The 56,676-nt window shown below is 65.3% G+C and carries 49 protein-coding genes, 1 tRNA gene and 2 pseudogenes (2 of these 52 cut by a window edge); 33 read left to right on the top strand and 19 right to left on the bottom strand.

What is annotated here, in order from left to right; all coding sequences use genetic code 11:
- Both ACZ0AA_RS10720 and ACZ0AA_RS10715 read left to right on the top strand, forming a co-directional pair.
- Positions 1-503, top strand: the 3' portion of a protein-coding gene (locus ACZ0AA_RS10720; protein ID WP_463512875.1) for a hypothetical protein. 157 nt of this gene lie to the left of the window's left edge; only the last 503 of its 660 coding nucleotides appear in the window; its start codon lies off the left edge, out of view; it ends in the stop codon at positions 501-503.
- A 279-nt stretch (positions 504-782) separates the two neighbouring features.
- Positions 783-1,193: a dehydrogenase gene (locus ACZ0AA_RS10715; RefSeq protein ID WP_463512874.1), complete on the top strand. Its 411-nt coding sequence runs from the start codon at positions 783-785 to the stop codon at positions 1,191-1,193.
- Between the two features lie 678 nt (positions 1,194-1,871).
- Here ACZ0AA_RS10715 and radA read toward each other — a convergent pair.
- Complete coding sequence (radA, locus tag ACZ0AA_RS10710; RefSeq protein WP_463512873.1) at positions 1,872-3,239, bottom strand: DNA repair protein RadA; 1,368 nt, start codon at positions 3,237-3,239, stop codon at positions 1,872-1,874.
- A gap of 100 nt (positions 3,240-3,339) precedes the next feature.
- Between radA and ACZ0AA_RS10705 the strand changes: the two genes are divergently transcribed.
- The 5 genes from ACZ0AA_RS10705 (at position 3,340) to cydC (ending at position 10,010) form a co-directional block, all read left to right on the top strand.
- Entirely contained in the window at positions 3,340-3,999 is a 660-nt protein-coding gene (locus tag ACZ0AA_RS10705; RefSeq protein WP_463512872.1) for a helix-turn-helix transcriptional regulator, read from the top strand.
- A gap of 108 nt (positions 4,000-4,107) precedes the next feature.
- Positions 4,108-5,523: a cytochrome ubiquinol oxidase subunit I gene (locus ACZ0AA_RS10700; RefSeq protein ID WP_400866707.1), complete on the top strand. Its 1,416-nt coding sequence runs from the start codon at positions 4,108-4,110 to the stop codon at positions 5,521-5,523.
- A 14-nt stretch (positions 5,524-5,537) separates the two neighbouring features.
- Positions 5,538-6,560 carry a cytochrome d ubiquinol oxidase subunit II gene (gene cydB, locus ACZ0AA_RS10695; RefSeq protein WP_400866704.1) on the top strand — a complete coding sequence of 341 codons (1,023 nt, stop codon included), beginning with the start codon at positions 5,538-5,540 and terminating at the stop codon, positions 6,558-6,560.
- 103 nt (positions 6,561-6,663) lie between these two features.
- Entirely contained in the window at positions 6,664-8,331 is a 1,668-nt protein-coding gene (gene cydD / locus ACZ0AA_RS10690) for a thiol reductant ABC exporter subunit CydD (RefSeq protein WP_463512871.1), read from the top strand.
- Positions 8,328-10,010 (top strand): thiol reductant ABC exporter subunit CydC, encoded by a 1,683-nt coding sequence (cydC, locus tag ACZ0AA_RS10685; RefSeq protein WP_400866698.1) that lies wholly within the window; start codon positions 8,328-8,330, stop codon positions 10,008-10,010. Before cydD ends, cydC begins: the two co-directional genes overlap by 4 nt.
- 253 nt (positions 10,011-10,263) lie before the next feature.
- On the opposite strand, the gene ACZ0AA_RS10680 is transcribed toward cydC, so the two are convergent.
- Positions 10,264-11,040, bottom strand: coding sequence for a hypothetical protein (locus ACZ0AA_RS10680; RefSeq protein ID WP_400866695.1), 777 nt, complete (start codon positions 11,038-11,040; stop codon positions 10,264-10,266).
- Between the two features lie 173 nt (positions 11,041-11,213).
- On the opposite strand from ACZ0AA_RS10680, the gene ACZ0AA_RS10675 reads away from it, so the two are divergent.
- Positions 11,214-11,304, top strand: a tRNA-Ser gene (locus ACZ0AA_RS10675).
- 124 nt (positions 11,305-11,428) lie between these two features.
- Here the strand turns inward: ACZ0AA_RS10675 and ald are convergent.
- Positions 11,429-12,547, bottom strand: coding sequence for an alanine dehydrogenase (gene ald / locus ACZ0AA_RS10670; protein ID WP_311258460.1), 1,119 nt, complete (start codon positions 12,545-12,547; stop codon positions 11,429-11,431).
- 429 nt (positions 12,548-12,976) lie between these two features.
- On the opposite strand from ald, the gene ACZ0AA_RS10665 reads away from it, so the two are divergent.
- The 8 genes from ACZ0AA_RS10665 to ACZ0AA_RS10630 all read left to right on the top strand — a co-directional run bounded on the left by ACZ0AA_RS10665 (position 12,977) and on the right by ACZ0AA_RS10630 (position 21,595).
- Positions 12,977-14,365 (top strand): glutamine synthetase family protein, encoded by a 1,389-nt coding sequence (locus ACZ0AA_RS10665; RefSeq protein WP_311258461.1) that lies wholly within the window; start codon positions 12,977-12,979, stop codon positions 14,363-14,365.
- Between the two features lie 47 nt (positions 14,366-14,412).
- Positions 14,413-15,177, top strand: a complete 765-nt coding sequence (locus tag ACZ0AA_RS10660; protein WP_463499029.1) for an SDR family NAD(P)-dependent oxidoreductase — start codon at positions 14,413-14,415, stop codon at positions 15,175-15,177.
- Entirely contained in the window at positions 15,177-15,896 is a 720-nt protein-coding gene (locus tag ACZ0AA_RS10655; RefSeq protein WP_311258463.1) for a gamma-glutamyl-gamma-aminobutyrate hydrolase family protein, read from the top strand. The genes ACZ0AA_RS10660 and ACZ0AA_RS10655 overlap by 1 nt, the downstream gene beginning before the upstream one ends.
- A complete protein-coding gene (locus ACZ0AA_RS10650) occupies positions 15,889-17,064 on the top strand; it encodes a cytochrome P450 (RefSeq protein WP_311258464.1) in 1,176 nt (391 codons plus the stop codon). The genes ACZ0AA_RS10655 and ACZ0AA_RS10650 overlap by 8 nt, the downstream gene beginning before the upstream one ends.
- Positions 17,064-17,270 (top strand): ferredoxin, encoded by a 207-nt coding sequence (locus ACZ0AA_RS10645; RefSeq protein ID WP_311258465.1) that lies wholly within the window; start codon positions 17,064-17,066, stop codon positions 17,268-17,270. Before ACZ0AA_RS10650 ends, ACZ0AA_RS10645 begins: the two co-directional genes overlap by 1 nt.
- Positions 17,267-18,415, top strand: a complete 1,149-nt coding sequence (locus ACZ0AA_RS10640) for an NAD(P)/FAD-dependent oxidoreductase (RefSeq protein WP_311258466.1) — start codon at positions 17,267-17,269, stop codon at positions 18,413-18,415. Before ACZ0AA_RS10645 ends, ACZ0AA_RS10640 begins: the two co-directional genes overlap by 4 nt.
- Positions 18,416-18,566: 151 nt before the next feature.
- A complete protein-coding gene (locus ACZ0AA_RS10635; RefSeq protein WP_311258467.1) occupies positions 18,567-19,937 on the top strand; it encodes an aldehyde dehydrogenase family protein in 1,371 nt (456 codons plus the stop codon).
- Positions 19,934-21,595 (top strand): diflavin oxidoreductase, encoded by a 1,662-nt coding sequence (locus ACZ0AA_RS10630; protein WP_463512870.1) that lies wholly within the window; start codon positions 19,934-19,936, stop codon positions 21,593-21,595. Before ACZ0AA_RS10635 ends, ACZ0AA_RS10630 begins: the two co-directional genes overlap by 4 nt.
- 67 nt (positions 21,596-21,662) lie before the next feature.
- Here the strand turns inward: ACZ0AA_RS10630 and ppsA are convergent, their stop codons facing one another.
- From ppsA to ACZ0AA_RS10615, 3 genes are all read right to left on the bottom strand, one after another.
- Positions 21,663-24,044, bottom strand: a complete 2,382-nt coding sequence (gene ppsA / locus ACZ0AA_RS10625; RefSeq protein ID WP_463499036.1) for a phosphoenolpyruvate synthase — start codon at positions 24,042-24,044, stop codon at positions 21,663-21,665.
- 20 nt (positions 24,045-24,064) lie between these two features.
- Entirely contained in the window at positions 24,065-24,886 is an 822-nt protein-coding gene (locus tag ACZ0AA_RS10620; RefSeq protein WP_311258470.1) for a pyruvate, water dikinase regulatory protein, read from the bottom strand.
- 161 nt (positions 24,887-25,047) lie between these two features.
- Positions 25,048-25,917 carry a LysR family transcriptional regulator gene (locus ACZ0AA_RS10615; RefSeq protein ID WP_311258471.1) on the bottom strand — a complete coding sequence of 290 codons (870 nt, stop codon included), beginning with the start codon at positions 25,915-25,917 and terminating at the stop codon, positions 25,048-25,050.
- A 111-nt stretch (positions 25,918-26,028) separates the two neighbouring features.
- Here ACZ0AA_RS10615 and ACZ0AA_RS10610 point away from each other — a divergent pair, with 111 nt between their 5' ends.
- A complete protein-coding gene (locus ACZ0AA_RS10610; protein WP_311258472.1) occupies positions 26,029-27,351 on the top strand; it encodes an MFS transporter in 1,323 nt (440 codons plus the stop codon).
- Positions 27,348-28,436, top strand: a complete 1,089-nt coding sequence (locus tag ACZ0AA_RS10605; protein WP_311258473.1) for a C45 family peptidase — start codon at positions 27,348-27,350, stop codon at positions 28,434-28,436. The genes ACZ0AA_RS10610 and ACZ0AA_RS10605 overlap by 4 nt, the downstream gene beginning before the upstream one ends.
- Here the strand turns inward: ACZ0AA_RS10605 and ACZ0AA_RS10600 are convergent.
- From ACZ0AA_RS10600 to ACZ0AA_RS10585, 4 genes are read right to left on the bottom strand one after another with little or no spacing between them, the layout of a single operon-like run.
- Positions 28,426-29,781: an aminotransferase family protein gene (locus tag ACZ0AA_RS10600; protein WP_311258474.1), complete on the bottom strand. Its 1,356-nt coding sequence runs from the start codon at positions 29,779-29,781 to the stop codon at positions 28,426-28,428. The genes ACZ0AA_RS10605 and ACZ0AA_RS10600 overlap by 11 nt on opposite strands.
- The gene (locus tag ACZ0AA_RS10595; protein ID WP_463499039.1) at positions 29,781-30,359 is read right to left on the bottom strand and encodes an HtaA domain-containing protein; all 579 of its coding nucleotides are present in this window, start codon (positions 30,357-30,359) and stop codon (positions 29,781-29,783) included. Before ACZ0AA_RS10595 ends, ACZ0AA_RS10600 begins: the two co-directional genes overlap by 1 nt.
- Positions 30,360-30,409: 50 nt before the next feature.
- Positions 30,410-31,876: an aldehyde dehydrogenase family protein gene (locus tag ACZ0AA_RS10590; RefSeq protein WP_311258806.1), complete on the bottom strand. Its 1,467-nt coding sequence runs from the start codon at positions 31,874-31,876 to the stop codon at positions 30,410-30,412.
- Positions 31,876-32,988, bottom strand: a complete 1,113-nt coding sequence (locus ACZ0AA_RS10585) for a Zn-dependent alcohol dehydrogenase (protein ID WP_463499041.1) — start codon at positions 32,986-32,988, stop codon at positions 31,876-31,878. Before ACZ0AA_RS10585 ends, ACZ0AA_RS10590 begins: the two co-directional genes overlap by 1 nt.
- A gap of 192 nt (positions 32,989-33,180) precedes the next feature.
- Here ACZ0AA_RS10585 and ACZ0AA_RS10580 point away from each other — a divergent pair, with 192 nt between their 5' ends.
- On the top strand, positions 33,181-33,915 hold the full coding sequence (locus ACZ0AA_RS10580; RefSeq protein WP_463499043.1) for a type 1 glutamine amidotransferase: 735 nt from the start codon (positions 33,181-33,183) through the stop codon (positions 33,913-33,915).
- 196 nt (positions 33,916-34,111) lie between these two features.
- Positions 34,112-35,626, top strand: coding sequence for an APC family permease (locus tag ACZ0AA_RS10575; protein ID WP_463512869.1), 1,515 nt, complete (start codon positions 34,112-34,114; stop codon positions 35,624-35,626).
- A 70-nt stretch (positions 35,627-35,696) separates the two neighbouring features.
- On the opposite strand, the gene ACZ0AA_RS10570 is transcribed toward ACZ0AA_RS10575, so the two are convergent.
- Entirely contained in the window at positions 35,697-37,433 is a 1,737-nt protein-coding gene (locus ACZ0AA_RS10570; protein ID WP_463512868.1) for a helix-turn-helix domain-containing protein, read from the bottom strand.
- Positions 37,434-37,641: 208 nt separating this feature from the next.
- On the opposite strand from ACZ0AA_RS10570, the pseudogene ACZ0AA_RS10565 reads away from it, so the two are divergent.
- A pseudogene (locus tag ACZ0AA_RS10565) lies at positions 37,642-37,986 on the top strand (winged helix-turn-helix transcriptional regulator); the annotation flags it as partial.
- A 51-nt stretch (positions 37,987-38,037) separates the two neighbouring features.
- The gene (locus ACZ0AA_RS10560) at positions 38,038-38,358 is read left to right on the top strand and encodes a hypothetical protein (protein ID WP_463499968.1); all 321 of its coding nucleotides are present in this window, start codon (positions 38,038-38,040) and stop codon (positions 38,356-38,358) included.
- A 28-nt stretch (positions 38,359-38,386) separates the two neighbouring features.
- Here ACZ0AA_RS10560 and ACZ0AA_RS10555 read toward each other — a convergent pair whose 3' ends face one another.
- Positions 38,387-39,190: an MBL fold metallo-hydrolase gene (locus ACZ0AA_RS10555; RefSeq protein WP_311258481.1), complete on the bottom strand. Its 804-nt coding sequence runs from the start codon at positions 39,188-39,190 to the stop codon at positions 38,387-38,389.
- A 221-nt stretch (positions 39,191-39,411) separates the two neighbouring features.
- On the opposite strand from ACZ0AA_RS10555, the gene ACZ0AA_RS10550 reads away from it, so the two are divergent.
- Entirely contained in the window at positions 39,412-39,837 is a 426-nt protein-coding gene (locus tag ACZ0AA_RS10550) for a PAS domain-containing protein (protein WP_311258482.1), read from the top strand.
- 225 nt (positions 39,838-40,062) lie between these two features.
- Here the strand turns inward: ACZ0AA_RS10550 and ACZ0AA_RS10545 are convergent, their stop codons facing one another.
- Complete coding sequence (locus tag ACZ0AA_RS10545) at positions 40,063-40,680, bottom strand: substrate-binding domain-containing protein (protein ID WP_463499949.1); 618 nt, start codon at positions 40,678-40,680, stop codon at positions 40,063-40,065.
- 297 nt (positions 40,681-40,977) lie between these two features.
- Positions 40,978-41,142 (bottom strand): annotated as a pseudogene (locus tag ACZ0AA_RS10540) (LacI family DNA-binding transcriptional regulator); the annotation flags it as partial.
- Between the two features lie 130 nt (positions 41,143-41,272).
- On the opposite strand from ACZ0AA_RS10540, the gene ACZ0AA_RS10535 reads away from it, so the two are divergent.
- Both ACZ0AA_RS10535 and ACZ0AA_RS10530 read left to right on the top strand, forming a co-directional pair.
- Positions 41,273-42,136, top strand: coding sequence for a nitrilase-related carbon-nitrogen hydrolase (locus ACZ0AA_RS10535; RefSeq protein ID WP_463499047.1), 864 nt, complete (start codon positions 41,273-41,275; stop codon positions 42,134-42,136).
- Positions 42,137-42,175: 39 nt separating this feature from the next.
- A complete protein-coding gene (locus ACZ0AA_RS10530) occupies positions 42,176-43,489 on the top strand; it encodes an MFS transporter (protein WP_463499049.1) in 1,314 nt (437 codons plus the stop codon).
- Between the two features lie 116 nt (positions 43,490-43,605).
- Here ACZ0AA_RS10530 and ACZ0AA_RS10525 read toward each other — a convergent pair whose 3' ends face one another.
- Entirely contained in the window at positions 43,606-44,553 is a 948-nt protein-coding gene (locus ACZ0AA_RS10525) for a GlxA family transcriptional regulator (protein ID WP_463499052.1), read from the bottom strand.
- Between the two features lie 84 nt (positions 44,554-44,637).
- Here ACZ0AA_RS10525 and trxA point away from each other — a divergent pair, with 84 nt between their 5' ends.
- The 4 genes from trxA (at position 44,638) to ACZ0AA_RS10505 (ending at position 47,447) form a co-directional block, all read left to right on the top strand.
- Entirely contained in the window at positions 44,638-45,009 is a 372-nt protein-coding gene (gene trxA / locus ACZ0AA_RS10520; protein ID WP_463499056.1) for a thioredoxin, read from the top strand.
- A complete protein-coding gene (locus tag ACZ0AA_RS10515) occupies positions 45,006-46,697 on the top strand; it encodes an FAD-dependent oxidoreductase (protein ID WP_463499059.1) in 1,692 nt (563 codons plus the stop codon). Before trxA ends, ACZ0AA_RS10515 begins: the two co-directional genes overlap by 4 nt.
- Positions 46,698-46,972: 275 nt before the next feature.
- Positions 46,973-47,245: a metal-sensitive transcriptional regulator gene (locus tag ACZ0AA_RS10510; protein ID WP_463512867.1), complete on the top strand. Its 273-nt coding sequence runs from the start codon at positions 46,973-46,975 to the stop codon at positions 47,243-47,245.
- A 40-nt stretch (positions 47,246-47,285) separates the two neighbouring features.
- The gene (locus ACZ0AA_RS10505; protein WP_463499064.1) at positions 47,286-47,447 is read left to right on the top strand and encodes a hypothetical protein; all 162 of its coding nucleotides are present in this window, start codon (positions 47,286-47,288) and stop codon (positions 47,445-47,447) included.
- A gap of 52 nt (positions 47,448-47,499) precedes the next feature.
- Here ACZ0AA_RS10505 and ACZ0AA_RS10500 read toward each other — a convergent pair whose 3' ends face one another.
- Both ACZ0AA_RS10500 and ACZ0AA_RS10495 read right to left on the bottom strand, forming a co-directional pair.
- Entirely contained in the window at positions 47,500-48,570 is a 1,071-nt protein-coding gene (locus ACZ0AA_RS10500; RefSeq protein ID WP_463499067.1) for an LLM class flavin-dependent oxidoreductase, read from the bottom strand.
- 62 nt (positions 48,571-48,632) lie between these two features.
- Positions 48,633-49,265 (bottom strand): isochorismatase family protein, encoded by a 633-nt coding sequence (locus ACZ0AA_RS10495; protein WP_463499070.1) that lies wholly within the window; start codon positions 49,263-49,265, stop codon positions 48,633-48,635.
- 263 nt (positions 49,266-49,528) lie between these two features.
- Between ACZ0AA_RS10495 and ACZ0AA_RS10490 the strand changes: the two genes are divergently transcribed.
- The 4 genes from ACZ0AA_RS10490 (at position 49,529) to ACZ0AA_RS10475 (ending at position 54,792) form a co-directional block, all read left to right on the top strand.
- Positions 49,529-50,452 (top strand): carbohydrate ABC transporter permease, encoded by a 924-nt coding sequence (locus ACZ0AA_RS10490; RefSeq protein ID WP_463499073.1) that lies wholly within the window; start codon positions 49,529-49,531, stop codon positions 50,450-50,452.
- Positions 50,453-50,492: 40 nt separating this feature from the next.
- Entirely contained in the window at positions 50,493-51,317 is an 825-nt protein-coding gene (locus ACZ0AA_RS10485; RefSeq protein WP_463499951.1) for a carbohydrate ABC transporter permease, read from the top strand.
- A gap of 40 nt (positions 51,318-51,357) precedes the next feature.
- Complete coding sequence (locus tag ACZ0AA_RS10480) at positions 51,358-52,677, top strand: ABC transporter substrate-binding protein (protein WP_463499076.1); 1,320 nt, start codon at positions 51,358-51,360, stop codon at positions 52,675-52,677.
- Positions 52,678-52,752: 75 nt separating this feature from the next.
- On the top strand, positions 52,753-54,792 hold the full coding sequence (locus ACZ0AA_RS10475) for a beta-galactosidase (RefSeq protein ID WP_463507500.1): 2,040 nt from the start codon (positions 52,753-52,755) through the stop codon (positions 54,790-54,792).
- A 49-nt stretch (positions 54,793-54,841) separates the two neighbouring features.
- Here the strand turns inward: ACZ0AA_RS10475 and ACZ0AA_RS10470 are convergent, their stop codons facing one another.
- Together ACZ0AA_RS10470 and ACZ0AA_RS10465 are read right to left on the bottom strand one after the other, a co-directional pair.
- Positions 54,842-55,852: a LacI family DNA-binding transcriptional regulator gene (locus ACZ0AA_RS10470; protein WP_463499082.1), complete on the bottom strand. Its 1,011-nt coding sequence runs from the start codon at positions 55,850-55,852 to the stop codon at positions 54,842-54,844.
- Between the two features lie 181 nt (positions 55,853-56,033).
- A protein-coding gene (locus ACZ0AA_RS10465; RefSeq protein ID WP_463499085.1) for an ABC transporter substrate-binding protein crosses the window boundary here: on the bottom strand, positions 56,034-56,676 show its 3' portion. Its footprint extends 455 nt past the window's final position; 643 of the gene's 1,098 nt are visible here — the last part of the coding sequence; its start codon lies off the right edge, out of view; it ends in the stop codon at positions 56,034-56,036.

The raw sequence follows: 56,676 nt of genomic DNA, 5'->3' as shown, positions 1-56,676 counted from the left end.
CGTCGGAATCATCGTCGCCCGATCCCACGGCGCCCGAGTCGCCCGCCGCCGAGTCGCCCTCGCCCGAGGCATCGGCGGAGGAGAGTCCGGGGATCGTCGCGTGCGAGGCCAAGGACGTCGAGGTGGCGGCCGTGACGGATGCCGATTCGTACGATCCCGGGGTGCTGCCGCAGCTGTCGATCTCGCTGACGAACCGCGGGTCGGCCGACTGCGCGATCGACGTGGGGTCGACGACTCAGCGGATGACGGTGTCGAGCGGCACCGATGTCTGGTGGACGTCGACCGACTGCCAGGAGAACCCGAGCAGCATGGTCGCCACGCTCACCGCCGGCGCGACCGTGACGAGCAAGGTGCCGGTCACCTGGGACCGCACGCGCTCGAGCGTCGAGACCTGCGCAGACGAGAATCGTCCGCGCGCGCCCGGGGGTGGAGCCTCGTACCACGTCGCCGTCGAGATCGGTGGCTTCAAAGGTACGACGACGAAGCAGATCCTCCTGTACTGAGGCAAAAACTAGCCAAAGGTCTTGAATACAGTCCTGCACTCAGTTTCGGGTGACACTGCTCATTCTTTGGGATACCATTGGACTGACCCTCGCAGAATTGCGGCGCATGCCATCCCCAGTGGCGTCGAACACAGCGTCCCCAGCGCTTCGACATGCCGCCCGAGGGTCCGAGGGCCCTCTCGAGTACCCCAGTCCCCAATGGATGACTCGAGAGGGCCCCTTTCTTCTCCCGGCTCGGTTTCGGACCGCGCTGCGGCATCCGCTGAATATGCTGGATGCATGGCAGCGAAGAAGTCGAAATCCGCGAAGAGTAAGCCCGCACCCGAGGATTTCCGGTCGGATGCCCTCGCCCAGGCGTTGGAGAAGCAGGACATCGCCGCGGTCGCTCTCGCACTGCGCCACGGCACCACGGTCGTGCCGCTCGTGAAGCCCGGCGCCCGCGACAACCCTCTCGACAGCGGCGAGGTCTGGACCTATCGCGACCCGAAGTCGGGCGATCTGGCGCTGCTGCTCTTCAGCGATGCCAAGAACAAGCCGGCGAATCTGCCCCCGGGGGTGGGGATCTACACCGCGGACTGGTTGCGCAAGTTCCTCGCCGCGCACCCGATCACGACCGTCTTCCTCGACATCGCGGGCCCGCATCCGATGCAGGCCTCGCCCGAGGAACTGCTCAAAGCGCTCGACGCCTGAGTAGCGGCGCGAACTCGCTTGCTCACGCGACCGGTGCGGGTCCCACGGCCCGTGCGGGGTCACTTTCGCACCCGGTGCTCTGCGCGGGGTCACTTTCGCATCCGGATCGCCCGTTTCGGGTGCGGAAGTGGCCCCGCTTGGCGGTGCGGTGCGGAAGTGGCCCCGCTTGACGGTGCGGGGTGAGTGCGCGCTCGGTGCGGGGTTGAAAGCGCACCGGATGCGAGTGTTCGGGCGCGTTCTCGACCCCGATCGGGTTGCGGAGACGATGCGGAATCGCTGTGTGGCCGATACGGGGTCACTTTCGCATCCCAATCGCCCGTTTCGGGTGCGGAAGTGGCCCCGCTTGACGGTGGGGTGCGGAAGTGGCCCCGCTTGACGGGGCGGGGTGAGTGCGCGCTCGGTGCGGGGTTGAAAGTGCACCGGATGCGAGTGTTCGGGCGCGTTCTCGACCCCGATCGGGTTGCGGAGACGATGCGGAATCGCTGTGTGGCCGATGCGGGGTCAGTTTCGCATCCGGATCGCCCGTTTCGGGTGCGGAAGTGGCCCCGCTTGACGGTGCGGTGCGTAAGTGGCCCCGCTTGGCGGTGCGGTGCGGAAGTGGCCCCGCTTGCGGTGCGGTGGGGTGCGGAAGTGGCCCCGAACCGGCTGAGCGCGGGACAGGCGCTCAGCGCCGCGGGCTCAGAACGGGGGGATGTCGGCTTCGCTGCGCCGGGTCGTGTTCCTCGCGCGCACGTCGTTGAGCGCCGCGCGGAGGGTCTTCGAGCGGTCGTCGACCACCTGGTCATAGCCGAGCCGCGCGGCCTCTGACCGGCGCTGCGCCGACTGCGTGACGGGGCGGATCTCGCCCGCCAGGCTGAGCTCGCCGACGGCGGCGACCGTGCGAGGCACCGAGATCTGCTGGATGGACCCTGCCACGGCGATCGCGATCGCCAGATCCGCAGCCGGTTCGGTGAAGCGCACCCCTCCGACGGTCGACACGTAGACGTCGAGCGTGCTCGTCTTGATGCCGGCTCGTCGCTCGAGGATCGCCAGCACCATCGCCACGCGCGAGGAGTCGAGCCCGTGCACGACACGACGGGGATTCGGCGCCGTCGTGTTGATGGTGAGCGCCTGCACCTCGACGGGGAGAGCGCGGCGGCCTTCGAGTGAGATGGCCACGCAGGTGCCGGGCTCCGTGGCTCCCTGCGAGAGGAACAGGCCAGAGGGGTCGGGAACCTCGGAGATTCCCGCACCCGTCATCTCGAAGCATCCGACCTCGTCAGTGGGTCCGAAGCGGTTCTTCAGCGCACGGATGAAGCGCAGCGAGGTCTGTCGATCGCCCTCGAAGTGGCAGACGACATCGACCAGGTGCTCCAGCACACGGGGGCCGGCGACGGTGCCGTCTTTCGTGACGTGGCCGACGAGGATGATGGGCAGTCCGCGGTCTTTCGCGATGCGGATCAGCGTCGCCGCCACCTCGCGCACCTGGCTCGGCTGACCGGCCGCCCCGTCGATGAGCGACGAGGACACGGTCTGCACCGAGTCGACGATGACGAGCTGCGGGGCCACCTCGTCGATGTGCCCGAGGATCGTCGCGAGATCGGTCTCGCTCGCCAGGTAGAGCTCGTCGTGCAGGGCTCCGGTGCGCTCAGCACGCAGGCGCACCTGGGCGGGAGACTCCTCGGCGCTCGCGTAGAGCACGCGACGCCCCGAACGAGCCGCCTGGGCTGCGACCTCGAGCAGCAGCGTCGACTTGCCGACGCCCGGTTCGCCGCTGAGCAGGATCGCCGCACCGGGCACGATGCCCCCGCCGAGCACCCGATCGAACTCGCCGACACCGCTGGTGCGACGGGGAGCGTCTTCGGTGGTGATCTTGGTGATCGGGCGGGCGGCCTTCGCCGCGGTCGGTGCGAGCGGGGTGATGCGGCTCAGGATGCCGGTCTGCGCGCCCTGCTCCTGCACGGTGCCCCACTGCTGGCACTCGGCGCACCGACCCACCCACTTGGCCGTCGTCCATCCGCATTCGGTGCAGACGTACGCGGGAGGGGCGGGTTTTCGGGTGGCCATGCAGCCAGGCTATCGCCGGGATCAGACATCCCTATCGGTTCGGGCATTATTCACGGCCCAACCCCTCGATGTCGCGCAGCGGCCACGGAATACTGGAGTCATGGCCAACGGCGGGCCCGTCTGCGGGCCGATCTCGACCTTCTCGCGAGTGCGGATCCTGCACGCGCTGTTCGAGGGCGGCTCGGCACAGAACGACACCGCCCAGACGCGTGCGGAGCTGACGATCGGTGAGCTGTGCACGGCCACGGGTCTGCATCCCAACACGGTGCGTGAGCACCTGCAGCGGCTGATCGAGGGCGGCTACGTCATCCAGGCCAGCGAGCACCGCACCACCCGCGGCCGTCCGCGCACGCTCTACAGCGCTGCGACGGGTGCGGCGGATGCCTCCAGCCCCATCGCGCGCAACAAGGCGAAGGCGGCCGCCGTCCGCGGCGATCTGCTGCGCCGTGTGCTCCCGGCATCCGCTTCCGCTCTGGGTCGCGACGCGGTCTACCAGCTGGATGCCCTGATCGAACACTTGGAGGAGAGCGGCTTCGAGCCCGTCGTCGATGACGAGCAGCTCACTGTCGATCTCAGCCCGTGCCCGCATGCCGCGGGTCGCGCCGAAGACCGTCCGATGCTGTGCTCCGTGCACCTCGGCCTCATGCAGGGGGTGCTCACCGAAGCCGGTGGGCCGCTCGCCGCCGAGGCCGTGCGCACCTCCGCCATGCCGGCGGACTGCACCGTGCAGCTGCGCCTGACGGAGATGACCGCCGCCTAGGCGAGCATCTGTCTTATTCACGGTCTGCGGCCCATCGGGGGCGGCAGGGCCGTCGTTAGCGTGGCACCGGCGCACAGAAGAACAAGGGCATCGAAGAAGGAGTGGCACATGGAATGGCTAGACCCGCTGGTCCTGTCTCGATGGCAGTTCGGTCTGACGACCGTCTATCACTACCTGTTCGTGCCGCTGACGATCGGCATGGCGCTCGTCGCGGCGATCTTCCAGACCGCGTGGGTGCGCACCGGCAAGGTGCAGTACCTGCACCTCACGCGCTTCTTCGGCAAGATCTTCCTGATCAACTTCGCCATGGGCGTCGTCACGGGGATCGTGCAGGAGTTCCAGTTCGGCATGAACTGGTCGGACTACTCGCGCTTCGTCGGTGACGTCTTCGGCGCCCCGCTCGCCTTCGAGGGACTGCTGGCGTTCTTCTTCGAGGCGACGTTCATCGGTCTCTGGATCTTCGGCTGGGACAAGCTGCCGCAGAAGCTGCACCTCGCCACGATCTGGTGCGTCTCGATCGGCAGCATCCTGTCGGCGTACTTCATCATCGCCGCGAACGCCTTCATGCAGAACCCGGTCGGCTACGTCTTCAACCCCGAGACCAACCGCGCCGAGCTCACCGACTTCTGGGCGCTGCTGACCAACCCGGTCGCGCTCGCCGCCTTCCCGCACACGATCTTCGGTGCGCTGATGTTCGCCGCCGGTGTCGTGATCTCGGTCTCGGCCTGGCACCTGGCACGCGGCCAGCACTTCGACACCATGCGCATCTCGCTGAAGTTCGGGCTGTGGGCGATGATCGTCTCGACCGCCGGCGTCGTGCTCACCGGCGACCAGCTGGGCCTCGCGATGTACGCCGCGCAGCCGATGAAGATGGCGGCCGCCGAGGCGACGTTCAATACGGTGTGCGGGCCGGATGCCTCCTTCAGCCTCTTCACGCTGGGCACCCCCGACGGCAGCTCCGAGCTGTTCTCGATCCGCGTGCCGTACCTGCTGTCGCTGCTGTCGACCCACACGTTCGACGCGTGCGTGCACGGCATCAACGACCTCAACGCCGAGTACGCCACGACCTTCGCCGACACCGGTCTCACCGAGTTCGCCCCGATCCTCTGGGTCACGTACTGGGCGTTCCGCTGGATGATCGGCCTCGGCATGGCCGCAGCGCTCGTCGCGGTCGTCGGTCTCTGGGTCACCCGCAAGGGCGCCAAGAACCCGCCCGCACCGTGGATGTGGAAGCTCGCGATCTGGTCGTTCCCGCTCGCGCTCGTCGCCAACATCATGGGCTGGGTCTTCACCGAGATGGGCAGGCAGCCCTGGATCGTCTTCGGACTCATGACCACGCAGGACGGCGTCTCGCCGGGGGTCAGCGGGCTCGAAGTCCTCATCTCGCTGATCGCCTTCACCGCGATCTATGCCGCGCTCGCCGTGGTCGAGATCCGCCTCATCATCCGCGCGGCTCAGAAGGGTCCGGACACCGAAGAGCAGCCCCACGAGGAGACGGCCCAGCTGCCGTCCGTCGTGTACTGAGAAAGGGAACAGTCATGGAATACATGTGGTTCTGGATCGTCGCCTTCCTCTTCGTCGGCTACTTCGTGCTCGACGGGTTCGACTTCGGCGTGGGCATGTCGCTGCCGTTCCTCGGTAAGAACGACGTCTCGCGTCGCCAGGTGATCAACACGATCGGCCCGATCTGGGATCTCAACGAGACCTGGGTCATCGTCGCGGGCGCTTGCCTGTTCGCGTCGTTCCCCGAGTGGTACGCGACGCTGTTCAGCGGGTTCTACCTTCCGCTGCTGCTGATCCTGCTCGCGCTGATCCTGCGAGGGGTGTCGTTCGAGTACCGGCATCAGCGCGAGTCGGCGAAGTGGAAGCGCGGCTTCGACCGGATGATCGTGATCGGCTCGGCCGTGCCGGCGCTGCTCTGGGGCGTCGCCTTCGGCAACATCGTGCAGGGGGTGGCGATCAACGAGAACCACATCTACGTGGGCGGTTTCTTCGCGCTGCTGAACCCGTATGCGCTGCTCGTCGGCGTCACCACGCTGCTGCTGTTCTTCCTGCACGGCGTGCTGTTCGTCTCGCTCAAGACCGATGGACAGGTGCACACTGATGCCCGTCGCCTGGTCAAGCTCGCTGCGGGCCCCACCGTGCTCGCCGCTGCCGGCACCGTGATCTGGACGATCGGCATCGCCTGGGATCGGGAGGCCCCTCTGCTGCTGATGGTCGTCGGATGCGGACTCGTCGCCGCGCTCGCCCTCATCGGCTCGGTCGTCTTCTCGATGCGTGGCCGCGACGGGCGGGCCTTCACGGCGGGCGCTGTGACCGTGGCATCCGCTGTCGTGATGCTGTTCGCGGCGCTGTTCCCCTACGTGATGCCGTCGACGATCGACCCGGCGTTCAGCCTCACGATCGAGAACGCATCGAGCACGCCGTATACGCTGACGATCATGAGTTGGACCGCCCTGATCGCCCTGCCGCTCGTGCTGGCGTACCAGACGTGGACCTACTGGATCTTCCGCAAGCGGGTCACCCGCAGCTCGATCGAGGGGGCTCCGGCGCACGCGTGAGCTCGCCCACATCGCACAACATGCCCCGGATCGCACACGTTCTCACCGATTCGGTGTGCAGACCGGGGCATCGTGTGCGCCCTGACTCGGGCGGAGTCGACGCATGAAGCCGGTCGACATCCGCCTGCTGCGCTATGCGAGCGCCGCCCGCGGATTCCTGCTGCTGTCGGGCGCGATCGGCGTCGTGCAGACGGCCGTGACCATCGCCTTCGCCTGGATGCTGACGGATGCCGTCACCGGCGTGCTCGCCGGGCGCGACGTCACGGCATCCCTGCTGTGGCTGCTCGGGCTCGCGGCGCTGCGTGGGGTGCTGATCGCCGCCTCGGATGCCGCCGGAACCCGTGCGGCAGCCAAGACGGGGATGCAGCTGCGCGCCGCGCTGATCGCCGCGGTCGGCCGCCGCGGACCGGGCTGGCTCGCGCAGCGCAACCAGGCCCAGCTCGCCGTCACTGCGGGCCACGGGCTCGAAGCTCTCGACGCGTACTTCGCGCGGTACATCCCGCAGCTCGTGCTGACAGTCGTCGCGACGCCCGTGCTGGTCGCGGTGATGTGGTGGCAGGACTGGCCGAGCGGGCTCACCGCGCTGATCACCCTGCCGCTGATCCCGCTCTTCCTGATCCTGATCGGCATCGCCACCCGCACGGTGCAGCGCTCGCAGTGGCAGACGCTGCAGCGCCTCGCGGCGCGGTTCGCCGACACCGTGCAGGGGCTCTCGACGCTGCGTCTGTTCGGTCGCGAGCGTCGTGCCGCCGCTCAGATCGAGCACACCGCAGACGAGTATCGCCGCGAGACCATGAAGGTGCTGCGGTTCTCCTTCCTCTCCGGGTTCGCGATGGAGCTGCTCGCCTCGCTCGCCGTGGCGCTGATCGCGGTGGCCGTCGGATTCCGGCTGCTGTCCGGCGACCTGTCGCTCGAGGTCGGATTGTTCGTCCTGCTGCTCGCCCCCGAGGCCTTCCTGCCGATCCGCCAGGTGGGCGTGCAGTTCCACGCCGCGTCAGAGGGCGTCGCGGCGACGGAAGACGTGTTCGAGGTGCTGGATTCGGCCGAGGCTCGAGCGGTCTCGCTCCATAACTCCGGAGATCCGGCGACGGTCGGGCTGGATCCTGCTGATCCGGCCGGTTCTCCGGATGGATCTCCGGAGTTGTGGAGCACGAACCCGCGAGACCTGGTCGTCTCCGACCTGCGGGTGCGCGATCTGCCCCCGGTCTCGTTCACCGCGACCCCCGGAACCGTCACCCTGATCGAGGGACCGAGTGGCGCGGGCAAGTCGAGTCTGCTCGCGGCGCTGCGCGGTGCGGTCGAGTTCGAGGGGGCCGCCACTGTCGGCGACGTCGATGTGCGCGAGCTCGCGACGTCGGAGTGGCTGGCCTGGAGCGGACAGCGGCCCCAACTCAGCCGCGGCACGATCGCCGCGAACGTGGCGCTGAGCGATCCTGCCCCGGATGTGGACGGCATCCGCCGAGCGCTCGATGACGCGTGCGCGAACGATCTCGACCCGGAGCTCGAGCTGGGCGTGCAGGGGAGTGGGCTCTCTGGTGGCCAGGCGCAACGGGTCGCGGTCGCCCGAGCGCTTTATCGGCATTCCAGCCGCCGCGACGCCGTGCTGGCGCTCGACGAGCCGTCCAGTGCGCTCGACCCCGACACCGAAGAACGGCTCTGGGCATCGCTGCGCGCCCGGGCGGATGCCGGTGCCACCGTTCTCCTCGTCTCGCACCGCCGCTCGGCCAGGGCTATCGCCGACAGGGTGATCGAGCTGGGGGTGAGGGTATGAGCGCGAATTCCACCGCGGGCACCTCGGCGCGCATCCGCGGCATCCTCCGTCTGGCGCAGCCGCCTGTGCGGCGATTCCTCCCCGGGCTGATCTGGGGCTTCCTCTCGGCGGGGGCTGCGGTGAGCCTGCTCGCCGTGAGCGGCTGGCTGATCGTCAGCGCGTCGATCGTCGACTCGCTCGTGCCGCTGTCGATCGCTGTGGTGGGTGTGCGGTTCTTCGCCGTGTCACGCGCGGTGACGAGATACCTCGAGCGGCTGAGCGGACATGACGCGGCGCTGCGTCAGTTGGCCTCGACGCGTGCCGACATGGTGCGGCGGCTGACCCCGCTGTCGCCCGCCGGTCTCGGACGCACCGACCACGGCCGGGTGCTCTCGGCACTCGTCGACGACGTCGAGAACCTGCAGAACCTGCCGCTGCGCGTCGTGCAACCGCTCGCAGTCTCAGGGCTCGTCGCGCTCGGTGCGGTCGGGTTCCTGCTGTTCGTGTCGGTGCCTGCGGCACTGACCCTCGCGGTGTGCCTGGTGCTCGCCGCGGCCGCGGCCGTCGGCCTGGGGTGGGTGTTCGGCTCGCGTGCCGAGGCCGCCGTGTCACGCCGCCGGGGAGACCTCTCGGCCGCTCTGACCGACTACTTCGGCACGCTCGACGTGCTGCTCGCCTACGGGGCGGAACCACAGGCGCGCGAGCGCGTGCGGCAGGCGGATGCCGAACTGCGCCGCGCCGTGAGCACAGCATCCCTCGCCCAGGCGATCGCGGCAGGAGTCGTGTCGGCTGCGGCCGGTGTCGCTTCGGTGTGGGCGCTCGCTGTCGCGGCCCCGGGGCTGACCACCGGCGTGATCGACGGACCCTGGCTCGCGGTCGCCGTGCTGGTGCCCATGGTCGTGTTCGAGGTCTTCGGCGCAGTGCCGATCGCCGCGGCATCCTGGCGGAGCGTGCGGTCGAGCGCCGAGCGCATCGTCGAGGTGCTGCCCTCGCAGGTGCCGACCGAGCTGCGGTCGGACGAGGGTGATGATGCGGAGATCGTCGGCGTTCCGACTCTGCGGCTCAGGGGTGTGCGCGCATGGTGGCCGGGCGGATCGCCCGCTCTGCGGGGGGTCGACCTCGACCTGCATCCGGGTGAGCGCGTTCTGGTATCGGGTCCGAGCGGTGCGGGCAAGAGCTCGCTGGCCGCGGCGCTCGTCGGATTCCTGCGCGTCGAGGGTGAGTATTCCGTCGGCGGCATGGATGCTGCGGCACTGTCGGGCCCGGCGCTGCGCCGCACGATCGGACTGTGCGAGCAGAGCCCGCAGCTGTTCGACGAGGACATCCGGCAGAACCTGTTGTTCGCGAAGGACGACGCGACAGATGACGAGCTGCTCGCGGTGCTGCACCGCGTCGGGCTCGGAACCTGGGTGCGCGAGCGCGGTGGACTGGACGCGCGGGTCGGCGACCGTGGCGGACTGGTCTCGGGCGGTCAGGCGCAGCGCATCGCCCTGGCGCGGGCGCTGCTGCGAGGATTCCCGGTGCTGGTGCTCGACGAGCCCACCGCCGGCGTCGATCCCGACGCCTCCGATGCGCTGCTGCGAGACCTGCTGCAGGCGGCAGGGGATCAGTCGGTGCTGCTGATCTCGCACGTGGCCCCGCCCGCGGGAACCGTCGACCGGGTCGTCCGGTTGGAAGACGGGCGCACGGTTTCGGCGTAGTCGGGCGACTGTACGGGGTCGGGGTGTCTTCGCCGGGCACCGTTTCAGATGCCGTGCCGGCGCTCCGTGGCATCCGTCGTTCCGTCCGGTGCGTCGAGTCTGGGCTCCGAAGCTGTGCCGGCGTCCGGGACGACGGGCCGGTCGCGGTGCCGACGGCCGTGTGCAGGACAGAAGCACGGATGTCGAGGCGGAACCCGGTTCCGGTCCTGCAGACGTGCCCCCGTCCTGCAGGTAGACGCCGGAGCGGCCGAATTCAGACGTTGAGGTCGGCCCGAGGCTCCATCACGATGCCCTGCGCTTCGAAGACGCGGCGGCGCTCTTCGATGCGGCGGTGCAGTTCGACCTGTGCGTCGTCGACGAGCTGGGGGTCGAGGTCGACGGTCGCGGGATGCGGGTCGCCGTGGTTCGCCTCGATGTAGGCGTCGAGCTCGGGGCCAGAGGTCCAGGACGTGATCAGCGCGTATCGCGGGGTGGTGCCGCGGTGCCAGACCGCGTGCCAGAAGCGCTGGGTGTCGACGATGATGCGCGACCCCTCACGCAGCGGCAGGCGGATCTCGGTCGCCGGATCGAAGCGGTCGGAGCGCAGGAGCAGCAGCGAGTCGGTGTCGTCCGAGAGGTTGTAGTAGCCGCGCACGACCCAGCCGGTGCCGTCTTCGTTGAGGCGGTTGTTGTCGTCCTGGTGCAGGTTGTAGACGGCATCCGCGTAGTCGTTGGGCTGCAGCTCGATGACTCGGCAGCGGCCGACTCCAGCGCCCGGCTCGAGCGCACGTCGCTGCAGGATCGGAGCGATCGCCACCTGCGACTCGACCCACACTCCGTCTTTGTCGGTGCGGGGCGGGGTCTGGTTCCAGAAGCCGTTGCACTCGATCTCGCCGGCGTAGCTGGCGAGCGGGGCGAAGCGGGTGACGCCCGACGAGCGCCAGCCGATGTACTCGAGGTCGAGCCACTCGGCGGGGTCGGATGCCTGGTCGTGGTCGTCGAGCACGACATAGCCGGTCTCTGCCAGCGCCTCCGACGTGATGAAGCCCATGTGCGTCCCCTCCGTGCCTCGACTCCGCGGCTCATCCGTGACGGATGCCTTAGGCCATCCTAACCAGCGGGCGCGACGGCCGACGGGGGCACCGCCGGAGAAAAGGGCCCCGCCGAGACTCGTCCGACTCGCTCGATTCGCGCCGTGGCGCGGGTTGTCGTAAGCTAGTCCGCGGTGACGTGTCCGAGCGGCCGAAGGTGCAACTCTCGAAAAGTTGTGTAGGGTAACCCCCTACCGTGGGTTCAAATCCCACCGTCACCGCCACCACGAAGGCCCCGCATCCCCTGGAAACACTGGGATGCGGGGCCTTCGTCATGCCTGGAGTCTCGGTTTCGGTAACGCAGCGGTAACGGACTTATGCGAACGCCTAGGGCTCATCCCCGGCGGTTCAGGCCGCGAGTGCCGCCTCGAGAGTGGTCGTTGCCATGCCGAGAGCTTCGCCCACGAAGGCATTCGTGAGGTGACCCGCGTGGGTGCTGAGCCCCTTGGCGAGTGCCGCATCGGCCCGCACCGCCTCGTGCCAACCTCGGTCGGCCAGAGCGACTGCATACGGCAGGGTGGCATTCGTGAGCGAGATCGTCGACGTGCGCGGAACCGCTCCGGGCATGTTCGCCACGCAGTAGTAGATGGCGTCATGTACCGGGAAGGTGGGGTTATCGTGAGTCGTCGGACGTGACCCTTCGAAGCAACCGCCCTGATCGATGGCGATGTCGACGAGGACCGATCCGGGCCGCATGCGCGCGACCATGGCGTCGGTGACCAGCTTGGGGGCGGCTGCGCCCGGGATGAGAACCGACCCGATGACGAGATCGGCATCCGCGAGGTTCTCTGCGATCGTGTAGGGATTGGAGCGAAGAGTCGTGACTCGACCATCAAAACGCGCTTCGAGGGCACGGAGCCGGGAGAGGTTCACGTCGAGAATCGTGACCTCAGCCCCGAGCCCGACCGCCATCGCCGCGGCGTGCTCGCCGGCGACGCCACCGCCGATAACGACGACCTTGCCCTTGGGGGTGCCGGGCACTCCACCCAGAAGAAGACCTCGACCGCCTTGGGTGCGCATCAGCTGGTTCGCGCCGACCTGGGCAGACAAGCGCCCTGCGACCTCTGACATGGGAGAGAGGAGGGGCAGGCTGCGATCAGGCAGCTGCACCGTCTCGTAGGCGATCGCCGTCGTCCTGCTGTTCAGCAGAGCCTGTGTCAGGGGTGCGTCCGCTGCGAGATGCAGATAGGTGAAGAGGATCTGCCCGTCCCGCATCAGGGGGTACTCGCTGCCGATCGGCTCCTTGACCTTGAGAATCATGTCGGCAGCGGCCCAGACGGCCGAGGGGTCAGCGGCGAGCGTCGCCCCCGCCTGCTCGTACTCGTCGTCGGAGAAGGCGCTTCCCAATCCTGCGCCGGATTGCACGATGACGAAGTGGCCGTGGTCGACGAATTCGGCGACCCCCGCTGGTGTCACCGCGATCCGATTCTCGTTGTTCTTGATTTCCGTGGGGACACCGACGATCATCTCGTCCTGCTTTCTTGGTGTTGTTCGTGGTCTGACGATGCGCAGGCGCAGCGCTGCACCCGGAGGTCGACTCTGCGGCAGGTCTGCCACCGAGCTGTGGGCGCACGGCACCGCATCGAGCGCAGTGTCGTCTCCCGAGATCATGCGCGGCGCATCCCCCGGGCAGAGGTGCGCGCGGCACGGTGATGTCGAGAGGGATGTGCTTCACGCACACGTGTTGCGTCGCGCTAAGCGGTGAGGTGGATGTGGCCACGCACTGCTTCGCGTCGACGCGTCGAAGCAAGCGACCGAGTGATCGGTACGCGTTGCACCGCAGGCAGTGAAACCATGTGCGTCATGCACATGACGGCGATTCCCGAGCAAATATAGTCTCGCTGCACGCTCTAGAGATTCATTCACGTCACAAGACACAGCTGAAAGGCAGGGCACATGAACGATGAGGTTCTGATCGAGGATCCGAAACGCTACGTCGAAGAGTTCGTCGCCGAGCACGGGATCAAGGTGATCAAGATCGGTGCGCCCGACATCGACGGTCTGTGGCGAGGGAAGCGCTTGTCGGCGCAGTACTTCGTGGAGTCAGCGTTCCAGGCAGGCACGAATATCTGCAACATTCTCTTCGGATGGGATATCCAGGACGCGAGTATCCCGAACCTGACGTTCACCGGCTGGCACAGCGGATATCCCGACGTGAACCTCCGCCCGGATCTCACGACGCTCCGTACGGTTCCCGGGGAGCCGGGAGTGGCGTCGGTGATCTGTGACATCTACCAGCCCGATGGAACGCCGCTGGCATTGTCTCCACGAGGCGTGCTCCGGCGGGTGCTCGACCGGGCCAAGTCACTCGGCTATGAACCGGTGTGCGCCTACGAGTTCGAGTTCTATCTCTTCGAGGGAACGCCGCGGGAGCTTGCGCGTCGTGGCTGGCGCGATCTCGAGCCGATCTCGAGCGGGAACCACACCTACAACATGTATCGCGATTCCGGCACTGAGTATGTGATCGGACTCATTCGCGATCGCCTGGCGGAGCAGGGCGTCTTCATCGAGGCGAGCAACAGCGAACATGGCGCAGGACAGTTCGAGGTGAACATCCACTACGGCGATACGTTGCGGGCCGCGGACAGTGCGCTGATCCTGAAGCATACGGTCAAAGAGATCGCGGCAGCTCACGGACTGACTGCGTCGTTCATGGCGAAGATTCGGCCGGATCAGGCCGGCTCATCGGGACATGTGCATCAGAGCCTCGTCAGTGTCGAGGATGGTGATGCACTCTTCGCCAATCCGGAGAACCCCATCGAGCTGAGCGAGATCGGTCAGGCGTATCTCGCCGGACTTGTAGCCGGCGCCAGAGACTTCACGGCGCTTTACCTTCCGACGATCAACTCGTACAAGCGCGTTGAGGGCGGTCAGTGGGCCGGCTCGAGCGCCACGTGGGGTCTCGACAACCGGACGGTCGCCATTCGCAGCATCCCGTCTGCCGGACCGGCGGCGCGTGTGGAGAACAGGGTCCCGGGTGCCGACGCCAATCCGTATCTGGTTCTCGCGGCGAACGTCGCTGCCGGGCTCAGCGGGATCGAACGGAAGTTGACTCCGCCTCCGGCCGTCACCGGCAATGCGTACGAGCAGGACGACGACGCGTCGCCGCGACTGCCGCATTCTCTGGAAGCCGCCACGGAGGTCTTCGCTGAGAGCGCGCTCGCGAAGGAGTACTTCGGGGAGGACTTCGTGCAGCACTTCGCCGAAACGCGCAGGTGGGAAGTACGACAGTTCCAGAAGACCGTCACCGAGTGGGAGACGGCGCGCTACCTCGAGCACATCTAGATCCATCCCACACCACCGTTCTCGAAAGAAAGCAGAAAAGTAGAATCATGGGAAACCGACTTGAAGGACGTTTCGCCGCAGTCACCGGCGCCGCCAGCGGTAATGGACGTGCGATCGCGGAGAAGCTCTTGGCGGACGGCGCGAAGCTCGCCGCCATCGACCTCAACCTGGACGCGCTCGAAAAGGTGTTCGGGGGCAGGGACGACGTCATCAACATCCAGGCGAACGTCGCCGATGAGGTCAGCGTGAGGGCAGGGTTCGCGAAGATCGGTGAGGAGTTCGGTCGTCTGGACGTCCTCGTCAACAACGCCGGTATCGTAAAGTTCGGCACGTTCGAAGATCTCTCGGTCGCGGAATGGGATCAGGTCTTCGCCGTCAACTCGACTGGCCCGTTCATCGTCTCCCGCGAGGCGTACCCGCTGCTGAAGGCGGGCGACGGGGATCACACCCGTGCGATCGTGAACATCACGTCCGTCGAGGCGCATATCGTGATCTCTTCGAGCGGACATCCTCAGATCCACTACAACGCGTCCAAGGGTGCCCTGCTTCAGCTGACGCGTGCTCTTGCTGTCGAGGCTGCCTCATCGGGAATCCGCGTGAACGCGGTCGCTCCCGGATTCATCGAGACGCCGTTCACCGCCGAGACTCTGGGGAACGAAGAGGTGCGCAACTGGCTTCTCGAGCGCACTCCGATGGGACGTATCGGCAAGCCGGAGGATGTGGCAAACGGTGTAGCCTTCCTCGCCTCGGATGACGCGAGCTGGGTAACGGGAACGACGCTGTTTGTCGACGGTGGTTGGACGATCTACTGATGTCTCGTCCTCTCATCGCCGTCACCGCAGACCGGAGTTCTCAGCCGTCGGCCTTCGGCCCGCGGGACTCGACCCTGCAGGTGCTCAACTACTCCGAGGCGATCGTCTCGGCCGGTGGGCGGCCTGCACTCCTTCCCGCGACCGAGGTCATTCCTGAGGACCTTCTCGACGGCTTCGACGGTCTCATGCTCACGGGAGGGGGAGACCTGTCGCCTGAGATGTACGGGCAGGAGGCGGCTGACGCCGCTTACGGCATCAGCCCGATCCGAGATCGTTTCGAAACCGCGCTCGTGCGCGAAGCGCAGGAGCGCGGAATCCCGATCCTGGCCATCTGCCGTGGCCTTCAGCTGGTCAACGTCTTGCGCGGGGGCACGCTCGTTCAGCACCTCGACGGGCACTGGCAGTCGCGCGCCTCCGATGAGGCGGATCACGACGTGGAGATCGAGCAGGGGTCACGATTGGCCCAGATTGTGGGCGGCACATCAATGGGCGTCAACAGCTACCATCACCAGGCCATCGACCGCCTGGGTGCAGGCCTCGTCGTGACAGCCCGCGCCGGTGAGGTGGTCGAAGCCGTCGAGGATCCGACGGCCGACCTCGTCGCGGTGCAGTGGCATCCAGAACATCTGTTCCGCACATCGATCAACAATCACGCGCTCTTCGACGACCTGGTTCGCCGCGCCAGCGTGTGCAGGGAAAGGAAACCGGCTCATGTCTGACAACGAAACCCTCGCCGAGTTCGACTTCCACGGGAAGGCTCTCGACACCATCTTCGACGAATACGCGAAGATGCACGAGGCGAAGCCGGTGGGACACAGCTCCAAGTACGGCGGCTTCTGGTACATCTCCAAGAGCGATGACATCTTCGACGCCGAGCAGGATCCGGAGACGTGGTCGGTTGGCCCGTCGATGCTCCTCCCCTCGTTCGGCACCGACATGCCGCTCATCCCGATCGATATCGATCCTCCCACCCATGGGGGGTTCCGAAAGCTGCTGCTTCCGATGTTCACCCCGATGGCGATCGCGAAGCTGGAGCCGGGGATGCATGCCACCGCGGTCGAGCTCTCGAACCAGGTGAATGCAGCGTTCCAGTCAGACGGTGTGGTCGATGTCTCCTCGGCGTTCGCGCGACCGTACCCGACGATCATCTTCAGTCGGCTCGCGGGGTATCCGGAAGCGGATTGGCCGCTCTTCGATCAGTGGGTCGACGACATCATCTACGAGCGCACGGTGTCTCCGGAGACAGCGGCCGCGGCGTCGAACGACCTGATCGCCTACGTGCAGCGACTTATCGATGACGGCCGTTCGGGAACCGAGTTGCAGGGCATCAGCGGAGAACTGCTTCGGGCGACCATCGACGGTCGCCCTCTCACCGATGACGAGCTCACCTCCTACGGCTACCTGCTCTTCCTCGCGGGGCTGGATACCACGGCGTGGGCGATCCGTTCGTCGCTGTGGTATCTCGCGGGGAACAAGGAAGCACAGGCGCTGTTGCGTCGGGAGCCGGAGCGCATACCCGATGCGACAGAGGAGTTCCTCCGCACCCTGTCTCCGGTTCAGGCTATGGCGCGGACTGCCTTGCGCGACACGACCGTTCGCGGGCAGGAGATCAAGGCGGGCGAGCGGGCGATCCTCGTCTTCGGAGCGGGCAACCGCGACCCGGAGACCTATGAGAACCCGAACGAGATCGACATCACGCGGGAGAACAATCGCCATCTGGCGTTCGGTGGGGGCATCCACCGTTGTCTGGGTTCCAATCTCGGGCGCAAGGAAGTGAACATCTCGATGCAGCATTTCCTCGCGACGATTCCGGAGTTCGAACTCGCTGAAGATGCACCCTGGCATGGCGTCGGTCCCCTTCGCCTGCGACTGACCGGAGGTGAGTGATGACTGAGGTATGGGTCGATCCAGCGCGCTGTCAGGGGCATGCCCGGTGTTACATGTTGGCACCGGAGACGTTCTACATCGATGACGAAGGATACGGGCACGTGATTGAGGGGCGCGAAGGCTCCTACGAAGAGGAGAACGTCCGTAAAGCCATCCGCAACTGCCCTGAGCGCGCTATCAAGCTAGTGGAGTCGGGAGCATCGTGACGGGGCCTCTCGTGGTCGTCGGGGCTTCGGTCGCGACGACCGCCTTCATCGAACGGCTCCGTGAGCTTTCCTGGACTGATCCGGTGAGGGTGATCGACAGCGACCCGGATGCTCCTTACGACCGACCACCGCTGTCGAAGCACTACTTGATCGACGGCGAGGTTGAGGACATCGCCGTCGACTGGACCGATCTTGACGTGGAGCTCACCCGAGGGCGGGCGACCGGCGTCGATGCCGTCGGAGCGACCGTCACGGTCGAGCATCCGGACGGCACCGAGGAGGTCGTACCCTTCGGTCGACTCGTCCTCGCCACAGGGGCTCTACCGGTGCGTCTGCCGATCGAGCCGGAGGAGACGACTGTGCTGCGCAGCGCCGCTGACGCCAGGAGCCTCCGAGCGAGGACGTCGGCAGGGGAGTCGGTGGTGGTCATCGGGGCAGGTGCGATCGGCGTCGAGCTCGCGTCGTCCCTGGCCGCGCGCGGCTCTCGCGTGTCGCTGCTCGATCGCGCATCCGGTCCACTCGAGCGACTGCTCGCCGGCCACTTGAAAGAGGAAACCTCAAGGTGGCTCAGCGAGGCGGGGATTGACTGTCACTGGGAGGCCGACATCTCGCGCATCAGCGCCGTAGAAGGTGGATGGGTGGTCGAGCTTGCAGACGGCGCCGAGCTCTGCGGAGACGTTCTGATCAGCGCAGTCGGTGCGAGGCCGGCAGTCGAATGGTTGCGGGAGAGTGGGCTCCTCACCGGAGGGGCGCTGGTCGTCGACGATGAAGGGCGCGTCATCGCGGATGGCACCGCCCTCCCGAACGTCTTCGGGATCGGCGACGCGATCAGTTTCCGAGGGCTCGACGGTGCGCTGTGCCGCACCGAGAGCTGGGCGGAAGCACGACAACACGGCACACGACTCGCAGAGAACATCAGCGGGAGCGAACCTCAAGCTGCGCCCTTGCCATACTTCTGGACCGAGATCGCCGGGCGGAAACTTCAGGTGGTCGGAACCCTCCGCATGGGTGCGGTCACGTCGCTCGAGATGGAGAACCCCGACCGCCGCGCGGCGCTCTATCGTGTGGGGGACGAGGGGGCGGAGCCAGCCTGGATCGGGGTGAACGCCCAACCTCGGATCGCGAAGCTCCTCATGGGCGTGTAGATCGAAGCGGAGGGAAGAAACGGGGCATGTGCATCACGCACATGCCCCCGTTTCTTTGGGTACTTCCTGCACGCCGCTCGCGGGCCCGCGTCGGGGAGGGTTGATCTGTGATGGTGCGGAGGACTACCGCTCCCCGGTGAGAAGAGGATCGATGACGAACCTGGCTATTCCCGTATGGAATCCTGCAACCGAACTGCAGTTCGATTCCGTTCGTTCATTCAGCCGCGATGAAGTCGATGATGCGATCGCGCGGGCAGTCGAAGCGCAGAAGGCGTGGGCGCGTCTGCCTATCTCCGGCCGGCAGCAGTTCCTCTACGACCTCGCGGACTCCATCTCCGCGCATCGCGATGAGCTCGCCTCGTTGGAGTCGCGCGACGTCGGCAAGCCCCTCAGAGCTGCGCTCGCCGAAGCAGACAGCGTGGCCGCGGTCTTCCGCTACTACGCAGGCGTGATCGACAAACTCACGGGAGAGACGATCCCCGTCGACGGGGGCGTCGCCATGACCTTCCGTGAGGCAGTCGGCGTCGTCGGTGTGATCACCCCTTGGAACTTCCCGCTTCCGATCGCGAGCTGGAGCATCGCGCCGGCGCTCGCCGCTGGCAACGCCGTCATCGTCAAGCCCGCCAGCATGACGCCGATGTCGACCAGAAGGCTCGGAGAGCTCGCGGCAGAGGTCTCGCCGATCCCGGACCTGCTCCAGGTGGTCACCGGCAGCGGCGCCGAGGTCGGAGGGACGTTGATCGATGACCCCCGCGTCGGCAAGATCAGCTTCACGGGATCGACAGAGGTGGGACGTTCGATACTACGATCCAGTGCCGACACCATGAAGCGGGTGACGCTCGAGCTGGGGGGCAAGTCTGCCAACGTCGTCTTCGCGGACGCCGATATCGACCAGGCAGCCGCCGCCGCTCCCTGGGCAGTCTTCGACAACACCGGTCAGGATTGCTGCGCCCGAAGCAGGATCCTGGTGCAGAGGCCGGCCCTCGAGCGCTTCATGGAGGGCTTCGTAGAAGCAACCCGGGCGCTCCGCATCGGAGACCCATCCGACCTTTCCACGGATCTCGGGCCGCTGGTCTCGGCCGAGCATCGGCAGACCGTCTCATCTTTCGTCGATGATCGGCTGGATCTCGTCTACCGCGGTGAGACGCCGACTGGACCCGGTTACTGGATGGCACCTCATATCGCCATCGACGAAAATGCAACCACCCGAGCGGCTTCAGAAGAGATCTTCGGCCCGGTCGCGGTCGTCATCCCCTTCGACACGGAGGAGGATGCGATCCGTCTGGCGAACAACACGATCTACGGGCTGAGCGGCTCGGTCTGGACGCAGGATGTTGGACGTGCGTTCCGCGTCGCTCGTGGCATCGAGAGTGGCACGATCTCGGTCAACTCGAACTCCTCGATCCGCGTGCAGGTGCCGTTCGGTGGGTTCAAGCAGTCCGGTATCGGTCGCGAACTGGGAATGGAGGGCGTCAGGGGATTCACAGAGCCCAAGTCGGTCTTCATCTCGACGGGATCATGACGATCGATCTGGGCATCGACGAGGGGGGACGCACGATGACCGATAGCGAGACGGCTGAGCTGAGCATCCTGTTCGGAAGCCAGACGGGCAATGCCGAGTACCTCGCCTACCAGATCCATGCGAAGTCCGTGAAGAATGGCCTGGATGCAGGTTACGCATCTCTGAATGACTGGCTTGCCGACAGGGCGAGCGGAGTCAAGAGACTGCTCGTTGTGACCTCCACTCACGACAACGGCCACATGCCGGACAACGCCGCGGAGTTCTGGTCCTGGTTGCAGACGCTCGAGGGCGGCGCGCTGGACGGCTTGCCCTATGCGGTGCTGTCGATCGGTGATTCGATGTACGAGGACTTCTGCAAGGCGGGCCATGACATCGATCAGCGTCTGGAAGAACTCGGTGCCGTTCGCATCGTGGAGAGCATCGACTGTGACATCGACTTCGAGTTCAGCGCGGAGCGATGGGCGACACCGGCTGTACAGTCGCTCATCGACGCAACCGCATGGGATGGGTCGCTGCCGACGGAGTTGCCGCACGAGGCTGACGAAAAGCAGAGCCAGAGTGCGATCGGCGATCAGGCGTGCACAGCACGTATCACTGCATCGCGCGTGCTCTCGGCGCCGGGATCGACGAAGCGCGTCACCCATTACGAGCTGAGTTTCGATGCTGGCGGCTTCGACTACGCGCCGGGCGACTCCCTTTCCGTATTCGTCCAGAACAGCGATGCGCTTGTCGACCGGTGGATCGGACACTTCGGGGACCAGGAGCTCGCCGGAGGCTCCTTGAGGCAGGTACTCACTCACGAAGTCGAACTGCGACTTCCGCATCCCGGTCTCGTGGTCGGGCTGGCACGCCGGTGCCCGGAGAGTTCCCAGGCGGCAGCGATCGTGGCGCTCCTTCAATCGGGCGATCGGGAGGCGCTCGATGCATGGCTCTGGGGGCGAGACGTTCTGGATGTGGTGATCGACCTCGGGTGCGCGGACCTGTCCGTTGTGGAGATCATGCAGGAACTCCGCCCCCTGCAGCATCGGGACTACTCGATCTCATCGAGTCCGCTCCGAGATGACGGGCAGGTGCATCTCACGGTCGCCGGTGTGGAGTACGAGAGCCCGTACGGCCGCCACGCGGGTGCTGCGACGGACTATCTTCGAGCCCGGGCGGAAGACGGGCGAGAGTTCGAGGTGAGGCGCGTCCCGGCTCACGAATTCCGCCTCCCCGCCGATGACGTCCCCGTGATCATGATCGGTCCGGGTGTGGGCGTCGCGCCGTTCCGCGCGTTCCTCCGTGAACGAGACGCGCGGGGGGCTGCCGGCGACAATTGGTTGTTCTTCGGAGATCAGCACCGCGCGTTCGACTGGTTGTATGAGGATGAGTTCGGTGATCTGCAGCTGCGGGGCATCCTCAGCCGCGTCGATCTCGCCTTCTCGCGCGACCAGGCCGCCAAACGCTACGTTCAGCACGCGATGCGCGAGAACGCGCGGGAGCTTCGCAAGTGGGTGGACGCGGGGGCGTACATCTTCGTCTGTGGTGACAAGGCCCGGATGGCTGCCGATGTCGATCGAGCGCTCGCGGAGATCCTGGGGGCCGGAGACGCGGTGGCGGGGGACACGTTGGTCGCCGAGCTCAAGCGTGCCGAGCGGTACGTCAAGGACGTCTACTGAGCGTCTGAAGGTGCCGCTTGCGAGCGAAGGGGTGGCGGTCCTGTCCAGACCGCCACCCCTTCGGTGTTCAGGCAGGACGCTCCGACGTGGAGAGTGCGAGCCAAGTCTGGACCACGGTGTCCGGGTTCAGCGACACCGACTGGATTCCCTGACGGACCAGCCACTCGGCGAACTCCGGATGATCACTCGGGCCCTGCCCGCAGATTCCGATGTACTTGTCGTTGCGTGCGCACGCGTCGATCGCCAGCGACAGGAGCTTCAACACGGCTGGATTTCGCTCGTCGAAGAGGTCCGCGACGATCGCACTGTCGCGGTCCAGCCCGAGGGTGAGCTGGGTCATGTCATTCGAGCCGATCGAGAACCCATCGAAGTACGCGAGGAACTCGTCCGCGAGCAACGCATTCGCGGGGAGCTCGCACATCATCATGATCTTGAGCCCGTTCTCTCCTCGACGAAGTCCGTGCTCGCCGAGAAGCTCCGTCACCGCGGACGCTTCCTCCACTGTGCGCACGAACGGCACCATCACCGCGACGTTTTCCAGCCCCATCTCATCCCGGACGAACCGGATGGCTTCGCACTCCATCTCGAAGCACCCGCGGAAGCCTTCGGATATGTACCGAGACGCACCGCGGTAGCCGAGCATCGGGTTCTCTTCGCGGGGCTCATACCGTTCGCCGCCGAGGAGGTTCGCGTACTCGTTCGACTTGAAATCCGAGAGGCGGACGATCACCGGCGCGGGAGCGAAGGCGGCCGCGATCGTCGACACGCCTTCAGCGACGCGCTGCACGAAGTATTGACGCGGACCGGCATACGCGGATGTGCGCTGCTCGATCTCCTCGCGAAGCGTATGCGGAAGTGATGACAGCTCGAGGAGCGCCTTCGGATGGATGCCGATCTGCCGATTGATGATGAACTCGAGCCTTGCGAGGCCGACACCGTGGTGAGGGAGTCGGGAGAAGGCGAATGCCTGGTCCGGTGTGCCGACGTTCATCATGATTCGCACGGGCGGGTCGGGCATCTCATCGAGGTGAGTCGTCTCCTCGACGAAATCGAGGAGACCGGCGTAGATTCGGCCGACGTCGCCCTCTGCGCAGCTGACCGTGACATCGATGCCGTCCGTGAGGATGTCAGTCGCGTCTCTCACGCCGACGACAGCAGGGATACCGAGTTCTCGTGCGATGATGGCGGCGTGGCAGGTGCGCCCTCCGCGATTCGTCACGATCGCGGAGGCACGCTTCATGATCGGCTCCCAGTCGGGGTCCGTCATATCTGCGACGAGGACGTCCCCCGTGCGGAACTGGTCCATGTCTGCGATGTCGTTCAACACCTTCACGGGTCCTGACCCGATCCGCTGACCGATCGCCCTTCCTTCCGCGACGACAGAGCCCGCCGTTATCAACCGGAATCGAGAGATCGTGTTCTGCGTGGCTCGGGAGACAACAGTTTCAGGGCGCGCTTGCAGGATGTAGAGCTCGCCATCCACGCCATCCTTGGCCCACTCGATGTCCATCGGCCTGTCATAGTGCTGTTCGATCGTCAACGCCTGGCGGCCAAGTTCTTCGACTTCAGCATCGGTGAGCGAGAACCGCCTTCTGTCGGAATCGCGGACGTCTGTGAAGACCGTGCTGGCGCCAGGCTCGCGACTGTCGGTGTATCGCATCGCGATCGCCTTGTCGCCCACAGTCCGCTTCAGGATCGCGGGTCTCCCGGCGCGGAGCCCCGGCTTGGAGACGTAGAACTCATCGGGGTTGACCGCGCCCTGCACGACGGCCTCGCCGAGTCCGTAGGCGCTGGTGATGAAGACCGCCTGATCGAAACCCGACTCGGTGTCGACGGTAAACATGACCCCTGAGGATCCGACATCGGAACGAACCATTCGTTGCACTCCCACGGAGAGCGCAACCTCCTCCTGGTCGAAGCCCTGGTGCACCCGGTAGGCAATCGCGCGATCGTTGTAGAGGGAGGCGAACACCGATCGCACTGCGATCAGGATGTTCTCGATCCCTCCGACGTTCAGGAAGGTCTCCTGTTGCCCGGCGAATGAGGCGTCAGGAAGGTCTTCCGCGGTCGCGCTGGAACGGACAGCCCACGTGACCGAGTCCGGCTCCGGATCCGACTCCACGAGCCGCTGGTATGAGTCGCGGATCTCGCTCTCGAGTGACTGCGGCAGCGGATGCTCCATGATGAGGCGCCGGATCTCTGCACCGATACGGGTGAGCTCGCGGATGTTCTCGATGTCCACTCCGGCGAGCATGCCGTCGATGGTGCCGGCGAGAGAGTCGTGCGCCAAGAAGTCCCGGTAGGCCGATGCTGTCGTCGCGAAGCCACGCGGCACCCGTACGCCGAGTGCGCTCAAATGGGACACCATCTCGCCCAATGAGGCGTTCTTGCCTCCGACCTGAGGCAGATCGGCCATACCCAGTTGCTCGAACCAGAGGATGTTGGTCATGGTGGTCTCCTTCGACGGGGTCACTTGCGCAGATTCAGGGTTTGCATCACGACAGCGGACATCTCTTCCACGCTTTTCGTGGCGGAGTTGAGGAAGGGGATGCCCGTGCTGCGATAGAGGTTCTCCGCACGCCGCAGCTCAGCGGTGCACTGGGGCAGGCTGGCATAGTGCGAATTGGGTCGTCGCTCGTGCCGGATCTGGCTCAGACGTAGAGGAGTCGTGGTCAGCCCGAAACAGCGATCGGCGTACGGAGCTATGCGGCCAGGCAGGTCCTCGTGAGGGAGGTCGTCGTCTGTCAGCGGGTAGTTGGCGACGCGAAGGCCGTACTGCAGCGCGAGGTACATCGACGTGGGGGTCTTGCCGCATCTGCTCGGCGCGATGATGATCACCTCGGCGTGCTCGAGAGCCCGGTAGCTCTGTCCGTCGTCGTGCTCGATGGTGTACTCGATCGCCTTCATGCGGCGGAAGTACCGTTCGGCATCGGCGAGTGAGTGGTAGCGTCCGAAGCCCTCTGATGAGGTTGCGTCGAGGGCGGCCTCGAGATCAGTGAGATGACCTCGCAACAGGTCGATCCGCACCGCGGGCACGTCGGCGAAGGCGCGGCTGATCTCGGCATCCTTCACGGTGAAGAAGACGATCGGTGGTTCCTGTTCTGCCGCGACGCGACGGATCGTCTCGACGACTTGGTGCGCTTCCTTCACGCTCTGGACGAACGACATCGTTCGGCGCACGAAGTCGAAGTCGGGGAAGTTCGCCAGCAACGCGTCTCCGAGGGTCTCCGCCGTGATGCCAGTGCTGTCGGATACGAAGAACACCATGCGTGGTCGGGAAGGAGTCGTCATCGGCTATCACCTCGCCACCACCCTCGTGGAAGCGAATGTTTCGGATGTGTGCGCGGCGCACTGCGTTCCTCACCTGCTTGTGCATCGGCTCCACAGGTGGAGGGCGCCGCGTGGCGAGACTCGGTCGACGTGGCGCTCGTGCGACGGCGACCCTGCCGGGTTCAGGTCCGCGGGTGCGGAGCCTGCCACGGCACATGGTCTTGAATGTGCCCGCGTAGTTGGACGGCCAGCTCCTCTAGTTGCGGGGCAGCGTAGTGATTCCTGTCCCAGGAGGCGTAAAGCGAGATCTGCAGCGGCTGACCTGCCGCATGCGCGGGGGCGGACTGGAGGCCGAAACGAGCCGGTTCCGTCACGAGAGCCCAACCATGCCCGGCTGCCGCGAGCGCTTGGGCGACGGTGCCGGTCGCGGCATCTCGCATGAGCCACGAACGTGATGGTGTCGACAGGCGTTCGCGCACTGCGGGCTGCACGCCGGTGCGGGGAACGATGAGCCATTGATCGTGGAGGGAGTCGAGATCCACTGGATTCGCATCGCCCCAACTGCCGGGCCGCTGAACAGTGATCGGAATGTCAGCGACGCAGAGCGAGGCTCGATCGTTCGGGGGTCGCATCGAGCTCACGCCGAGGTCGGCGTCACGTTCGATCGCATGGTTGATATCGGGGGCTTCGGTGAGTCGCAGGTCGACCACCGGTGGGTTGAGGTCGGCCATGTACGGGGCGATCACCAGGTCTGCCGTGGTGGGTGGGCACGCGATCACGAATGAGGATTGACCGTGCTTCGAGCGCATGAGGGCTTCGCCTCGTCGGAGCGCCTCGAGGACGCTCGTGCTGATGCTGAAGAGGGTCGCACCGGACGCGGTGAGCGCCATTCCCGTGTGCATCCGCCGAAAGAGGGCGGCTCCGAGGGAGTGCTCGAGTTGAGCGATCTTCTTCGACACAGCGGGCTGTGTGATGTGCAGGGAATTCGCTGCTGCAGTCACCGAGCCGAGCCGCGCGACCGCGACGAAGTAGGTGAGGCTTTGACTATCCATTCCCGCAGGTTATCGCCAACCGTCCTATTATTCATTGGACGTAATGGCCTGCTCTCCCCGAGACTCATCAACATCGCACCGACACGCGTGCGCATTCGAAGGGGAACGGTTATGCAAGGACGCTCGACCAGCCGCGAACGAACATCGGTCATCGGCGCGTTCATCGGCAACTCGCTCGAGTGGTTCGACTTCTTCGTGTTCGGCACGGCCAGTGCGCTCGTTTTCGGCCGCGTGTTCTTCCCTGAGATAGATGCGGGCGCCGCGCTGCTGGCTTCCTTCGCCACGCTGTGGGTCGGTTTTCTCACTCGGCCGCTGGGGGCGTTGATCTTCGGACACTTCGGCGACCGAGTCGGTCGCAAGAATGTGCTTCTCGTGACCCTGCTGCTCATGGGCACGGCGACGGCGTTGATCGGAGTGCTCCCGGGATACGCGCAGATCGGAATCCTTGCGCCGATTCTGCTGGTCGTCCTGCGCGCAGCACAGGGGCTGGCCGTCGGAGGCGAATGGGGTGGCGCTGTCCTCATCGCCACCGAGAACGCAGCTCCGGATCGCAAGACGATCGCGGCCGCATGGGTGCAGCAGGGGAGTCCCGTCGGGTCCCTGCTGGCCACCGGATCGTTCGCGCTCGTGGGGATGCTGCCCGATGAGCAGTTCTTCGAGTGGGGGTGGCGGATCCCTTTCCTCGCCTCGACGATCCTAGTCGTCGTCGGCATCGTTCTGCGGCTCCGGCTTCAAGAGTCAGAGGAGTTCGTCACGGCGAAGGCCGAAGGAAACGTCGAGAAGGCTCCGGCGCTTGCCGTGCTTCGTCGTGCCCCTCTCGTGCTCGTGCTGGGAATCGCGGCATCGGTCATCGCGATTGCAATGGCCTACTTCACCAACACGTTCCTACTGGCCTGGGCGACCGGCCCCCTGGGTATCGAGCGTCAGGTCATACTGAACGTTCTCGTCGGCGCCACGGTCGTGCAGTTCATCGCACAGTGGCTCGCGGGCCATGCGGCACAGAGGTTCGGTCGACTGCGGGTGATCTTGATCGGGCTCGGGCTGTCACTGGTCTTCGCGGTGCCGTTCTTCGCGGCCATCGACAGCGCGAACGTCGTACTCATCGCTGTGATGCTGTACGTCTCGTTCGCCGGCGTCACCATCTACTTCGCCGTGTACGCGAGCTTCCTCGCCTACGCGTTCCCGCCGGAGCTGCGGTACTCCGGAGTCTCACTCGCCTATCAACTGTGCTCGTCGGTGATCGGGGGATCGACGCCGCTGGTCGCCCAGTGGATCCTGAACGCCTCCGGCAACAACCCGTGGGCTGTGATGGCCTACTACGTCGCGCTGCTGCTGGCGACGACAGGTGGCGTCATCGGTCTCTACCGCGTCGGTTACCGGCGCCAGGCTTCGCTCGTCGCGGAGGCGGCACACGAAGGGGTGTCCGGCAAGTGACACGAGAGCATCTCGAGGTCTCGGGCGGGCCCTCCTACGCGCGCGGTAGCAGTCGCGGGCTCGCGCTGAGCACACGGCTGGGTGACGTCGTGGGGGGATACCTGTCGCTGTTCGCGATCGGGGGGCTCGACACCGACCGTGTGCGTGAACTGGCTTCGCGGATCGAAAAGAACACGGCGCAGTGGGACTCCCGGTACGTCGACGAGATGCACGGTATCGCGGCGGGAGCAGGCATCCCAGCATGGCAGGTGATCGCGTTGAACGGTCGGACCGAGATCATCTCCCAGTCCACCGCCATGTCGCCGGCCGAGTGCTCCGTGCTGGTCCGTGAGCGGGGCGCTCGGGGTCCCGTCGGGATTCAAACGTGGGATTGGCAGGACGAGTTCTCCTCGTTCTGGCATACCCAGACGGTTCATGGCAGTGCCCGGAGTTTCGTGGGGCTGACCGAGCATGGAATCCTCGCCAAGATCGGTGTGAACGATGCCGGGCTGGGTGTGTTCCTGAACATCCTCTCGAGCGCGAGTGACGAGGTGAGCGGGGTGCCGGTTCACCTTCTGCTCGCAGCGATCCTGGAAACCGCGGCGACTGTCTCAGACGCGATCGACCTGCTTCGCTCCGCTCCGATCGCCAGCTCGAGTGCGATCACCCTGATCGATCCGCACCGAGCCGTCACCGTGGAACTCAGCCCGGTGGGTATCGCCGTCATCGAGATGGGGGCACAGCGCCATCTCGCGCACACGAACCACTTTCTGAGCGATGGGCTCGTATCCGGCGAGAATCCCGGCAGCTTCGGCGACGACACCTATGCGCGATTGCAGTTGATCGACGAGCGGGCTGACGAAACGGAGTCGCCGTTCAGCCCGAGCGAGCTGGTTCCGCTGTTGCTGTCCGGCCCCGGCGAACCGCACCTGTGTTGCGTCCCAGAATCGGATGCACGATTCGGATTGAGATGGCGAACGCTGGCAACGGCGACCATCGACCCGTTGGGCCCTCTGATAAGCATCTTGGACGGAGCCCCGGCCGTGGCGGGTGACCTGCCCTGGCGCGACTTGTTCCCACGTCGCCCGCAAGCGATCAGTCGCTGAACGTCCACTCATCGAGAAGCGCATCCATCGCCGGAAGCGCGGCGGACAGGCGATCGAGGAGGTCGACGATCTCTTCCTCCGTGATGGTGAGCGGAGGGCAGATCATGATGGCGTTGTTGTACGGAGCGATCCCCGCGGGGTACACGATCAGTCCGTGCTCTCTGCAGAGCCGCACGAACGCCCCCGCCGCATTCCGGGAAACATCAGGGGTGCGCAGTGATTCGGCATCCGTCACGAACTCGAAGCCCCAGAGGAGGCCCCGACCGCGGATGTCTGCCATGCGTGGGTGCACGGCCTGGAGTTCGCGCAGCCCAGACTCGAGCTGCCGTCCGCGCTGTCGAGCGTTGTCGAACGCGTCTTCGCGTTCCAGGATGTCGAGCACAGCCAGGCACGTGGCGGCGCCGAGCGGATTTCCCGAGAAGGTATGTCCGAACGGGGCGACGCCGCTGCCGATCGCGAAAGCCTCGACGATCGGCCGGCGCAGGAGCACTCCCGCCACCGCTGCATAGCCACCGCTCATGCCCTTTCCCAGGAGCAGGAGGTCGGGCACGACTCCTTCGCCGCCACACGCGAACCACTCTCCAGCGCGCCCGATACCCGTGATCACTTCATCGACGATCAGCAGCACACCGAGGCGGTCGCACATCTCACGCAGCGCGGCGAGATAGCCGACAGGTGGGACGAGTACTCCGCCTGCGGCTCCCACGATGGGCTCGACGATCACCGCAGCAACCGTGTCAACATCTTCGGCGCGCACGGCGGACTCGAACTCTGCGACCACGCGGCGTCCGTACGCTTCCTCCGTTTCGCCGTCAGCGGCGAAACGCCAGGCGTGGGCGGGGGGCGCGACGGCGAACGGATGCAGCAGATCACCGTAGTCGGGACGACGGGCAGCGTGACCAGACATGGACAGCGCACCCATCGTCATGCCGTGGTAGCTGGTTCCACGGCCCAGGATCTTGGTCTTCCGCGGAAGACCCTTCTCCCGCCAGTACCCCACGGCTGTGCGGATGGCGTATTCGGAGGCTTCGGACCCGCTGTTGACGAAGAACGCGAAGTCCAGGTCGCCCGGAGCATGAGCGGTGAGACGCTCTGCGAGCTGTTCCGCAGGCCCGTTCGTGAACTGCGTGCGGTACGTGAAAGCGACGCCGCTGGCCTGGGCGCGGATCGCGTCGCCGATCTCGGCGACGCCGTGTCCGATGCTGGCCGTCATCGCACCACTGGACCCGTCGAGATACACCTTGCCGTCCGTGTCGTAGAGGTACACGCCACTGCCGTGAGTCACTTCGGGGTAGTGCTCGCGGATGTTCTGCTTGAGCAGTGCGCTGGAGGGCAGCTCGATCATCAGTCGTGCTTCTCGCTTTCGGTGGTCGTGGCGGCGTTGGCGAATGAACGAGTGGGGATGCGGACGGTGAGAGGGGCGAGTTGCTCTCCCTCTGCGTACGATCCGCCGAAGTGTTCAGGTCCCACCCCACTGAGGCGCACAGCGCAGTTGAGCCACATGGTGACGTCTCCGTCGTGGATGCGCGGAGGCAGGTCGATCGCGGCGATCTGCTGCTCGACTCCCCCCACCTCGGTGGTGAGGCGGGCCAGCCCATCGCCGACGGTGATCCGAGGTCGGCTCACGGAGACGGACAGGAGGCCGTGGTGTGCCGTGAAGCTCACGGTGCCGCGGAACGACAGAATCATCGTTTCCCCGACGTGCGCGACGCCCGCCAAGGGAAAGAAGAACTCGCCGGTGCTCGTGACCGCCGCTCCCGCATTCCAGCCGATGTCTCCGTCGCGCATTCCGCGGATGTACTGCAGGAAGCTGTCCTTCACGCTCCACGCGAAACCCAGGTCTGCTCTGGCCGTGAAAGGGGATGCCGCGGGTGATCCTTCGTCGGCCGGCGCCGAGGCGCGAGACGTTCCGTCGATGCTCATGCTGCTCCTGCTTTCCTGCGCTGATTGCTTGTGCGGATGCTCATCCCGGATCAGACGGGAAGGTCGATCGCATCCACTCCGACGACGCGGCGTCCCTGGGAGAATGCCACCCCGTGTGCGGGGTCATGACCGCCGACGCCCGCGCTGCCCCAGAAAGTCTGCTCTGAGCCATCGGCGAGGTCGGCCATGAAGGTGCCGTTGATCCGGACTTCACCGGCGCGTATCCGCGAACCCGTCTGCAGAGCAGCTTCCTCGTCTTCGCCGAACACGTATCCATCGAGGCCTCCACCGGGGAGATTCGCGATCTCGACGGCCTCATCGACGGACTCCACCGCGTGCACCGAGAGCGCCGGACCGAACAGTTCGGTCCGAGCCGCAGTGGCATCAATATCGGTCACGATCGCGGGCTGGAAGAACCATCCGCCCAGATCGGGCAGAGTGCCTGCACGCAGAACCGTCGCACCGCCGGCGGCGTATTCTGCGAGCTGGGCTTCGAGCCGATCGTGGTGGACCCGATAGGCGAGCGGTCCGAGTTGGCTGTCGCCCGCGAACGAGTGGTCGATACGCAACGCGGCGGCCTGCAATACGAGAGCTTCCACGAGGTCGTCTCGGAGCTCCTTCGGAACGAGCACCTTGCCCGGCGCCTCGCACCACTGTCCGTTCAGGCGCGTTGTGCCCGCGATCAGCAGCGCTGCCGTGCGTTCGATGTCGGCATCCGGCTGAACGATCGCAGGATTGTTCGATCCCAACTCCAGCTGCACGACTGCCAGTGTCTCGGCGGCGGCGCGAGCCACCGCCCGACCGGCGGGGAGTCCGCCGGTGAAGCTGATGGCTCGAACCCGCGGGTCGCTCGCCAAACCGCTGCCGACGGCGCCCGCGCCATGGACGAGCTGTGCGGTCGCCCGGGGGAAGTCGTGTTCGTGCAGCACGGACTGCAGCAGTTCGAAAGCGATCTGAGCCCCGCTGGGTGTCCACTCTGACGGCTTCAGGATCACAGGAGAAGCCGCGCCGATCGCCCCGCTGACCTTCGAGACCGCAACGAACGTCGGAGCGTTCCACGGTGCGAGCACCAGCGTCGGCCCGAGTGCTCGGTGCAGCAGCCGAACGGCACGCCCTCCCGCTTCGAGCGAGTGACCATCGCCGATCTCATTGGTCTGTCGTGCCGTGGAGCGCACACGTGCACCGAGGAAAGACGCGAGCGTGCGCGTCGTCGCGATCGGATTGCCTGTGGAGATCGCATCCTGCACGGCGATGTCTTCGACGTGGGCATCGAGCGCATCCGCCCACGCCTCGAGGGCTGCGGCGCGGATGGCCGCGGGAATGCGGTCGAGTACCTGGGAGGTGTGGAGAGCATCGGCGGCGCGCAGCGCATCGTCCACGTCCCGCGCGGTGGCGCCCAACTGGGATGTGCGCTCGGCGCCGGAGTTCGGGTCGTGCAGCATGCCGAGCCGGTCGGCGGCCACGCGCCACTGGCCGTCGATGTAGAGGCGGGTCTCGACGATCGGGATCTCGTACATCACCAGGTCCCTTCTCCGAGCGCCACGACATTTCGAATGGACGAACGACTCGCCATGGCGGTGAATCCGTCATTGATCCCCGCGAGCGACACGGAGCCGGTCACCATCGCGTCCAGGTCGAGGCGACCCGAGCGGTAGTGGTCGGTGAGCGTGTCGATGTCGGCGAGGAAGCGGTTGCCGCCCATGTATGCGCCTTGCATTCGTCGATCTCCTTCGATGAGTTCAGAGGCTTCGATCGTGATCTGGCTGCCGGAGGGCATGAGGCCGAGGATCGTCGCGACGCCGCCCGAAGCCAGCAGTGAGAACGCCAGCTCGGCGGTCGCCGGTCGTCCGACCGCTTCGAACGCGTGGGTGACTCCTCCCGGTATGAGGTTCAGCACCGCATTCCGCACATCCTCGTCTGAGGAGTTCACGACATCCGTGGCACCGAGTCGGGTCGCCAGCGCGAGCTTCTCGTCATGCAGATCGATGGCGATGATGCGTCGCGCGCCGCTGAGTCGGGCTCCCTGGATCGCCGCCATGCCGACTCCACCGCATCCGATGACCGCGACGGTGTCGTTGGGACCGACGTGGGCGCCGTGAATCACGGCTCCCACGCCAGTGCTCACGCAGCATCCCAGCAGGGCCGCGACCGAAGGGGGGAGGTCTGCGCCGACGACGGCGAGCGCGGATTCGGGAACCACGATCGCCTCGGCGAACGCCCCGATGGAGCCGAGCGACGTAATCGTTTCGCCGGCCTCATCGACGAGGAGGGGCTCCGCACGCTCGCGCATCTGACTGACGCGTGAGCAGCGAGTGGGCGTTCCCGATACGCACGCCGGGCACTGGCCGCAGCTCGGCGTGATGGTGACGACGACCCGGTCGCCGGGAGTGATGCGATTCACGCCGGGGCCGCAACGCTCGATGACTCCCGCAACCTCATGACCGAGAACCGCGGGAAGTGAGATGCCCATCGTCCCCTTGAGATAGTGGAGATCGCTGTGGCACAGGCCGGCCGCCGTGGTTCGCACCAGCACCTCACCGGACCCGGGCTCATCCAGGTACACGGTCTCGAGCGCGAGCTGCTCGCCCGGCTCCCTCAGTACCGCCGCCTTCACCGGTATGCGTGGCATGTCATCCCCTTCAAGTTCACTCAGGGAATACTTGCGTGAACGCTCGAGTCACTCACGTGCAGGATGCACGTAGTGGACCGCTGCGGTGTGCGCGAGCGACATGGAATGAGCCGGTCGGCTCCGCATGCTGGGAACGTTGTGGACGGCGTTCAGGTTACAGGCGCCGAAGGCCTGAATATGGAGGATTTCGACATGGGTGATGATCAGCCGATCCGGATTACCGTGATCCAACCCGATGTGAAGGGGGACATCGATCGGATGGGGCGGTGGCTCAGCGACGAAGGCATCATTCTTCGCATCGTGCGGCCATTCGACGGCGACCTTGTCCCCCGCTCGGTCGAGGGCGACGGGCTGATCGTTCTGGGTGGGGCTATGGGAGCGCGCGACGAAGGTGAGTTCCCGTACCTTGCAGACATCAAGTCGCTGCTGCGCACTTCAGTCTCCGCACAGATCCCCGTGCTGGGTGTCTGCCTAGGCGCACAGATGCTCGCAGACGCGCTCGGGGGCGAGGTGGCGGTCGGTGCCCGCGGACTCGAAAGCGGGGTCGTGAAAGTCTCCATGCTCGAAGCATCCGCAAACGATCCGCTGATGCAGGATATGCCGGCTGAATTCCACATGCCGGCTCTACATTTCGACGCGGTTACTCGGCTACCCGAGGGGGCAGTTCTCCTCGGCACCGGGGACCGGTACCCGAACCAGGTCTTTCGCGTCGGCTCCGCATGGGGCGTGCAGTTTCACGCAGAGATATCTCCGGAGCGCTTCCTTGAGTGGCGCGATGAGGTGCCGGAGGCGATGCTGTCGCTGATCGATGAGCAGGCCCACGAGTTCACGGAGGCAGACGAGACGATCAGTGCCGACGCCAAGAATCTCGCGCAGCGGTTCGTGAGCGTGGTACGTGACCGTGTCGCATCCGCGAAGGCACGCTGAACGAGGGATGCCGCCCCAAAGTATGCGATATGCACACTTTGGGGCGCGATGATGGTCACCGATCACATCGGTGACCTCAGGGAAGGTCGCTACGTTGCCTCCAATCCCGAGAACGAGTTGAGCTCCTGGGGCCCGATCCCCACTCATCAGCGGGGCTGACCGCACATCAGGCTTTACGCACTGAGAGGTAACCCGAATGTCCACACACGCCACGAAGCGGAGTTCCGCCGAGTCGTCGACCGACCTCATGAAAGGGTCGATTCGATTCCTGACTATCGTGCTCATGGTTACGGCGGCGGCAGCGCCGCTGGTCGTCGTCTCCACCTACATTCCGATCTCGTATGCCTACGGGTCGGGATTCGCAACAGCGCTTACGTACGTCGCCGCGACGTTGATCCTCCTCGTGTTCTCCGTCGGCTTCGCTCAGATGGCCAAGCGGATCACGGCCGCCGGAGCGTTCTATAACTTCACCACGCAGGGCCTGGGTAAGCCCCTCGGTCTGGGCGCCGGCTGGACGGTGATGGCCGCGTACAGCATGATCGTGCCGGCGATCAGCGGAGGCTTCGGCTACTTCACTGCCCTGACGATGAAGACCTACCTCGGTTGGGACGTGCCCTGGTGGATCTGCAGCATCCTCGGCATCGGGCTGATGTGGCTCATCTCGTACTTCAAGGTGACCGTGGCAGGCCGCGTTCTCGGAATCGCGCTCTCGTTGGAGATCTTCGTGATCTTCATCCTGGCCACCTCCATCATCGTTCAAGGCGGTGCCCAGGGGCAGATGCCCGAAGTCTTCGACCCGTCCGGGTTCCTCGTCGCTCCGGCGATCGGCATCGGGTTCTTCTTCGCGTTCTGGTCGTGGATCGGTTTCGAGACGACGGCGATCTACGGCGAGGAGACCACCGATCCGAAGAAGGCGGTCCCTCGTGCGACGTACATCGCGGTGATCACGCTGGGCGTGTTCTACACGTTCGTCGCGTATGCCGGGCTCGTGGGGTTCGGAGATGAGTCGATGAGTCAGGCCGAAAGCCTGCTGGGTGACTACTTCTTCGTTCTGGCTGATGCGTACACCTGGCACCCGATCCGGATCATGCTCGACTTCCTCGTGATCACCAGCTTCTTCGCCTGCGCTTTCGCCTTCCACAACAACGCGTCGAGGTACCTTTTCTCGATGGGTCGTGACGGGATCCTGACCGAACGGCTGGGGCGCACGCACCCACAGCACAAGTCGCCCTACGTCGCCAACGGCGTGCAGGCTGTCGTGGCGATGGTCGTGGTCGCGCTGTTCGCGCTGGTTGGTGCGGACCCGCTTCTGCAACTGGGCACGTGGCTGCCCATCTTCAGCACCGCGGGTGTGGTGTTCGTGCAGTTCCTCGTATCGCTGGCAGTGATCGCCTACTTCAACCGGGTCGGGCGCAGCGGGGCCGGCGATATCTGGAAGACGCTGGTCGCGCCCGTCGTCGGGGCGGTCGCGCAGGCCATCGTGCTGATCCTGCTTGTGACGTACATTCCGTTCCTCGCCGGTGCTGATGAGGTCGTCGTCAACTTGATCCCCGTGTATGTCGCCGCGATCGTTCTCGCAGGGGTCGGATTCGCGCTCTACCTGCGCAAGCGAAGCCCTTCGCGATACGAACGCATCGGTCAGATCTACGACGAGAACGAGATGCCGGACGCGATGGACGTTCCGACTCGCGGTCCAGACGTCGAAGCCTGATCCGCACGCCAGGCGCGTCCCCTGATCTGCCCTTCATTGTGGGTGGAGCAGGGGATGCGCGCTTTTACGGCTAGTGTCGCTGAGCACGCATCGCGTCTACACGATCCGCAGCGACGAGAGTCGCGAGTGAAAGTACCGTCCAGTCGATCGCTGGATCGATGGGTGTCCCGAGAATCTGCTCGATGCGCTGCAAGCGCTGACGTAGCGTATTGCGGTGTATCACCAACTGTGATGCCGTCTCGTTCACGGATCCGCCGCACCCCGCCAGCACAGAAAGAGTGCGAACGAGCTGCGAGCCTTGATCGATGTCGTACCTCGTCAACGGCTCCAGCGTCCTCAGTCTGTCCAGCAGCGAGGGGGCGAGTTTTCCGACGATGCGCGTCAGAGGAAGGGCATCTTTGACCTCCTCGTAGACAGCGAGTGTCACTGCCTCATCGGAGTCGTATGCCTCGGTCCAATCGAGGGCCTCGCGTGCGTGCGTGAGGGATTGACGGATATGACCAGACGAGTGTGCAACGCTGCCTACGCCGATGGAAGCGACGAGACCCGCCTCGGCTGCCACACGGCGTGTCGTCTGAAGGATGCGGGCGGAGAGCTCGGGCGCGATGCGTCCGCCGGGAGCGTCGGCGAGCACCAAACCCCAGGTCGAGTCCAGCAGCACGACCGATCTGCTCCCCGCCGCGACCACGAGTGAATCTTTGAGGGTGCGGCTCGCAGTGCCCCAATCGCCACGCACCGAGTGGACGCGAACCAGAATCGGACAGATCGAGCCCTCGATCCCCAACTCGCCGATGATGCTCCCGGCTTCCACGTCATCCTGGGTGAACCGCAGGCGCGTCGCCAGAGTCGATCCGACCGAGTTGAGGTCGACTGCTTCGAGAAGCACGCTCAGCTGCATCGCGAGGGCGCCGAGCCGGTCGAAGTCGTCTGCGCGGAAGCGAGAAGTCCTGTAAAAGGAGAGGACGCCCCTCGACGCCCCCATCCCGAGTGCGACAGATGCGCGTTCCATGCTGGCGCAATGCTCGTCGATACTCGCCTGCGCAGTGGCGCGCGCATGGGTAGACCACAGGCGATGCGAGCCGTCTTCTGAGCGGAAGGCGAACATGATCGGCGCGGCCCCGCTTTCCCGCCTGCTCATGTACTCGAGCACACATACATCCGCGCTCAGGAGCTCGAGCAGCCGGCCGGCCGCGAACTCCAGGGCAGGGACGAGAGATGTGCGCGAGGCCGTAGGGAAGTCCAGAAGGAAGTGGGAGCTCGCCGACTGCCGGGCGAGGCTCGTCACGGTCTCGGCACGCACCAACCCTGAGGCGAGGAGCCTCCCGACCTCAACGGCAATGGCGAGCTCGTCATCACCGAAGGCATTCTCGTTCCGCGAGTAGAGGGCGAAAACACCGCGGAGCTGACTCTGCTCATCGGCGATCGGCGCAGCGAGGACCGAACTGAACTCCTCTTCGTCGATCCAATCGACACCGACATAACGCGGGTCATCCTCTGGCCGTTCGTTGATGATCACAGACTTCTGTCTCAGGGCAGCCCAACCGGCGATGCCTTCGCCGAGTCGGAGTCGAACCTCGTTGACCCCGATCTGCTGCGGAACCGCCCCTGCGACGCGGAGCACGAGCCGCTCTTGCTCCTCGTCCCAAAGATAGAGGAACACAGCTGCGGTGTCGGTTGCTGCGGCGACCAGGCGAACGGCTTCGTCGGCGAGTTCGGCGGGACTGCGCCCTTGCGTGAGCAACACCACGAGCTGCGAAAGGACGGCGGCTCGGCGCTCGGCGAGGGTTCCGCGTTCTGCTTCGGGCACGGTGTCACCTTCTGATCTAGCGCCTCCGAGGTCGAGGCCCATCGGAGAATCTACGTCGTCGATATGTCTCGGACATGTGCGACTGACACTTGCAACGACTCCAATGTGTGCGCGATGCACATCTTATCCGAGGTCGATCGTGAGATTCTCATAAGATCGCCTCTGGCCCGGATGCGCCGTCGCGGCGATTGCCGAGAGAGGGCTCCTCATGGTCGAGTCGAGTGGTGCGGTTCCGAACTCCGAGGGTGGCCCTGATGGCTGGTTCCCGCCGACTGAGTACTATCCTGTCTCGCTTGGCGCGCGACTCATCGCCGATCGATGGACGGTCCTCATCATCCGGGAGATTCTCGTCGGTGCGACCGGATTCAACGCGATCCATCGAGGACTGCCGGCCCTGTCGCGAACGCTGCTGTCATCGCGGCTCCGATACCTCGAGCGTATCGGGGTGATCTCGCACCTGGGCGCGACATCACCCGGGAGTCGGAGTGAGTACAGGTTGACGCAGTCAGGACTTGCATTGCGTCCGGTCCTGGAGGCTCTGGGTGTATGGGCGCGCGACTGGCACCTCCCTCCGACGTCCGTCGGTGAGGTTAACGTCGCGACGTTGATCTGGCAGATGTACCAGGGCATCGTCCCAGAGGTTCTGCCTCTGAGTGAGCTCACGCTCGCGTTCCGGTTTCCTGACTCGCGACTCTCCAGCGCCTGGATTCATGTGGGCCGGGAGGGCTCGCGGGCGTCTGTCGGAGTGCCGGAGCGGCAGCCCGATCTGACGGTGATCGTCGACGCGGGCGTGCTCAATGAGCTGTGGTGGGGCAAGCGCGCCTGCGCGGACGCGATCGCGCGCGGCGATGTCGGGTTCGAAGGCGCACCTGATCTGGCCGCGTCGTACACCGGCTGGTTCCGCCCCGCAACACTCACGGCCTGACTCACACCCTTTCAGGTTGCGTTCGGAATCAGAGCGTCATGGTCTCGCCGTCGGCGGGGATAAGGACGCGGTGTGCGAGGCCCATTGCTTCGAGGTGGGCGCGAAGCTCAGCGCGGGAGGTCGTCGCGTGGGCGACGGCATCCAGATGGCTCGCGATGATGATCGCACCCGGGGCCGCCTCGCAGACCTTGACGACGTCTTCCGGCGACATGATGATCGAGTCGTCGATGCCCGGGAGCTTCGCGTTGCCGGCATTGACCACGATGATGTCCGGCTTGTACTCGGCGATGTTCGCCTCGACGTATTGGTTCCACGTGGTGTCGCCTGCGATGTACAGGGTCTTCTCGCCGGGGGAGGAGAGGACGACACCCATCACCTCGGCGAGGATCTGGTACGCGGCTTGCACGGCGAAGTCAGAACCATGCTGGCCGGGAACCTTCTTCATCTTCACGCCCTTGAACTCGGGGTTGCCCGTGAGGACCGTGGCATTCTCGAACCTCTTGCCTTCGACGTGCGTGTACCAGACCTCTCCGGTAGCTTCCACGATCATCGCCTGCCCGTCGTGAACTCGATCGCGGTCGGCAGCGTGCTGAGTGAAGATCGGAACCTCGCTCGCGAGATTCTCGATCGCCGTCGGGTCCCAGTGGTCGGGGTGTAGGTGGGTGAGGATGACGGCATCGACGTTGACGATCTCCTCCATCGGGACGACCAACGAGACGGTCGGACCGGGGAACACGGTGGTGGCCTCGACGGACAGCCACGGATCCACGAGGATACGGGCGTCACCGATGTCCAGGACCAGTGTGGCGTTGCGGATCTGGCGGATCTTCATTGCGTACTCCTTCTGCTGTTGCCGTCATGTGCCGCGGCCTTCTATCGGAGCCCGCGGCGATCGGATGTTCAAGGTCATTCCACTCCTCGCTATGCGTTCACGGCAGTGCATGATCTGTACCTCTTCCCGCTGAATCACGCAGTACAGATTCGCGACTGGTTGCGCTGTGACGATCGGGTGGAGTCTGGAAGCACTGCATCCCCATTGAGAAGGAGAAGAACATGGAACCGACCACCGTCGACACCGCCCAGCTCGGGCGCATCTTCAACGCGCTTCCGGAGTCCTACGTCGTGGTTGATCGCGAGGGGGTGATCGTGGCGGCGACCGACTCGTTCTTCGCCGCGACCGGCTCTTCCCGTGAGCGCGCTCTGGGCGTCGACATTCTGCTGGTGTTCCCCGACAACCCCGATGACCCGGACGCGAAGGGGACTGAGGTGCTCCACGGCGCGATCAGCACGGTGATTGAGACAGGGCAGGAGGCCATCGTGCCGCCGGTGCGATATGACATGGAGCAGCCGGACGGTTCCTTCGACATCCGCTACTGGCAGCCGACATTCCTCCCGGTGGTCGCCGCCGACGGGAGTGTGGAGTTCGTCCTGCATGGTGCGAATGACGTGACGGCGCAGATCCTCGCCGATCAGGTGTGAGCTGCGCGCAGTGGTGAAGTGCCGTGGAATCGGGGCCTCACGCCCGCGCGCCGTCACGTGCAGACCAGTGCATGCACGGGAACCATCTCGTACGAGTACTGGCCGGAGCGCCCGGTTCCGGTGACGAACGCAGTCTCTTCTCCCCGCTCATCTGGCGCAAGAGGCTGCGTTCTCACGGTTGCTACGCAACTCGACGCGTTCACGAGTGCGCAGAACCAGCGGCGTCTAGGACGAGGTCGGAGCGCTCATCCCCGGCTTCGTCGCCTGCGACCCTGATTCCGGGGCCTGACCTCTTGTTGATCCACGCCAGCGAACCGCAGGGACGATCTTCCGGCCTTCGTGCGCTGACCCGCTCAACTGTCCGAGGAGGTTTTCGACAGCTCTCTTGCCGGCCTCCGCGGCCTGCACATCCATCGCGGTGATCCCCGGCTGCGCGTGGGCTGCCAGAGGGCTGTCCGTGAAGGCGGCCACCTCGACCTCCTCGGGAACGGCGAAGCCGAGTGAGCGCGAAGCGTCCAACGCGCCGAGAGCGAAGCGGCTCGGCCCGACCAGGATTCGGCGCGCCCCATCGCGGATCAATCCCTCTATCAACTTTCGCGCTCCCTGAACTCCCTCGCCCTCGTACAGGGAGATGACATCGAGCGGGCTGCCCTCTTCGTGGAAAACTTCGATGACGCTCTTCTTGACCTCTTCGTTCCACCGATTCGGTTCCGTGCCGGTGACGAGCGCCGTGTGAGTGCGGGCGCGATGGTCCAGACCGCCCAGAAGCTCCAGCACTCCGTGAGCGTGATCGATCCGCACGTCGAACTGGTCGTCCTGATCGTCGAACCCGTCGATGGTCACGACCGGCTTTCGAGCTCGATGCAACTGAGCGAGGACGGGATCGTCCCGAAAGGGGTGGGCAACGATATAGCCGTCAACCGGTAGGGACAGGTCGCACTCGCTCGCTGTGTTGGGCACGTGGACGAGTCCCCATCCCTGCTCGAGTGATGCGATGGCTGCTGTCCCCATGAGCTCCAGGAACCCCGCAGCGCCTTGGAGCGAGCCTTGCACTGCATCGCGGGGTCGTAACACCAGGCCGATGAGGCGGGTCGAGCCGCGTCGCAGGGCCGTCGCGACGGGGTCTGCCGCGTACCCCAGGGCGTCGATGGCCTCCCTGATTCTCTGAGTCGTGGACTCTGAGATCTTTCGACGCCCTGATAGCGCGTGCGACACGGTGGCCGGTGAGACGCCAGCCAGCGCTGCGACATCTTTGATGGTGACTTGGCGGCCGAGGCGGTCCCGCGCGGGCGATGATCCCGCCATCTCCTGCAACTCCTTCGCTGATCGCTTTAGAGGAGCTCCGAACTTGTGGTGAGCCAAGCGATCGCCATGGCCCGCAGGGGCTTCACGTTTCCATATTGACACGGATGGCCAGTTGATCTAGCTTTCCATCATGGGCCACAACGATTTGACTGGCATGAAGAACAAGATGCCGACCACATCGATCACGGTTGCCGCCGGTCAGTTCACTTCGACGTCCGATGTTGCAGAGAATCTCAGGGCGATCGATCTCCTCGCCATGAGAGCGTCTGCGGAAGGTGCGTCTTTGCTCACATTGCCGGAGTCGTCGATTATCGAGTGGACGTCGGATCCTGCCGAGATTCGACTCGTCGCCGCTCAGCACTCGGAGTCGTTCGTCGATCGGATGCGCTCCATAGCTGTCCGGCACGAGATCCACATCATCTTCGGTACGTACGCGCCGGACGCCGCGCACGAGCGGCCGTACAACCGGTTGCTCGCCGTAACCCCCGACGGTGAGGTGTCGGCGTCATACGACAAGGTTCATCTCTACGATGCGTTCGAGTATCGCGAATCGGAGTACATCTCACCTGGGCCTGTACTGGGGGACTTCTCAGAACTCTCGGTTGTCGAAATCGCCGGCTGGCGCGTAGGTCTGTTGAATTGCTACGACCTCCGCTTTCCTGAGTTGAGCCTCGGGCTCTTCCAGAGAGGAGTCGACGTCATCTCGATGAGCTCCGCGTGGGCCGAGGGGCCGAGTAAGGCGTTCCAACTGCGTACTCTGGCTTCGGCCAGGGCGATCGAAACGACCTCGTACTTCTTGCTGAGCAATCAGGCCGGCGCAGCCTCGACGGGCGAGAGCGCTGTCATCAACCCACATGGCCAGCGCATGGCAGAAGTGCTCACGGACCAGGGGCTCGCCATCGCCACGCTCGATCCAGACGTTCTGCGGCGAGCTCGAATCGCTCAGCCCGTGGAAACGAATCAGCGCTATCGACTGACAGGTCATTCGCGCTGATATCTCCCCCTCGCACAAGTTAGAAGGAGTACTCGGATAATGACGTCCAAGAACATTGATGAGCTGTCGGCATCGAAAACCCCGGATCGAACGCAACTGCGTAGAGTCCTCGCTTCAGCTGCCATTGGGCAGTTCGTCGAATGGTACGACTTCGTCGTCTATGCGTACTCTGCCACGGTCATTGCAACTCTGTTCTTCCCGGCGGAGGACCGTGTGGCTTCCCTGCTCGCGGTGTTCGCGGTGTACGCAGCCGGATTCGTCATGCGTCCCCTGGGCGCGATCATCTTCGGTCATATCGGGGACACCGTCGGGCGGCGCAATGTACTCGCCGCGGTGATTCTGATCATGGGTGGAGCGACGGTCGCAATCGGTCTGCTCCCGACGTACGGCCAGGTCGGAGTCATCGCCACCGTTCTTCTGGTTGTGTGCCGATTGGCGCAGGGTCTCTCCGCAGGGGCGGAGACGACAGGCTCGAACACCTTGGTGGCCGAGCATGCACCTGCTCACCGTCGTGGCTTGGCGGTCGCATTCACTCTGTCGTTTTCGACTGTTCCCGCTGTGTTCGCTTCACTGCTCATCCTCCTTCTTTCGAGCGGGTTGGGGAGTGACGCGTACGGTGAGTGGGGGTGGAGGGTTCCGTTCCTACTGGGTGGCGTCTTCGCTCTCGTCGGGCTCTACATCCGACAGAAGGTCGACGAGTCCCCCGAGTTCCAGGCCACGCGCAGGGGCGAATCTCCGGCGCTGGGCGGCAAACGAAGCTTCCCCCTGTGGACGGCGATCAAAGAATCTCCTCGTGCTGTCTTCTACGCATTCGCGCTGGCATCGCTCTCCAGCCTCGGCTTCTACACCTTGACCGGGTACCTGCCGACGTATCTCAGCGAAACGGTCAACCTCGATCAGGGCGTCTCTCTGGCGTCCAACGCGATCGCCCTGCTCGCAGTCTTCTTCGCGATGCCGCTCACGGGACTGCTGTCCGATCGGATCGGTCGTAAGCCCGTCCTGATCACGGGCGCGGCACTCTCCGCAATCGTCGCTGTCCCGGCCTATCTGCTCGCGAGCAATGGCACAGCTGTCGGGGCCATCTCAGGGCAGCTCCTCCTGGCCCTTGCGATCAGCGTGTTCTTCGGCCCCTTCGGCGTCGCGTTCATCGAGTTGTTCCCTGTGAAGAATCGGCTCAGCGGCGCTGGCATCGGCTACAACGCGGGCTATGTCCTGTTCGGTGGAACCGCTCCGTATGTGAGCACCTGGCTTGTGCAGGCCACCGGCGACCTGCTCGCTCCGGCTTATTACATGCTGGTGGTGGCGGCGCTCGTCGCCGTGGTCACCTTCGCGCTCCCCAAGGCGGTGCGGTAGCGGCAGCAGTGCGGGCGGGCCACCTCTGCTCGGGGGCGGTCGTGCTCGCTCGCGGCGTGCACTCCGGAAGACTCGCTGTGGTCGTCGGGATGATCACTTCCCGACGAAGCTGACGCTCACGCGCGAGCGTCGAACCGCCGCCGATAGCTGGACGGCGTGCTTCCGAAGGCGGACATGAAGTTCTGGCGGAGGGTGATCGGGCTCCCGAACCCGCAGGATGCCGCGATCTGATCGATCGAGAGGCTCGAGGCCTCCAGAAGGTGCCGAGCTTCGTCGAGACGTCGCGATCGCACCCATGCCGCGGGCGTGGAGCCGGTCGATGAGCGGAAGGCACGCACGAACGAGCGACGGCTCACATGCGCGGCGCTGGCGAGAGCCTCGATGGTGAGATCCTCATCGAGATGGGCGAGAGCCCAGGCGGATGCCATCGCGACCGGGTCATCCGCTTCGCGGACGGCCACGGGGTGCTCGATGTACTGGGCTTGTCCACCCTCGCGGTGCGGCGCCACGACCAGGCTGCGCGCGACCCGATTGGCGGCCTCCGCACCGAGCCGCTGACGCACCATGTGAAGGCACGCATCGATGCCCGACGCGGTGCCGGACGAGGTCAGCACATCGCCATGATCGATGTAGAGCACGTCTGTTTCGGTGCTGATCTCGGGGTGCCTTCCGGCGAGGGTGCTCAGAGCGCGCCAGTGCGTGACGGCGCTCCTGTCTCGGAGTAGGCCCACGTCGGCCACGGCGATCGCGCCGAGGCAGAGGCCGGCGACCACGGCGCCACGGGCGTGCGCGTCGACAACTGCTCTGCGCAGGGCCGCACTCGGCACGCGTCCATCGTCGACCCACGACGGGATGACGATGAGATCGGCGTCGGCGACGACCGTCAGGGGCTGAACCCCGCTGATCGAATAGCCTTCGGCCGTACGAATGGTGCCACCGCGCTCGGAGAACAGCACGCACGACCAATCAGCGAGACCCAGTCGGGAGACCTCGTCGAACACCATCTGCGGCACGGAGAGATGGAACATCGTCACGTCCGTGAAGGCATTGATCGCGATTCTCATAGAACTCCTCGTGTGGCCTTTTCTCATCGCACATCGGCCTGCTTGCCGCGGACAGATATACCCCTGGGGGTATAAAGTCTACCCATGGCTACCACTGAGATCACGGCTTCCAACTTCGACCAGACCATGAACGGTGAGGGCATCGTGCTGCTCGACTTCTGGGCGGAGTGGTGCGGCCCGTGTCGGATGTTCGGGCCGGTTTTCGAGGCCGCGTCTGAGAAGTACCCCGACCTCGTCTTCGGCAAGGTCGACACCGAAGCGGAGCAGGCGCTCGCCGCTGGTTTCCAGATCAGATCGATCCCGACGCTGATGGCTTTCCGAGACGGCATCCTGGTCTTCTCGCAGCCCGGTGCGCTGCCGGCAGCGGGTCTGCAGCAAGTCGTCGAAGCAGTCCAGGGTCTCGACATGGATGAGGTGCGTGCGAAGATCGCCGCTCAGGACGCCACGACCTCATGAGGATCGTGATCGTCGGCGGGGTCGCCGGGGGGATGAGCTGCGCATCGCGAGCTCGGCGCCTCGACGAGTCCGCCGAGATCGTGGTGCTCGAACGTGGCGCGCACGTGTCGTTCGCGAACTGCGGGCTTCCCTACTTCGTCGGGGGCGAGATCGAAGAAGAGGGCTCGCTGTTGGTGCAGACGCCCGAGACGCTGCGGGCGTCGTTGAACCTCGACGTCCGCACCGGGCACGATGTGGTCGGTATGGATGCCGACTCGCAGAGCGTCGTCGTTCGCACAGCGGCGGGAGAGGAACGCATCGAGTACGACGCCCTGGTGTTGGCGCCGGGTGCGCGAGCCGTGCGTCCGGACATCTCCGGTCTCGACTCTCCGCGGGTGCGGACATTGCGCAGTGTGGAAGATGCCGCGTATCTGCGCGCGCAGGTCGAGACCGGCGTGACGCGAGCCGTTGTCCTCGGGGCGGGGTTCATCGGCGTCGAAGCGGCAGAGGCCCTGGCGCTGCAAGGCGTGGAGACCACTCTGGTCCAGGTCGCCGACCACGTCCTCTCGCCGGTCGATGCGGAGTTCGGGTGGATGGTCGTCGAAGAGCTGCGCCGACTGGGTGTGGACGTTCGAACGGGGGTCGCTGCCGAGGCGATCGTCGCGGGTCATGATGCTGACGCCATCACTCTGTCGGACGGCACCGAAGTCGTCGCCGATCTCATCGTGCTCTCTGTCGGGGCGCGCCCCGACACCGCGGTCTTCGAGGCGGCCGGGGTCGCTTGCGAGCGCGGGGCGATGATCGTCGACGAGCACGGACGTACCTCGTTGCCGCAGGTGTGGGCTGTGGGAGATGCCGTACTCAGCCAGGATCCTGTGACGGGCATTCGCCGGCCGGTGGCGCTGGCAGGTCCCGCGAACCGAGCCGGACGGCTCGTGGCCGATGCCATCATCCGCCCGGACAAGGCGCGACCGATTCCGCAACCTCTGGGAACGGCGATCGTGCGGGTCGGTCAGTTGACGGTCGCCCTCACCGGCGCGAACCGCGCCATGCTCTCTCGATCGGGAATCGCGTTCCGGACGATCAGCCTGCATCCGAACCAGCACGCGGGGTACTTTCCCGGTGCCGTTCCGGTTCACCTGAACGTTCACTTCCGAGAGGGGGATGGGCTGATCCTGGGCGCGCAGGCATGGGGACGGGAAGGCGTCGACAAGAGAATCGACGTGATCGCGACCGCGCTGCGCGCGGGTATGGCCGTCACCGATCTGATCGATCTGGATCTCGCCTATTCACCCCCGTTCGGTCAGGCCAAGGACCCGGTGAATCTTGCAGGCATGTTGGGTGCCAATGTCCTCGACGGCACGATGCGGCTGTGGGATGCGCGCGACCTCGACCTCGCACGTGAGACCTCGCTCATCTTGGATGTGCGAGGCGATGCCGAAGTCGCGGAGGGAATGATTGCCGATGCGCTTCACATTCCGCACACCCAGCTGCGGGAGCGTCTGGAGGAGGTGCATCTGGCTGCGGCAGGACGGCCGGTGAGGGTGATGTGTGCATCGGGTGTCCGTTCGGCGATCGCGCATCGGATCCTCGATCAGTCGGGGTTCGACTCCGCCTCGCTCTCCGGCGGGATGACGACGCTGCGCGCGGTGCTCGCAGACCGTGTGGATCAAGTGCTCGCCGTGCCGGCCTTCGCGCTCCATGTCTGATCGCCCCGCGCGTGTCGTCTGCCGTGCGACGACAGCGGAACGGCTCTCTTTCGTGGTTATCGCGGTCTTCGTCGCCGCGTTCGGGGCATTGACGGTGCCTTCGTCGCCGGTGGTCGCGGTCGTGGCGGGGCTGATCGCGGCTGGCGTGGTCGCGATGGCGGCGACCGGACGGTGCGCAACCTCATGGGTTCGCACGAGCACGCTGTCGGATTCAATCGCAGAACCATCGACAGGCCAGGACGATCGTTCTGTTCGGGTGTCAGAGAAAGAGAGAGATGCCGATGCATAGTACGGAGCAAGAGGCCCAGCGGCGCGTCGTCAGCCGGCTTCGCCGCGCACGGGGGCAGCTGGACGCGGTGATAACTGCGGTGGAAGCCGAGGCGTCGTGCCGCGATGTCGTGACCCAGCTCGCAGCCGTGACGCACGCGCTCAACAGGGCCGGCTTCGTCATCGTCGCCTCGGCGCTGGAGGAGTGCGTCGGGCGCTCAGATGACACAGAGGGTCCGACCGTGGAAGAGCTTGAGAAGGTCTTCCTCAGCCTGGCCTGAGGCCGCGCCCGATCAGATTCTTCATACGAAAGGACCTCTCATGTGCAGAGCAGTCACCTGCAAGATCTGCGGCAAGACGACCTGGGCCGGATGCGGCCAGCACGTCGCAGATGTCATGCGTCACGTGCCGTTGGATCAGCGTTGCCCCGGCCACGAGAAGGCGCCCGCCACCGGGTTCTTCTCGCGCCTGTTCCGGCGATGACCGCGATGGTCGCGCCGGGGTGGGAACCGGCGCGACCATCGAAGGTGGGGGTTCAGACCCGGCGGGAATCGCCCGCACCAAAATGGTCGGCGATCAGCTCGAGAGTGGTCGACCGAGCTTGCACGCCGTGGCTGCCGGTGACCAGCATCAACTCGTCGGCATCGGTGATCGAGTGCAGTTCCTCCAGCTGCGCGGCGACGTCTGATGCCGTTCCGTGGAACGTGCGGTCGGTCCAGTCATCGATGAACTGGTGTTGTGCGGCCGATGACGGATGATCTCGCACGGCATCGGGGGAGGGCAACGCGAACGTCTCGCGCTGGAACATCCGCATCATCCCCATGGCATTGGTCGTCGACTCGCGGCGAGCCTGCGCCGGGTCTTCGTCTGCCACTGCACCGACGCTGACGATCGCGTACGGCGCGCTCAGTACGCGGGAGGGGTGGAAGTGCTGACGGTAGATGCGGAGCGCGTTGGCGACATCGGGGCTGCCGAACTGCAGTGCGAAGGCGTACGGTCGGCCGAGTGCGGCGGCGAGTTGGGCTGAATACAACGAAGACCCCAGAATCCACAGCCTGGGTGGCGACGCTGGAGCGCCGGTGTCGTTCTGCTGCTCCTGCCAGGGGCCCGGAACCGCATGAACGTCGGCCAGCGCATCGGAAGAATCATCCTTCAGGAACGCGATCAGCTCCTGCACTTGCTGAGGGAACTCGTCGTTCGCAGACGCGTGACGCCGCAATGAAGCGGCCGTCGTATGGTCGGTGCCGGGGGCTCGTCCCACGCCGAGGTCGATGCGTCCAGGAGCGAGGGCTTCGAGCATGCCGAACTGTTCGGCGATCACGAGCGGCGCATGATTAGGCAACATGACGCCGCCCGCACCCAGGCGAATCCGCTGGGTCTCGCTGATCAGGCGCGCGGCCATGAGCTGAGGCGAGGCGATCGAGGCTCCGGGCATGGCGTGGTGCTCTGACATCCAGAACCGCTCATACCCCCGCGCGTCCGCGATCCGCGCGGCAGTGATCACCTCTTCGAGGACACGACCGGCGGTGGAGCCCATGCCGGTGAGGCCTCCGTCGAGAACCGACAGGGCGAACGGGGCGCTTCCGAATGGTGACGGACGAAGCATCGGGACCTTTCTGAGAAAGGCCGGACACCACGTGCGCGTGGCGCCCGGCCGGATGATTCGGATCAGGCGTGTGCAGCGGCGCCCATGGCGGCCGACTCGCCCAGGTTTCCCTTGGGGAGCGCTGTTCCCGCCTCGACGGCTCCGACCCACGCGGCGGTCGGAGCGACAGCTGCCCAGTTCGAGTTCAGCAGGGCCATGAGCGTGGTGTGCACGGTCTTGGCGTCGGCGGATCCTGCGTCGTTGGTGATGTTGATCGCACCGGTGGCATCGGCGAGCACCTCTGCAGCGATCCCGCGTGACTCGGCGTCCGCGGCGCTGGCGAGGACGCAGTTGTTGGTCATGTAGCCCACCAGGGTGATCGTGTCGATCTTGTTCTCGCGGAGCCAATCATGAACTCCCGTCTCGGGGAAGATCGAGCTGTAGTTCTTCACGACGTGCTTCCATGCGCTCGAGTCGCGTTCCTCCAGCGAGGGGTGCAGTCGGAACCCCGGCTGGGTCGGGTTGAACACCGGTGCGTCGTCCCCGGCGGTGTGCTGCACCATGACGACGGGGATGCCGGCGCGCTCGGCAGCGTCGATGGCATTCGCGATGCGCTGGATCGACTCGTCGCGCGGCGGGTATTGAATGGGCAGGAGGCCGGTGAAGTACTCCTGCTGGGGGTCGATGACGATCAGGGCGCGGCGGGGGGCCGACATGTGTCCTCCTGGAGATGGGAGCGGATTGTGCTTCCAGCTTCGTAGAGACTTCACGATCGTGCAATTGGCATGAATGCATCTAACAGATGAATTCGCGCCAATTGTGAGTATGCGCAGGGGTGGGCGCCGACATGCCGCGCCCGCCACTGCGCGTCGGTCTCAGGCTGCGTGACTTTACATGTCTCATGACTCGCCCTATACTCGGGGAAGCGCTTCCCAAGGAAGCGCTTCCCCGCTCAATGACGACGATGGAGAGGGCATTGATGGCCGCCGCCCCACCCCAGCAGAAGCTCAAGCTCAGCCTGGCCGCCCGCCACCAGGAACGTGCAGCGTGGAGCTTCCTTGCTCCGTGGTTCGTCGGGATGCTGGCGATCACGGCCTTCCCGATGGTCGCCTCGCTCTATCTGTCCTTCACCGACTACAACCTCCTCAAGCCGCCTGAGTTCATCGGTCTCGAGAACTATGCGGACATGCTGAACGATCCCCGACTCGCGAAGTCCTTGGGCGTCACGTTCACGTACGTGTTCCTGGGGGTGCCGCTGCTCATGGCTGCCGCGCTCGGCCTGGCGATCATGCTGAACCGCGGCATCCGCGGCCTGGCGATCTATCGCTCGGTCTACTACCTGCCGTCACTTCTCGGCGGTTCGGTAGCGGTGGGCATCCTGTGGCGTCAGCTCTTCGGTACGGAGGGGCTCGTCAACCAGTTTCTCGCGCTGTTCGGCATCGATGGCCCCGGCTGGATCTCGGACCCCGACACGGCGCTCGGCACCCTTGTCGCGCTGCACGTGTGGACCTTCGGGTCCGCGATGGTCATCTTCCTCGCAGGGCTGCGACAGATCCCGGAGATGTACTACGAAGCGGCGTCCATCGACGGCGCGGGTCGGTGGCGACAGTTCCGAAGCATCACATTGCCGCTACTCTCGCCGATCATCTTCTTCAATCTGATCCTGCAGATCATCGGCTCGTTCCAGACGTTCACGCAGGCGTTCATCGTCTCAGGTGGTTCAGGGGGTCCGGCCGACTCGACTCTCTTCTACACGCTCTACCTCTATCAGGAGGGCTTCGGCAAGCGCGACATGGGCTATGCCTCCGCGATGGCCTGGTTCCTGCTGCTCATCATCGCCGTCTTCACCGCGGTGAACTTCATCGCCTCCAAGCATTGGGTGTTCTACAGTGACCGCGACTGATCTCCTGAAGCGCCGCTCGATCGCGCCGTCTGCCCGCCGCATCACGCTCTCGAAGGTCGTGAGGCACATCATCCTGATCGCCGTGGGCGTGCTGCTGATCTATCCGCTGCTGTGGATGGTCGCGAGTTCCCTCAAGCCGGAGGAGCTGATCTTCCGCGATCCGTCGCTGCTTCCCGAGACGATCGACTTCAGCAATTACACCGATGGCTGGAACGCGCTGTCGAGTCCCTTCGGTCTCTATCTGCTCAACTCGGGTGCGATCGTCCTCGGCAGTCTGCTGGGCAACCTCATCACCTGCTCGATGGCCGCCTACGCGTTCGCCAAGCTGGAGTTCCGGGGCAAGAAGATCTTTTTCGCACTCATGCTGATGACTCTGATGCTGCCGATCCACGTGCTCATCGTTCCGCAGTACGTCCTCTTCTCGAACCTCGGCTGGGTCAACACGTTCCTGCCGCTCATCGTCCCGAAGTTCCTTGCCACCGACGCATTCTTCATCTTCCTCATGGTGCAGTTCTTCCGCGGACTCCCCAAGGAACTCGACGAGGCTGCTCGCATCGACGGCGCGGGGTACTGGCGCACCTACTTCCAGGTGCTGCTGCCGCTCTCCGTGCCGGCGCTCGCCACCACCGCCATCTTCACCTTCATCTGGACCTGGAACGACTTCTACAGTCAGCTCATCTACCTCACGCGTCCGGACGTTCTCACGGTCCCGGTCGCGCTCCGCAACTTCGTCGACTCGACAGGGGGATCCTCCTGGGGTTCGCTGTTCGCGATGTCGGTCGTGACCCTCATCCCTGTCTTCCTCGTCTTCCTCGTGGGGCAGCGCTACCTGATCAAAGGCATCGCGACCACCGGACTCAAATGACCTCTTCCCTGATCGATCACAACTGCAATGGAGCAATGACATGACACACCCCCGCACGAGCCATACGGCTCGACTCGTACGCCTCGCAGCTCTCGGTGCCGCCGTGACGATGGTGCTCGCCGGATGCGCGGCGCCATCGGAATCCGCACCGGCGACAGCCTCCGATGAGCCGGTCACCATCCGCTTCAACTGGTGGGGATCCGACACCAGACACACCATGACGCAGCAGGTGATCGACCTGTTCGAGAAGGAGCACCCGAACATCACCGTGGTGCCCGAGTTCGCTCCTTATACGGACTATTGGGACAAACTCTCCACGACCGTGGCCGCAGGAGACGCCCCCGACGTCATGCAGCAGGTCGACCCCTTCATCTACGATTACGTCGACGGCGGTCTGCTCGTGAACCTGTCGGACCACGCGGATGTGCTCCCGCTCGACCAGTTCGATGAGGGCGCGCTCGAAGGGTCGACGATCGATGACGGGGTATACGGGGTGCCGGGAGGAGTGGGCACGTTCGGCGTCGTCATCGATCCGCAGATCTTCTCGGAGGCGGGGATCGAGGTGCCCGACGACGAGACCTGGACGTGGGACGACTACCTCGACATCGCCGCGGAGATCAGTGAGAAGGCAGGGCCCGACGTCTACGGCGCCACGCTCCCGCTCGACGAACAAGGCTTCAATATGTTCATCCGTCAGCGTGGCGAAGATCTCTGGAGCCCCGACGACGCCACCGTCGGCTTCACCGAGAAGACTGCCGCCGCATGGTGGGAGTACATCCTCGAGCTGCGCGACAGTGGCGCGACGCCGTCGGCCTCGCTCGCGGTGGAGCAGGCATCGCTCGGACTGGAGCAGTCTCCGATCGCGACCCACACCGCCGCGATGTCCATCCTCTCCGCCAACCAGGTCGAAGCGCTGCAGACAGCCTCCGGACGCGAACTCGAGCTGCTCCTCTTCCCGGGCGAGTCCGACGGCGACCGCCCTGGTGCCTACGTCAAGCCCGGCGTCTACTACTCGGTCTCGGCGAAGTCGGAGCATCCGGTCGAGTCCGCGATGCTGATCGACTTCATCGTGAACAGCGAGGAGGCGGGTGCGATCCTGCGCTCTGACCGTGGCGTACCGGGGAACAGTGAGGTACTCGCGTCCATCGAAGGTGACTTCTCGCCGTCGGAGCAGAAGCTGGCGGACTACGTGACAGAGGTTTCCGAGCTGTCGGTCGCCGGCTTCCCGAAGCCGAACCTCGACGCCGGGCCCGAGCTCGTGCCGCTGTTCGCCAGACTGAACCAGCAGGTGATCTTCGATCAGATCACCCCCGACGAAGCAGCGAAGCAGTTCATCTCCGAGCTCGAAGCGGCGATGTAGCCTCGCTGCGCGCGGGGCCTCGTGTCAGGGGCCCCGCGCACTCCGACTCCGATCAGATCGACCAGAAGGCGTCACGTGACGAACCCCATCCACAACTTCACCGCCCGGCTTCCCGGCATCGTCTACGGAGGCGACTACAACCCCGACCAATGGACGAGGGAGACTTGGCTCGAGGACGCCGCGCTGATGAGGCAAGCGGGCGTGCGGCTGGTGAGCGTCGGCGTCTTCTCCTGGTCGTCACTGGAACCCGCTGACGGCCAGCTGGAGTTCGGGTGGCTCGACGAGGTGATGGACATCCTGCACGAACACGGGATCTCCGTGAACCTCAGCACGCCGAACGCCGCGCCGCCGCCGTGGCTCGCGACCGAGCATCCAGAGGTGCTTCCCACCAACAGGGAGGGGCGGAAGATCGCGATCGGAAGCCGGGCGCACTTCTGCCCGTCATCGGCGGTCTACCGCGAGCGCAGCCAGAAGATCGCGCGAGCGCTCGCGGAACGCTATGGCAACCACCCGGCTCTGGCGATGTGGCACATCGGCAACGAATATCACACGCAGTGCTTCTGCGATCAGTGCGGTGCGCGGTTCCGCGACTGGCTCCTCGACCGACACGGATCGTTGGAGGTCCTGAACGAGCACTGGGGTACCACCTTCTGGAGCCAGCGTTACAGCGACTGGAGTCAGGTCGACCTGCCGAAGCCCGTGATGGGGAACGTGAACCCCGCGCGCGAGCTCGATTTCAAGCGGTTCTCCTCCGACCTCCTGCTCGGCTGCTTCCGCGAAGAGCGTGACATCATGAGCGCGATCACCCCCGATATTCCGGTGCTGACGAACTTCATGCGGTTCTTCCCCGGTGCCGACTACACACGATGGGCAAGGGAGGAGGATGCTGTCGCGCTGGACATCTATCCGAACCCCGCCGACGCCGAATCGCACATCACCGCTGCGTTCAACTACGACCTGATGCGGTCGCTGAAGGGCGGGCAGCCCTGGCTGATGATGGAGCAGGCAAGCAGCGCCGTCAGTCAGTGGCCGCTCAACCTCGTCAAGAAGCCGGGCAGGATGCGTCTGGGATCCTTCCAAGCCATCGCGCACGGAGCCGACGCGGTGATGTTCTTCCAGTGGCGCGCCTCGCGATACGGCCAGGAGAAGTTCCATTCGGCGATGCTGCCGCACAGCGGGACCGACACCCGGACCTGGCAGGAGGTCGTCGATCTCGGACAGGAGCTCACACAGCTCGAGGAGATCGCAGGAACCACTGCGGAGGCGGCGGTGGCCATCGTCTGGGACTGGGAGAACTGGTGGGCGATGGAAGGCGTCGCACACCCCACGAAGCTCAGCTACGTCGACATCGTGACGCGGCACTTCACCCCGCTGTGGCGACGCAACATCGCCACCGACGTGATCACCCTCGACGCCGACATGTCCGGTTATCGCCTCATCGTGATACCGAACAGCTATGTGCTCAGCGAGGCGCAGACCGAGCAGCTCAGTGCCTATGTGCGGTCAGGCGGGCACGTACTGATCTCCTTCTTCTCGGGCATCGTTGACGAGCACGATCGGGTGATCCCTGGCGGCTATCCCGGTGGTCTTCTGTCGCTCATCGGCGGACGCGTTCGCGAGTTCTCGCCGCTGCCGTCGGACGAGCGAGTGCGTGTGGACATGCGTGGCTCAGAGACGGACGCCGGCCTGTGGCAGGACGATCTCGTCACCGATGGTGCCACGGTTCTCGCGACCTACACGGACGGCTACCTCGAGGGGGAGGCGGCGATCCTGCGCCACGAGCTCGGCGACGGTGTGGTGACGTATCTCGGCACTCAGCTGAGCGAGACGGGCATGGATCGGGTGCTCGACACCGTGCTCGCCGACGCACAGGTCGCCGCTGTCCTAGAGACGCCTGCCGGAGTCGAGGCGGTCGAACGTCACGGACCTGAGGGGTCATATCTCTTCCTCCTCAACCACGGGCAGCACTCTGCAGAGATCACGGTCCCCCCTGGTGCGGCGGAGCTGCTGACAGGGCGCGTTGCCGTCGTCGCGGGGGACACCTTGACTCTCGAGCCCGCAGCCGTTGCAGTCCTGAAGCGCGATCGGCAGCCTGTGGCAGAAAGCAGAGCCTGACCTGCGCCGGCGGCACCGGCGCGGATTCACCGTGACGGTGCAGCCGGTGTCAGTCCGAGATCACTGCTGACGTCGAGGCCCGCAGGTGCACCGACGGGACGACAGTCGTTCCGTCATCCGTCTCACCGTCCACCAGCATCGCGTGAAGCCGTTCCCAGGCGAGACGCCCGAGCTCCTCGGCCGGAATCGCCGCCGTCGTGAGCGGCGGGTTGGTGAACTCGCTGAACGTGATGTCGTCGAAGCCGGTCACCGACAGCTGCTCAGGGACGGCGACGCCGCGTCGCTGCAACGCACTGAGCAGGCCCATCGCGACGACGTCGTTGAAGGCCATCACGGCTGTCGCGTCCGTGGCCAGGACGGCATCCGCGGCGGCGTAGCCGGCCTGGATGGTGCCTCCGCCGGTGACGCGGCTCACTCGTACGTCAGGGTGATCTGCGCAGAACTCCTCGAGAGCGGCGAATCGACGGGCGCCCGATCTTGACTTCTCGCCGCCGTCGAGGAATGCGATGTGACGGTGCCCGAGCTCGTGCAAGTGCTCAGCGAGCAATTGTACCCCATGCTCGAGGCTGACGGCGATGACCGGAACTCCGGGAACCGGTACAGAGCGATAGATCATCACGACCGGGCCGAGGCGTGCGACCAGCGTCGACAGCTCAGCGTCGTCCATTCGCGGCGAGCAGAGGACGATCGCATCGCATCGGCGCCGCAGCTCGGTGATCAGCTCTGCCTCGTTCGCGAGTCGCTCCGACGAGTCAGCGATCAGCACCTGATATCTGTCCTCGCCGGCCGCCTGCGAGAGGCCGGTGAGCGTGCGCTGGAAAATGGGATTGTCGAGCTCGGGGACGAGAATGCCCACCGAGTGCGTCCGGCCCTTGGCGAGACCACGAGCGATCTGGCTGGGTGAGTAGCGCAGCTTCGCCGCAGCGTCATGAACCTTCTGCGACAGCAGCGGGTCGACGGTCACCGTGTTGCTGAACACCCGCGAGACCGTAGTTCTCGATACGCCTGCGAGCTCGGCGACGTCGTCCATGGTGGGCATGCGCTGGGCCAGTCTCGCCATCTTCAATCCTCTGCGGCTCGGGGCATCGGGCTCCGGATGCTGCCGCTCAGCATAGCGGAGGAAGCGCTTCCTGGGGGCGCCGGCTCTCTCCGCTCGTGCGGGCTCGCGCCCGAGTCGGGCCACTTTCACGCGTGCGAAAGGTCCGACGATCACAGGATCGCCGGACCATCTGCGGGAGAGTTCAGAATGCGTCGGGGTGCGCGGCGCGTGCGATCTTCTCGATCGCCGCGGCGTTCGTCGGGCCGACGTACACGCCGTCGGAGACGGTGACGTAGTTGTTGTTCTTCGCGGCGTCCCACTGCGGGTACTCGGCGAAGAGGGTAGCGGCTTCAGCGTCGAGATCCTCGCCCGGCATGAATCCACCGACGACGAGAACGTCGACGTCGGCTGTAGCGAGGTGCTCGGCGTCGATCGTCGACGTGAAGGTCAGGTCGCTGTCCTGGAACGATCCGACGACACCGGCCCGGTTGAGAACGTCGTCGAAGATGCCGCCGAGGAAGACCGCGGGCATGCCGTTGGTCGTCATCATCGACATGCCGGGGAAGACGATGAGGCCGGTCGGCGTCTCCTTGCCTTCCACCGCAGACGACACTGCGTCGATCTGAGAACGGAGTTCGCTGACGAGCGCTTCAGCCTCGGCCTGGCGATCGAAGACGTTGCCGACGAGGTTGAGGAACCCGAACGACGACTCGACGGTCGCGTTGTCGAAGGCGGAGAGTTCCTCTTCCGTAGCGTCTTCCTTGCCCATGGCGCAGTTCGCAGGATTGACGATCGTGTTGATGCCTTCGGCAGCGAGTTCGTCGCGGGATGCCTGGCCGTTGGCC

Source organism: Microbacterium sp. AC035 (genome assembly GCF_979258485.1).
Note: the sequence above shows the minus strand (reverse complement) of the source record. Positions and strands in the feature narration are given on the sequence as shown.

Coding starts and splice junctions, on each gene's coding strand:
- ACZ0AA_RS10715 (WP_463512874.1), top strand. CDS start 783: ATGGCAGCGAAGAAGTCGAAATCCGCGAAGAGTAAGCCCGCACCCGAG.
- radA (WP_463512873.1), bottom strand. CDS start 3,239: ATGGCCACCCGAAAACCCGCCCCTCCCGCGTACGTCTGCACCGAATGC.
- ACZ0AA_RS10705 (WP_463512872.1), top strand. CDS start 3,340: ATGGCCAACGGCGGGCCCGTCTGCGGGCCGATCTCGACCTTCTCGCGA.
- ACZ0AA_RS10700 (WP_400866707.1), top strand. CDS start 4,108: ATGGAATGGCTAGACCCGCTGGTCCTGTCTCGATGGCAGTTCGGTCTG.
- cydB (WP_400866704.1), top strand. CDS start 5,538: ATGGAATACATGTGGTTCTGGATCGTCGCCTTCCTCTTCGTCGGCTAC.
- cydD (WP_463512871.1), top strand. CDS start 6,664: ATGAAGCCGGTCGACATCCGCCTGCTGCGCTATGCGAGCGCCGCCCGC.
- cydC (WP_400866698.1), top strand. CDS start 8,328: ATGAGCGCGAATTCCACCGCGGGCACCTCGGCGCGCATCCGCGGCATC.
- ACZ0AA_RS10680 (WP_400866695.1), bottom strand. CDS start 11,040: ATGGGCTTCATCACGTCGGAGGCGCTGGCAGAGACCGGCTATGTCGTG.
- ald (WP_311258460.1), bottom strand. CDS start 12,547: ATGATCGTCGGTGTCCCCACGGAAATCAAGAACAACGAGAATCGGATC.
- ACZ0AA_RS10665 (WP_311258461.1), top strand. CDS start 12,977: ATGAACGATGAGGTTCTGATCGAGGATCCGAAACGCTACGTCGAAGAG.
- ACZ0AA_RS10660 (WP_463499029.1), top strand. CDS start 14,413: ATGGGAAACCGACTTGAAGGACGTTTCGCCGCAGTCACCGGCGCCGCC.
- ACZ0AA_RS10655 (WP_311258463.1), top strand. CDS start 15,177: ATGTCTCGTCCTCTCATCGCCGTCACCGCAGACCGGAGTTCTCAGCCG.
- ACZ0AA_RS10650 (WP_311258464.1), top strand. CDS start 15,889: ATGTCTGACAACGAAACCCTCGCCGAGTTCGACTTCCACGGGAAGGCT.
- ACZ0AA_RS10645 (WP_311258465.1), top strand. CDS start 17,064: ATGACTGAGGTATGGGTCGATCCAGCGCGCTGTCAGGGGCATGCCCGG.
- ACZ0AA_RS10635 (WP_311258467.1), top strand. CDS start 18,567: ATGACGAACCTGGCTATTCCCGTATGGAATCCTGCAACCGAACTGCAG.
- ACZ0AA_RS10630 (WP_463512870.1), top strand. CDS start 19,934: ATGACGATCGATCTGGGCATCGACGAGGGGGGACGCACGATGACCGAT.
- ppsA (WP_463499036.1), bottom strand. CDS start 24,044: ATGACCAACATCCTCTGGTTCGAGCAACTGGGTATGGCCGATCTGCCT.
- ACZ0AA_RS10620 (WP_311258470.1), bottom strand. CDS start 24,886: ATGACGACTCCTTCCCGACCACGCATGGTGTTCTTCGTATCCGACAGC.
- ACZ0AA_RS10615 (WP_311258471.1), bottom strand. CDS start 25,917: ATGGATAGTCAAAGCCTCACCTACTTCGTCGCGGTCGCGCGGCTCGGC.
- ACZ0AA_RS10610 (WP_311258472.1), top strand. CDS start 26,029: ATGCAAGGACGCTCGACCAGCCGCGAACGAACATCGGTCATCGGCGCG.
- ACZ0AA_RS10600 (WP_311258474.1), bottom strand. CDS start 29,781: ATGATCGAGCTGCCCTCCAGCGCACTGCTCAAGCAGAACATCCGCGAG.
- ACZ0AA_RS10595 (WP_463499039.1), bottom strand. CDS start 30,359: ATGAGCATCGACGGAACGTCTCGCGCCTCGGCGCCGGCCGACGAAGGA.
- ACZ0AA_RS10590 (WP_311258806.1), bottom strand. CDS start 31,876: ATGTACGAGATCCCGATCGTCGAGACCCGCCTCTACATCGACGGCCAG.
- ACZ0AA_RS10585 (WP_463499041.1), bottom strand. CDS start 32,988: ATGCCACGCATACCGGTGAAGGCGGCGGTACTGAGGGAGCCGGGCGAG.
- ACZ0AA_RS10580 (WP_463499043.1), top strand. CDS start 33,181: ATGGGTGATGATCAGCCGATCCGGATTACCGTGATCCAACCCGATGTG.
- ACZ0AA_RS10575 (WP_463512869.1), top strand. CDS start 34,112: ATGTCCACACACGCCACGAAGCGGAGTTCCGCCGAGTCGTCGACCGAC.
- ACZ0AA_RS10555 (WP_311258481.1), bottom strand. CDS start 39,190: ATGAAGATCCGCCAGATCCGCAACGCCACACTGGTCCTGGACATCGGT.
- ACZ0AA_RS10550 (WP_311258482.1), top strand. CDS start 39,412: ATGGAACCGACCACCGTCGACACCGCCCAGCTCGGGCGCATCTTCAAC.
- ACZ0AA_RS10535 (WP_463499047.1), top strand. CDS start 41,273: ATGGGCCACAACGATTTGACTGGCATGAAGAACAAGATGCCGACCACA.
- ACZ0AA_RS10530 (WP_463499049.1), top strand. CDS start 42,176: ATGACGTCCAAGAACATTGATGAGCTGTCGGCATCGAAAACCCCGGAT.
- ACZ0AA_RS10525 (WP_463499052.1), bottom strand. CDS start 44,553: ATGAGAATCGCGATCAATGCCTTCACGGACGTGACGATGTTCCATCTC.
- trxA (WP_463499056.1), top strand. CDS start 44,638: ATGGCTACCACTGAGATCACGGCTTCCAACTTCGACCAGACCATGAAC.
- ACZ0AA_RS10515 (WP_463499059.1), top strand. CDS start 45,006: ATGAGGATCGTGATCGTCGGCGGGGTCGCCGGGGGGATGAGCTGCGCA.
- ACZ0AA_RS10510 (WP_463512867.1), top strand. CDS start 46,973: ATGCCGATGCATAGTACGGAGCAAGAGGCCCAGCGGCGCGTCGTCAGC.
- ACZ0AA_RS10505 (WP_463499064.1), top strand. CDS start 47,286: ATGTGCAGAGCAGTCACCTGCAAGATCTGCGGCAAGACGACCTGGGCC.
- ACZ0AA_RS10500 (WP_463499067.1), bottom strand. CDS start 48,570: ATGCTTCGTCCGTCACCATTCGGAAGCGCCCCGTTCGCCCTGTCGGTT.
- ACZ0AA_RS10495 (WP_463499070.1), bottom strand. CDS start 49,265: ATGTCGGCCCCCCGCCGCGCCCTGATCGTCATCGACCCCCAGCAGGAG.
- ACZ0AA_RS10490 (WP_463499073.1), top strand. CDS start 49,529: ATGGCCGCCGCCCCACCCCAGCAGAAGCTCAAGCTCAGCCTGGCCGCC.
- ACZ0AA_RS10480 (WP_463499076.1), top strand. CDS start 51,358: ATGACACACCCCCGCACGAGCCATACGGCTCGACTCGTACGCCTCGCA.
- ACZ0AA_RS10470 (WP_463499082.1), bottom strand. CDS start 55,852: ATGGCGAGACTGGCCCAGCGCATGCCCACCATGGACGACGTCGCCGAG.